The sequence below is a fragment of the Nitrospina gracilis 3/211 genome, assembly GCF_000341545.2.
GTDB classification, from domain to species: Bacteria; Nitrospinota; Nitrospinia; order Nitrospinales; family Nitrospinaceae; genus Nitrospina; species Nitrospina gracilis.
The window spans coordinates 50,424-107,460 of record NZ_HG422173.1; the positions used below are offsets into that span (position 1 = coordinate 50,424).

Annotated in this window: 53 protein-coding genes and 1 pseudogene; 29 read left to right on the forward strand and 25 right to left on the reverse strand. The window is 57.9% G+C overall.

From position 1 onward, the window contains the following. From pgl to gnd, 3 genes are all read right to left on the reverse strand, one after another. Nucleotides 1-527, reverse strand: a 527-nt coding sequence (gene pgl, locus TX82_RS00240; protein WP_084603871.1) for a 6-phosphogluconolactonase, incomplete at its 3' end; no start/stop codon positions are given. A gap of 8 nt (nt 528-535) precedes the next feature. Further along, nucleotides 536-2,068 carry a glucose-6-phosphate dehydrogenase gene (gene zwf / locus TX82_RS00245; RefSeq protein ID WP_005006942.1) on the reverse strand — a complete coding sequence of 511 codons (1,533 nt, stop codon included), beginning with the start codon at nt 2,066-2,068 and terminating at the stop codon, nt 536-538. 101 nt (nt 2,069-2,169) lie between these two features. Next, on the reverse strand, nt 2,170-3,066 hold the full coding sequence (gene gnd / locus TX82_RS00250; RefSeq protein ID WP_005006943.1) for a phosphogluconate dehydrogenase (NAD(+)-dependent, decarboxylating): 897 nt from the start codon (nt 3,064-3,066) through the stop codon (nt 2,170-2,172). Between the two features lie 190 nt (nt 3,067-3,256). Between gnd and TX82_RS00255 the strand changes: the two genes are divergently transcribed. Continuing rightward, nucleotides 3,257-4,186 (forward strand): hypothetical protein, encoded by a 930-nt coding sequence (locus TX82_RS00255; RefSeq protein WP_005006945.1) that lies wholly within the window; start codon nt 3,257-3,259, stop codon nt 4,184-4,186. Here the strand turns inward: TX82_RS00255 and TX82_RS00260 are convergent. The 9 genes from TX82_RS00260 to TX82_RS00300 all read right to left on the reverse strand — a co-directional run bounded on the left by TX82_RS00260 (nt 4,183) and on the right by TX82_RS00300 (nt 12,350). After that, nucleotides 4,183-4,932, reverse strand: coding sequence for a TVP38/TMEM64 family protein (locus TX82_RS00260; RefSeq protein ID WP_005006947.1), 750 nt, complete (start codon nt 4,930-4,932; stop codon nt 4,183-4,185). The two genes, TX82_RS00255 and TX82_RS00260, sit on opposite strands and share 4 nt — an antisense overlap. Before the next feature lie 61 nt (nt 4,933-4,993). Beyond that, entirely contained in the window at nt 4,994-5,911 is a 918-nt protein-coding gene (locus TX82_RS00265) for a DUF3179 domain-containing protein (RefSeq protein WP_005006950.1), read from the reverse strand. A gap of 97 nt (nt 5,912-6,008) precedes the next feature. After that, nucleotides 6,009-7,163, reverse strand: a complete 1,155-nt coding sequence (locus tag TX82_RS00270) for a hypothetical protein (RefSeq protein ID WP_144079037.1) — start codon at nt 7,161-7,163, stop codon at nt 6,009-6,011. Between the two features lie 142 nt (nt 7,164-7,305). Beyond that, nucleotides 7,306-7,716 carry a tetratricopeptide repeat protein gene (locus TX82_RS00275; protein WP_005006953.1) on the reverse strand — a complete coding sequence of 137 codons (411 nt, stop codon included), beginning with the start codon at nt 7,714-7,716 and terminating at the stop codon, nt 7,306-7,308. Beyond that, nucleotides 7,713-8,876, reverse strand: a complete 1,164-nt coding sequence (locus TX82_RS00280; RefSeq protein WP_005006955.1) for a tetratricopeptide repeat protein — start codon at nt 8,874-8,876, stop codon at nt 7,713-7,715. Before TX82_RS00280 ends, TX82_RS00275 begins: the two co-directional genes overlap by 4 nt. A gap of 120 nt (nt 8,877-8,996) precedes the next feature. Continuing rightward, complete coding sequence (locus TX82_RS00285) at nt 8,997-9,701, reverse strand: phosphate ABC transporter ATP-binding protein (protein WP_005006957.1); 705 nt, start codon at nt 9,699-9,701, stop codon at nt 8,997-8,999. Then, entirely contained in the window at nt 9,698-10,546 is an 849-nt protein-coding gene (locus tag TX82_RS00290; RefSeq protein WP_005006959.1) for a PstA family ABC transporter permease, read from the reverse strand. Before TX82_RS00290 ends, TX82_RS00285 begins: the two co-directional genes overlap by 4 nt. Continuing rightward, the gene (pstC, locus tag TX82_RS00295; protein WP_005006963.1) at nt 10,543-11,430 is read right to left on the reverse strand and encodes a phosphate ABC transporter permease subunit PstC; all 888 of its coding nucleotides are present in this window, start codon (nt 11,428-11,430) and stop codon (nt 10,543-10,545) included. The genes TX82_RS00290 and pstC overlap by 4 nt, the downstream gene beginning before the upstream one ends. 26 nt (nt 11,431-11,456) lie before the next feature. After that, complete coding sequence (locus tag TX82_RS00300; protein WP_005006965.1) at nt 11,457-12,350, reverse strand: phosphate ABC transporter substrate-binding protein; 894 nt, start codon at nt 12,348-12,350, stop codon at nt 11,457-11,459. A 215-nt stretch (nt 12,351-12,565) separates the two neighbouring features. On the opposite strand from TX82_RS00300, the gene TX82_RS15525 reads away from it, so the two are divergent. The 3 genes from TX82_RS15525 (at nt 12,566) to TX82_RS14860 (ending at nt 16,309) form a co-directional block, all read left to right on the forward strand. Next, on the forward strand, nt 12,566-13,507 hold the full coding sequence (locus tag TX82_RS15525) for a class I SAM-dependent methyltransferase (RefSeq protein WP_005006966.1): 942 nt from the start codon (nt 12,566-12,568) through the stop codon (nt 13,505-13,507). Between the two features lie 1,399 nt (nt 13,508-14,906). Then, nucleotides 14,907-15,329, forward strand: coding sequence for a tetratricopeptide repeat protein (locus TX82_RS00315; RefSeq protein WP_005006973.1), 423 nt, complete (start codon nt 14,907-14,909; stop codon nt 15,327-15,329). Then, nucleotides 15,326-16,309, forward strand: coding sequence for a formylglycine-generating enzyme family protein (locus tag TX82_RS14860; protein WP_005006975.1), 984 nt, complete (start codon nt 15,326-15,328; stop codon nt 16,307-16,309). The genes TX82_RS00315 and TX82_RS14860 overlap by 4 nt, the downstream gene beginning before the upstream one ends. Nucleotides 16,310-16,424: 115 nt before the next feature. On the opposite strand, the gene TX82_RS00325 is transcribed toward TX82_RS14860, so the two are convergent. Both TX82_RS00325 and TX82_RS00330 read right to left on the reverse strand, forming a co-directional pair. Then, nucleotides 16,425-20,054, reverse strand: coding sequence for a vitamin B12-dependent ribonucleotide reductase (locus TX82_RS00325; protein WP_005006976.1), 3,630 nt, complete (start codon nt 20,052-20,054; stop codon nt 16,425-16,427). A gap of 447 nt (nt 20,055-20,501) precedes the next feature. Further along, on the reverse strand, nt 20,502-21,944 hold the full coding sequence (locus TX82_RS00330) for a transglutaminase-like domain-containing protein (RefSeq protein WP_084603879.1): 1,443 nt from the start codon (nt 21,942-21,944) through the stop codon (nt 20,502-20,504). A 200-nt stretch (nt 21,945-22,144) separates the two neighbouring features. On the opposite strand from TX82_RS00330, the gene guaB reads away from it, so the two are divergent. The 7 genes and pseudogenes from guaB to lpdA all read left to right on the forward strand — a co-directional run. After that, nucleotides 22,145-23,614 (forward strand): IMP dehydrogenase, encoded by a 1,470-nt coding sequence (gene guaB / locus TX82_RS00340; protein ID WP_005006984.1) that lies wholly within the window; start codon nt 22,145-22,147, stop codon nt 23,612-23,614. Between the two features lie 73 nt (nt 23,615-23,687). Next, a complete protein-coding gene (gene guaA, locus TX82_RS00345) occupies nt 23,688-25,247 on the forward strand; it encodes a glutamine-hydrolyzing GMP synthase (protein ID WP_005006985.1) in 1,560 nt (519 codons plus the stop codon). A 73-nt stretch (nt 25,248-25,320) separates the two neighbouring features. Next, complete coding sequence (locus TX82_RS00350; RefSeq protein ID WP_005006988.1) at nt 25,321-25,887, forward strand: formylglycine-generating enzyme family protein; 567 nt, start codon at nt 25,321-25,323, stop codon at nt 25,885-25,887. Beyond that, nucleotides 25,866-26,603, forward strand: a complete 738-nt coding sequence (locus TX82_RS00355) for a molybdopterin-dependent oxidoreductase (RefSeq protein WP_005006990.1) — start codon at nt 25,866-25,868, stop codon at nt 26,601-26,603. The genes TX82_RS00350 and TX82_RS00355 overlap by 22 nt, the downstream gene beginning before the upstream one ends. A gap of 142 nt (nt 26,604-26,745) precedes the next feature. Then, a complete protein-coding gene (locus TX82_RS00360; RefSeq protein WP_187291877.1) occupies nt 26,746-27,894 on the forward strand; it encodes an acyltransferase family protein in 1,149 nt (382 codons plus the stop codon). A 115-nt stretch (nt 27,895-28,009) separates the two neighbouring features. Further along, nucleotides 28,010-30,121, forward strand: coding sequence for a pentapeptide repeat-containing protein (locus TX82_RS00365; RefSeq protein WP_005006994.1), 2,112 nt, complete (start codon nt 28,010-28,012; stop codon nt 30,119-30,121). Between the two features lie 126 nt (nt 30,122-30,247). Beyond that, nucleotides 30,248-31,678 (forward strand): annotated as a pseudogene (gene lpdA / locus TX82_RS00370) (dihydrolipoyl dehydrogenase); the annotation flags it as partial. A 30-nt stretch (nt 31,679-31,708) separates the two neighbouring features. On the opposite strand, the gene TX82_RS00375 reads toward lpdA, so the two are convergent. After that, nucleotides 31,709-32,032 (reverse strand): Rieske (2Fe-2S) protein, encoded by a 324-nt coding sequence (locus TX82_RS00375; protein ID WP_005006998.1) that lies wholly within the window; start codon nt 32,030-32,032, stop codon nt 31,709-31,711. 8 nt (nt 32,033-32,040) lie between these two features. Continuing rightward, nucleotides 32,041-32,313, reverse strand: a complete 273-nt coding sequence (locus TX82_RS00380) for a hypothetical protein (RefSeq protein WP_005007000.1) — start codon at nt 32,311-32,313, stop codon at nt 32,041-32,043. 201 nt (nt 32,314-32,514) lie between these two features. Between TX82_RS00380 and TX82_RS00385 the strand changes: the two genes are divergently transcribed. The 5 genes from TX82_RS00385 (at nt 32,515) to TX82_RS00405 (ending at nt 36,368) form a co-directional block, all read left to right on the forward strand. Next, nucleotides 32,515-33,039, forward strand: coding sequence for a tetratricopeptide repeat protein (locus TX82_RS00385; protein WP_005007002.1), 525 nt, complete (start codon nt 32,515-32,517; stop codon nt 33,037-33,039). 39 nt (nt 33,040-33,078) lie between these two features. Next, nucleotides 33,079-34,452 carry a dihydrolipoyl dehydrogenase family protein gene (locus TX82_RS00390; protein WP_005007007.1) on the forward strand — a complete coding sequence of 458 codons (1,374 nt, stop codon included), beginning with the start codon at nt 33,079-33,081 and terminating at the stop codon, nt 34,450-34,452. Between the two features lie 136 nt (nt 34,453-34,588). Continuing rightward, entirely contained in the window at nt 34,589-35,149 is a 561-nt protein-coding gene (locus TX82_RS00395) for a hypothetical protein (RefSeq protein WP_005007009.1), read from the forward strand. A gap of 33 nt (nt 35,150-35,182) precedes the next feature. Then, on the forward strand, nt 35,183-35,377 hold the full coding sequence (locus tag TX82_RS00400) for a hypothetical protein (protein WP_005007012.1): 195 nt from the start codon (nt 35,183-35,185) through the stop codon (nt 35,375-35,377). 76 nt (nt 35,378-35,453) lie between these two features. Next, nucleotides 35,454-36,368, forward strand: a complete 915-nt coding sequence (locus TX82_RS00405) for a hypothetical protein (protein ID WP_005007016.1) — start codon at nt 35,454-35,456, stop codon at nt 36,366-36,368. Here TX82_RS00405 and gcvPA read toward each other — a convergent pair. The 3 genes from gcvPA to gcvT are packed head-to-tail and all read right to left on the reverse strand — an operon-like array spanning nt 36,365 to nt 39,294. Further along, a complete protein-coding gene (gcvPA, locus tag TX82_RS00410) occupies nt 36,365-37,708 on the reverse strand; it encodes an aminomethyl-transferring glycine dehydrogenase subunit GcvPA (RefSeq protein ID WP_005007017.1) in 1,344 nt (447 codons plus the stop codon). The genes TX82_RS00405 and gcvPA overlap by 4 nt on opposite strands. 25 nt (nt 37,709-37,733) lie before the next feature. Continuing rightward, a complete protein-coding gene (gene gcvH / locus TX82_RS00415) occupies nt 37,734-38,123 on the reverse strand; it encodes a glycine cleavage system protein GcvH (protein WP_005007019.1) in 390 nt (129 codons plus the stop codon). Between the two features lie 52 nt (nt 38,124-38,175). Next, complete coding sequence (gene gcvT / locus TX82_RS00420) at nt 38,176-39,294, reverse strand: glycine cleavage system aminomethyltransferase GcvT (protein ID WP_005007023.1); 1,119 nt, start codon at nt 39,292-39,294, stop codon at nt 38,176-38,178. 195 nt (nt 39,295-39,489) lie between these two features. Here gcvT and TX82_RS00425 point away from each other — a divergent pair, with 195 nt between their 5' ends. The 4 genes from TX82_RS00425 (at nt 39,490) to TX82_RS00440 (ending at nt 43,877) form a co-directional block, all read left to right on the forward strand. Next, a complete protein-coding gene (locus TX82_RS00425) occupies nt 39,490-40,554 on the forward strand; it encodes a nucleotidyltransferase family protein (protein WP_005007025.1) in 1,065 nt (354 codons plus the stop codon). A 106-nt stretch (nt 40,555-40,660) separates the two neighbouring features. After that, entirely contained in the window at nt 40,661-42,463 is a 1,803-nt protein-coding gene (gene lepA, locus TX82_RS00430; protein ID WP_005007028.1) for a translation elongation factor 4, read from the forward strand. After that, complete coding sequence (lepB, locus tag TX82_RS00435) at nt 42,453-43,181, forward strand: signal peptidase I (RefSeq protein WP_005007030.1); 729 nt, start codon at nt 42,453-42,455, stop codon at nt 43,179-43,181. The genes lepA and lepB overlap by 11 nt, the downstream gene beginning before the upstream one ends. A 12-nt stretch (nt 43,182-43,193) precedes the next feature. Continuing rightward, nucleotides 43,194-43,877: an HAD family hydrolase gene (locus TX82_RS00440; RefSeq protein WP_005007033.1), complete on the forward strand. Its 684-nt coding sequence runs from the start codon at nt 43,194-43,196 to the stop codon at nt 43,875-43,877. A gap of 74 nt (nt 43,878-43,951) precedes the next feature. Here TX82_RS00440 and TX82_RS00445 read toward each other — a convergent pair whose 3' ends face one another. Together TX82_RS00445 and TX82_RS00450 are read right to left on the reverse strand one after the other, a co-directional pair. Continuing rightward, nucleotides 43,952-44,131, reverse strand: a complete 180-nt coding sequence (locus TX82_RS00445) for a hypothetical protein (protein WP_005007036.1) — start codon at nt 44,129-44,131, stop codon at nt 43,952-43,954. Between the two features lie 37 nt (nt 44,132-44,168). Beyond that, a complete protein-coding gene (locus tag TX82_RS00450; protein ID WP_237100513.1) occupies nt 44,169-44,585 on the reverse strand; it encodes a DUF4399 domain-containing protein in 417 nt (138 codons plus the stop codon). A gap of 390 nt (nt 44,586-44,975) precedes the next feature. Here TX82_RS00450 and TX82_RS00455 point away from each other — a divergent pair, with 390 nt between their 5' ends. Both TX82_RS00455 and TX82_RS00460 read left to right on the forward strand, forming a co-directional pair. Next, nucleotides 44,976-45,839 (forward strand): phosphodiester glycosidase family protein, encoded by an 864-nt coding sequence (locus TX82_RS00455; RefSeq protein WP_005007041.1) that lies wholly within the window; start codon nt 44,976-44,978, stop codon nt 45,837-45,839. A gap of 6 nt (nt 45,840-45,845) precedes the next feature. Beyond that, complete coding sequence (locus TX82_RS00460; protein ID WP_005007043.1) at nt 45,846-46,214, forward strand: winged helix-turn-helix domain-containing protein; 369 nt, start codon at nt 45,846-45,848, stop codon at nt 46,212-46,214. 22 nt (nt 46,215-46,236) lie between these two features. Here the strand turns inward: TX82_RS00460 and TX82_RS00465 are convergent, their stop codons facing one another. Genes TX82_RS00465 through TX82_RS00475 form a run of 3 tightly spaced genes read right to left on the reverse strand, consistent with a single transcriptional unit; the run spans nt 46,237 to nt 49,299 of the window. Continuing rightward, nucleotides 46,237-47,355: a class I SAM-dependent methyltransferase gene (locus tag TX82_RS00465; protein WP_005007045.1), complete on the reverse strand. Its 1,119-nt coding sequence runs from the start codon at nt 47,353-47,355 to the stop codon at nt 46,237-46,239. A 32-nt stretch (nt 47,356-47,387) separates the two neighbouring features. Further along, nucleotides 47,388-48,914: a histidine ammonia-lyase gene (gene hutH, locus TX82_RS00470; protein ID WP_005007047.1), complete on the reverse strand. Its 1,527-nt coding sequence runs from the start codon at nt 48,912-48,914 to the stop codon at nt 47,388-47,390. Between the two features lie 19 nt (nt 48,915-48,933). Further along, nucleotides 48,934-49,299: a hypothetical protein gene (locus tag TX82_RS00475; RefSeq protein WP_005007050.1), complete on the reverse strand. Its 366-nt coding sequence runs from the start codon at nt 49,297-49,299 to the stop codon at nt 48,934-48,936. A 153-nt stretch (nt 49,300-49,452) separates the two neighbouring features. On the opposite strand from TX82_RS00475, the gene tyrS reads away from it, so the two are divergent. Next, the gene (tyrS, locus tag TX82_RS00480; protein ID WP_005007051.1) at nt 49,453-50,658 is read left to right on the forward strand and encodes a tyrosine--tRNA ligase; all 1,206 of its coding nucleotides are present in this window, start codon (nt 49,453-49,455) and stop codon (nt 50,656-50,658) included. A gap of 6 nt (nt 50,659-50,664) precedes the next feature. On the opposite strand, the gene TX82_RS00485 is transcribed toward tyrS, so the two are convergent. Beyond that, entirely contained in the window at nt 50,665-51,696 is a 1,032-nt protein-coding gene (locus TX82_RS00485) for a hypothetical protein (RefSeq protein WP_005007056.1), read from the reverse strand. Between the two features lie 356 nt (nt 51,697-52,052). Between TX82_RS00485 and rpmH the strand changes: the two genes are divergently transcribed. The 6 genes from rpmH to TX82_RS00515 all read left to right on the forward strand — a co-directional run. Next, on the forward strand, nt 52,053-52,187 hold the full coding sequence (gene rpmH, locus TX82_RS00490) for a 50S ribosomal protein L34 (RefSeq protein WP_042250177.1): 135 nt from the start codon (nt 52,053-52,055) through the stop codon (nt 52,185-52,187). A gap of 3 nt (nt 52,188-52,190) precedes the next feature. Beyond that, nucleotides 52,191-52,535, forward strand: coding sequence for a ribonuclease P protein component (rnpA, locus tag TX82_RS00495; RefSeq protein ID WP_005007058.1), 345 nt, complete (start codon nt 52,191-52,193; stop codon nt 52,533-52,535). A 46-nt stretch (nt 52,536-52,581) separates the two neighbouring features. Then, nucleotides 52,582-52,794, forward strand: a complete 213-nt coding sequence (yidD, locus tag TX82_RS00500; protein ID WP_005007060.1) for a membrane protein insertion efficiency factor YidD — start codon at nt 52,582-52,584, stop codon at nt 52,792-52,794. Between the two features lie 14 nt (nt 52,795-52,808). Then, a complete protein-coding gene (gene yidC, locus TX82_RS00505) occupies nt 52,809-54,488 on the forward strand; it encodes a membrane protein insertase YidC (protein WP_005007061.1) in 1,680 nt (559 codons plus the stop codon). 19 nt (nt 54,489-54,507) lie between these two features. Continuing rightward, a complete protein-coding gene (gene mnmE, locus TX82_RS00510) occupies nt 54,508-55,884 on the forward strand; it encodes a tRNA uridine-5-carboxymethylaminomethyl(34) synthesis GTPase MnmE (protein WP_005007063.1) in 1,377 nt (458 codons plus the stop codon). Between the two features lie 111 nt (nt 55,885-55,995). Next, on the forward strand, nt 55,996-57,037 hold a 1,042-nt coding region (locus TX82_RS00515; protein WP_084603885.1), incomplete at its 3' end, for a sigma-54 interaction domain-containing protein.

Here is a 57,037-nt window from a genome sequence, read left to right on the forward strand (position 1 = left end):
TGCCTGGCCACGGCGCACAGCTCGCGGCAATCCAGAACCTCTGTTTGACCGGGAAAGAGCGACGCCGTGTGCCCGTCCGCGCCCATGCCAAGCAAAATCCAGTCGAAGCGCGGCACCGCATCCACAGAAGTCCCGAATGCGCGGCGGAGTTCCTCCGCATAACGAACCACCTCTTTTTGCGGATCGTCCTCGCCGCGCATGCGGTGGATATTGGTATCAGGAAGAGGAACGTGCCGGATCAAGGCTTCCTCTGCCATGAGGTAATTGCTTTCCGGATGGTCCGGCGACACGCACCGTTCATCCCCCCAGAACAGGTGCACGCAGGACCAGTCGATGGCCTGCGCGTTGTCCGGATGCGCGACGATCTCCAGAAGGCGTCGCGGGGTCGAACCGCCGGGAAGTGCAATGCGGAACGGCAACCCGTTGGACTCCGCCACCCCGGCGCGCCGCACCCACTCCTGCGCCAGTGCGTGAGCGGTGGTCTCCGCATCCTTTTGCACGAACCAGTGGATTTGTGATTCTTTCATGAGGGAGGTTACAGCTCGCAGAACAGGCCGTCTTCGACCAGGTTCCGGCAGGGGTAATGCCAGTCCATTCCAGGCTGGGAGAACAAAGCATTGGCCTGGCGCGGACCCCACGTACCGGCGGGATAGCCGTAGATGGCTTCGTCCGGCTTGGAGGCCCAGTGGTCCAGAATGGGATCGACGAACCGCCAGCAGGATTCCACCGCGTCGCCACGCGCAAACAACGTTGGGTCTCCCTGAATGCAGTCCAGCAACAGGCGTTCGTATGCATCCGCCAGGCTCGTGTCGCCCAGGTCGGAGTAATGAAAGTCCATGTTGACTTTCTCCACGTGAAACCCGGCGCCAGGCCGCTTCATTCCGAAGTTGAGCAAAATGCCCTCGTCCGGCTGAATGCGGATGATAAGCTGGTTGGGTACGGAGACATGCTCCCCCTTGTGCTGGAACAGGATATGCGGCGTGCTTTTGAAATGAATCACCACCTCTGTCACGCGCGTGGGCAGCCGTTTTCCGGTGCGGATGAAAAACGGCACCCCGCCCCACCGCCAGTTTTCGATGAACACCTTCATCGCCACGAACGTCTCGGTTCGCGAGAAGGGATCGACGTGCTCCTCTTCCCGGTATCCGGGAATGATCTGTCCGTTGATCTGCGACTTCGTGTACTGGCCCCGCACAACCGACGCCTCCACATTGCTTTCTGTAATGGGTTTCAGGGATTGAAACACTTTCACCGTTTCGTTGCGAACTGAAAACGAGTCAAACGAAGGCGGCGGTTCCATGGCGATGATGCCGAGAATCTGAAGAAGGTGGTTCTGCACCATGTCGCGAAGGGCACCGGAGGCGTCGTAATACCGGCCGCGGGTGCCTATGCCCACGGTTTCCGCGGCGGTGATCTCCACATGGTCGACGAAGTTCCGGTTCCACAACGGCTCGAAGATGCCGTTGGAAAAGCGGAACACGAGGAGGTTCTGCACGGTTTCCTTGCCGAGGTAATGGTCGATGCGGTAAATCTGCGGCTCCCGGAACACCTTCAGGAGTTTTTTGTTGAGCACCTGTCCGGAGGCCAGGTCGTAGCCGAACGGCTTTTCCACGATGATGCGCTTGTAGGCCTGATCGTGTTTCTTCTCCTTTTGCAGGCCCGCCGCACCCAGGTTCTCGATGATGATTTCATACATCGACGGCGCAATGGAAAGGTAGTAGATGAAATTGCCGTTGGTACCCAGGCTCTCGTCCAGTTTCTTCAGACGTTTTGCCAGCTTGGCATAATCGCGGGACTCTCCCGGATCGATGGACTGGTAATACAGGGCTTTGGCGAATTTACGGAAGTCTTCGGGATGGAGTTTTTCTTCGGCATCCTCAACGCCCTCCGCAAGGGATTTGCGAAAGGTGGCATCGGTCATTTTGGTGCGGCTGACACCAAGCACGGCGAATTTTTCCGGAAGCATGTCCTTCTGGTAAAGATTGAACAATCCCGGAACAAGTTTTCGCCGGGTCAGGTCGCCGGAGGCGCCGAAGATGACGAGGATGCAGTTTTCGAGTTTGACCATACCCCCCTACCCGCGAAATAGCATGAACTGAATTTTGTGGGATGACCGGAATCCATTTCATTATAAAACGGAAACCCCGGCCTGAAACAATCCTTCACCCACTATTTGCTTTTCACCGCGTGACCGCCGAACTGGTTTCGAAGAGCTGCAAGGAGCTTCATGGCGAACGAATTCTGCTGACGCGACTGAAACCGCGCGAACAAACTCTGCGTGATCACAGGCGCCGGGGTATCGAAATCGATGGCCGCCTGCACCGCCCAGCGTCCTTCCCCGCTGTCTTCCACGTACGGCTCCAGATTCGACAGGTTCGGGTCGTCTTTCAACGCCCGTGCCGCCAGATCCAGCAACCAGGACCGGACAACGCTTCCCTTCTGCCACACCTCGCTCACCGCATGGAGGTCGATGTCGAAGGGAGAGTTGTTCATGATCTCAAAGCCTTCGGCATACGCCTGCATCATGCCGTACTCGATGCCATTGTGCACCATCTTGACAAAATGGCCGGAACCGCTGGCGCCCACGTGGAGGTGGCCGTTCTCCGGAGCCAGCGCTTCGAAGACGGGTTCCATATAACGGCACGGTTCATCATGGCCGCCGTACATCAGGCAGTAGCCTTCCTTCAATCCCCACACACCGCCGCTGGTCCCGCAGTCGATGTAATGCAGGCCGCGGTCATGCACTTTTTCCGCCACCTTCCCCGTTTCCCGCCAGTTGGAATTTCCGCCGTCGATGATGATGTCATTGGGGTTGAGCAATTCCAACAGGACGTCCACCGTTTCCCAAACCGGGGTCCCGGCGGGCACCATGATCCACACCACCTTTCTCTCCGGCAATCGCTGTACCAGCGTGTTGAGGGAATCGGCGGCCTGCGCCCCCTGCCGGACCGCAAACGCCATTTTCTCTTCGGAACGATCATGCACCACAACTTCGAGTCCTTCGGAAATCAGCCGCTGGACCATGTTCGCGCCCATCTTTCCCAATCCCACAAATCCGATCTTCATATCCCCTCCTTTCGGGTGGTCCGGGTTCTGTGCCTGCATGTGTTCATTATATACCCTGCACGGTCTACATCGGAAAAGCAGGCTTTGAAATTTTTTCGGAATCAGAATACAATTTCGAGACCTGAAATCGTTCTGCCATTTTCGAGTTCGTTTTCAATTTCCAGGTTCATCCGCAAGTTAACAGGTACCCATGGAACTGCCTCCCACAACAGGCCCGGTCTTTACTGAGGACCAGCACACCAATCTCTATCATTTGAATGAACTGTACGGCAACGTCGCCGAAACGGTTTCCGCCGTCATGCAAAGCCGTTACGGAATGGACATTCCCATTTCGTCCGGGATCTGGGGCGGCACGTACCTCATCGCCGAACCCAACGGCAAATCCAAGCGGCGCATCTGGAGGTATTACTGCATCGTCAACCTGCCCTCCAGCGGTCCGCTGGAGGAACACGAAAACCTGGAAAAGCTGGTCGGCGTGTACTCCACCACCCTTCGCCATGCATTCTTGCCGGAGGGGCTGGATCTCAAGCTAAAGATGTGGGGCGGCCGCCTCCCCTACACCAACAAGATCAAACCCAACATCACCATGCACATGGAGGATTCCACCGAAACCGTTCGCTGGGTGAGGCCTATCTTCGTATGGAACACGGCGACGTGGGAGCAGTCCATAATTTACGACACCCTGCGTCTGGTTAAGGAGCTGAAGCAGAACCTGCACCGCGACCGCGAACCGCCGCTCAAAGATCCGCAACAGATCAAATATCTCCTGCAGGACATCATCATTCTCTACAAAACGCTGGAGCAAGCGCACGATCCGGATTTCATAGAACATGCGGAGGGTATCATCAAGGACATGACGCAGGCGTTCCTTCGAGGCCTGTCCGAAGAGGATGAAATTCTGGACTGGTATCACAAGGTTCACCAGTATCTCCTGATCTACGGATACGAGCAGACCCTGGAGATGCATTACCAGCCGTACCGGCTGGACGTGCGTGCAATGGAACAGTGGCCGGTGGAAAAAATCAATTTTGTTCCGGACGAATTGCAGGCGAAACTCATCCCACCCATTCAGGATATCTTCGCCACCTTCCGCCAGAACCTGAACAATCATTCAGGCTAAAACCACGGCCACAAAGAGAAGTTTCTTATCCTACGCGTCGTTGGCGCTTTCGGCTTCCTTCGCTTCCGGCGGCAGATTCTTTTACCTTTGAATTGTTTGTATAGTGTTGGGATGAGGGCGAACAGACCGAGCAGAGCGAACGATCCCAGCACTTCCTGCGAGGCGATGTCGCCCAGCTTGTCGATGGAGGCGAGATTCGCTCCGGCGTTGGCGTACACGAACGAACCGGGCATGATGCCGAACATGGTGCCAAAGAAATACGTGCCGAGCCTGACGCGCGTCAGCCCGGAGACAAGGTTGATGAGGAAAAACGGGAACAGGGGAACCAGCCGCAGAAACAAAATGTACCCAAGTGCATTATTTGAAAATCCATCATTGAAGGTCTTGATGCGGTCGCCGAATTTCTTTTCCACCCAGTCCTGAAGCAGGAACCGCGCCACCAGGAACGCCAGCGTCGCGCCTACCGTGGCACCGACATTGACGATGAGAGTCCCCGTCCACGCGCCGAAGATCGCCCCCGCGGTGAGCGTCAGGATCGTCGCGCCGGGAAGACTCAGCGCCACGGTCACGATGTACACGCCGACGAAGCCCAGAATCATCGACCACGTGTTGGCTTTATAAAATGCATCCAACTGGTCACGATGCGTTTTCAGGCTTTCCAGCGACAGAAACCGGCCGAGGTCGAAAACATAAAACGCCGCAATGGCCAGAACAAATACCAACAGCACTGTGATTTTTTTCTTCATGCGTCTCCTCTGGCCGCACCTATCAAACCGGCCGATGGTTTTCGAGTCAGTATAACAGACATCAGGGTTTGACCGTGAACACCTCGGTCTTCGGATGAAACGCGTACCACGCGAACCAGAATCCCACCACGGACGGCAACTCGCGGCCCGTTGTATTTTCAATCACCGCGGTATTGGTTTCCGCATCGAACCGTACGCGAATGGTTTGTCCACCCACTTCATCTTTCACCGGAAGCCGCGCCTTTTCCAATTCCGAAAAAGGCCAAGCCTTGGCCTGACCGTCGATCACGATGCCGATCACCTGTTCTTTCGGATGATACCGTGCGCTGACTTTGGAGACGCCGAACATCAGTTGGCGGCTTTCGTAATACGCCTCGTACGGATCGCGCGAATAATCCCGGTTGTAGCCTGTGTCTGTCGAGAGCACCAAGGTATCCGGATGCTTTTCTTTCCAATGACTCCAGGTGGTGTGTGTGGAAGGAAGGAGGTTCAGCCGCGTGGCGGTCAGGGAACCCGCCACCGCTTCCTGCTTGATCTGAGACCATAGGCTTTCGGTCTGCCGGTCATACAGCAACACATCGCTCTGGTACAAAAGGCCCGATACTCCGAATGTCATGGCGCGGCCGTTGACTTCCCGCGAAAACACCATGCCGGTGCCGCACAACGGACAGAAGGTGATCACCACGTCTTTCCCTCCAAGACGGTCGTTCACGATTTCATGCCAGTTGAGAATTTTTATGGGGTACGCCTTCGTTTTTCCATGAACCGTAATCCCCAGAACCCGGTCGGAATCTTCCATAAAATCCGCTTCATTCTGATGAGCAAAAACAAAACGCGGTTTGTCGATCGCGGGGATGCCGTCTTTCGGCGGCCCGCCGCTGACAATGTCCTCCACAGGCACGCTGTGTTTGGAAAAATCCCACCCTGCGAACAGGAATAGCATCGCCAGCCAAAGAATTGATTTCGGTAACGCAAGCATGGAATCGTCCTTATGGTGATCCGTTGCGCTCTTAGTCGATGAGGAGAGGGGTTTCCTTACAGCTTTCAGAAAAAGGCAGATTCGTTGTAACAGGCGTTCAACAGTCGTGTTCTTTCGACATGCTCTTCAAACGGTTGTAGAACACGTCCTGAATCTCACGGCGGATTTTGGCGGACTGGTATTCCACCATACTTCCGCCTTTTTCAATGAACCGGATCTGCTGAATGACCCCGGTGCATAGGGGGTTGGGCTTTTTGGCCAGGTTGGCGGTGTGCTCCAGCAACATCAGATCGCAGAACTCGATGCCCGCCTTCACCGTGTCCAGATACTTTGGGTTGACCTTGAAGCCACGGTGATCAATGAGGTGCCGGCTGATATCAAGCGCCATGGTGAAATGCTCTTTTGCCGAAAGATAGTCGCCGTCCAACACCGCCTGGATGGCGCGCATCATCTCAAATCCTTTGTTGCCGGGAAAGCCTTCAATCGGGACATTGGTGAAATAACGCGTTTCATATTCCTTCATCAACTCCAGCGCACGTCGTCGCGCGGTTTTGGGGGACAGCGAATCGCTTTCGGCAAGTCCTTCGTTGGCCGGATTGATCTGTTCGGAAATATAAAACCAGATGAGCGTTTTGAGCGCCAGCGGCCGGGACAGAATTTTATTTTTCAGCGCACGCTCAATGTGTTTGAGTCCCGTCAGGCGCAGGTCCTGCCCCCCCTGCAGAATAAAATTGCCCAATCCCCCCAACCGCGTGTTGCCATAGCGGTATACGCCAAGCCCCACGTGCGCGTCGGCGTGATGCGGATCGAGGCTGAGGGCGTCTTCAAGATGATTGTCTGCACGCAGGCCGTCGATCAAGGCCGAAAGAATATGCCCTTCGCCGTATTCGAGAAGCGCCACGTACCCTTCCGCCACCCCGAGAAAGAAAAACGCATCGGCACGGTCCGACTGCCGCAGGTTTTCGCGTTCCAGCAGTTTATTGGCGATGTCAATGGTCTTCTGCGAATTGGATTGAAACGATTTCCGGATGGATTCTACCTGGTAACTTTCAGTAAAGGACAGGGTGTGCGTGAGTTCCGCATACAACGCGGCGGAATAAAAGTACAACTTCATGAGTTCGAGTTGATTGGGAATACTCTCAGGCTTCGATTCCAATTCACGGATACGGCGTGCGAACCGATCGAACCACGGATCATAACGGTAATAAAGCGTATCGATCACCGCCTTCTCCGCCATCTCGTATGCAGACATTGGCTCAGAAGGCGAATCCTTCCCACTCACCGAAACCGGAATCCCGACAAGGACAACCGCGAGCAGGATCATCAACCAGGAACTTGTGGGTTGTCCTGCTGAATGCAATACAGGGGTCTGGGAAGTTTTCATAAAAGCAGGGTCATTCTGGGGCGGCAACAAGCAGTTGGCGAATCTTTGCGACGCGATCGTGATCCTTCAACTTGAGGTACAACTTTTCGGCTTTTTTCAGATGCGCCACCGCCGGTTCTTCCAGGTGGAATACTTCGCGGTAAAGGTACCCCAGAAGATAATGTGCGTCCGGAAAATCCGGCTTGATGCGCAGGACTTCGACGAACGCGTCGCGCGCCGCATCATGATTTCCGCAGTCCATACAGGCGAGTCCCAGTGAAAACCGGACCTGCAGGGAATCCGGCGCCAATCGCGCGGCCCGCTCGAACATGTCGAGTGCGGTTTCCAACTGGTCCTCAAAGCGATACGCCGTACCGAGATAATAATACACGTTGTAATTGTCCGGATCGACTTCGCGCGCTTTCTCCAGGACATAGATCACATCGCGGTACTCCCCCGCCGCAGATACGCGGCGGCCAGAGCGATGTGAGCGTGGATGAAATCGGGCTTGAGGCGGATCGACTGCTTGAACGCGCCGATGGCGCTGACCAGCGTGTCCATCCCCTGTTCTTCCAGGCTGCCGTATGCGACACCCATATTGTAATAGGCATCGAGAAAGTTCGGTTCAAACGCGATGGCCATCTTGTATGCGTCGATGGCCCGCTGGTAGAGTCCCAGCGTTTGCAACCGAAGACCTTCTTTCATCCATTCTTCTGCGGAGTCTTCTTCCGGCGCTTCTTCGCGCGACTGGTTCAACTGCTGAGCCATTGACGCACGCAATAAATCGCCTTTTTGAGCATAGAGGTGTTCGGCTTCCTTCAGGTATTTTTTCCGTCGTTCCTTGTTTCTCAGTTTCTTGATATGCAGTGCACCCAGTTCGAAATAGGCGTCAGCGAACTTAGGTTGAATGCGCAACGCATTTTTGAAGGCCGTTCGCGCCTCCGCGTTCAATCCGTATTCGATGAATGCGTGCCCCAGCATGTAATACGCCTGCGCCAGGCACCGCACTTTCTCGCCTTCTTCCTTCTCAGCCAGCGTATCGGGATCGATGTACCGCCCCAGGTTGTCCGAGGCGTAGGTCAGCCAGTGGTCGGCCACGTTGAAGTCCTGCACCCGCTGAACGCTGTCCTTCATGGCGGCATAGGCTCGCTGGTCCTTTCCCATCAACCAGCAGGAAATAGCCAGATCATAATAAACCTGCACGGAATCGGGTTTCAGCTTGAGCGCCTTGCGGTAGTAATCCGCTTCCAGTTTGTGCTTGCCCATGCTTCCACACACATAACCCAGCATGTGGTAGACGGGGTAGGCCTCCGGCTCTTTTTCCATTAGGTCGGAGAACACGCCGAGCGCCCCAAGGTAGTTGCCGCGCACACAGTGCATCACCCCGTCCAGAAAATACTCCGGGTCCCGCCAGTCGTACGGAAACAGCTCCAGCACCGGTTCCGCCTTGCGCCGCACGGCCTTGTCGCTCCGGTGAAACCGTTCGACTTTTTCCAGCATGTCGGGGTACTTCTTTAGTAATTCCTCACCCAGTGTGGACAGGGCGTCGTCTCCCGACGTAATGGAAAAACTGGATTTGCGTACGGTGCGCGGCTTTTTCATAATGGACGGAAGATTCCGGTCAGATTGTCAATCTCCCGATTATAAAAGGAAGTGCAGGGCTTTAAAAGCACAACGCGAAAAAGCATGGTTAGAGTGGGAAATCAGGGGGTTTATGATGGGTTAAATGGGTTGCCCGTTGTCCACCCTGAGCGTCCTGTTTTCCATGCGCAGAATACAGTCCGCGGTGCGCCGGGCCTGCTCTACCTGATGCGTCACCCACACAATCGTGTGCCGTGACTTGAGCGACAGGATCAATTCCTCAATGGCTCGGGCGGATTTGGGATCGAGCGCCGAGGTGGGCTCGTCCATCAAAAGAATTTCCGGGTCGACCGCCAGGGTTCGCGCAATGGCGAGGCGTTGCTGTTGTCCCTGCGACAACGTCGGTGCCGGATCGTCCAATCGATCCTTCACTTCATTCCATAGAAATGCTTTTTTGAGCGCCTGTTCAGCTCGTTCGGGGAACTCGCTTTTCTTTTCCGAGAGATGGTGACGCAACCCAAACACCACGTTGTGATAAATACTTTTTGGGAACATGCAAGGCTTCTGAAAAATCAGGCCCACGCGGCGGCGCAAGGTGTACTCATCCACGGGACCGTTATAAATATCCTGACCCAGGACCGAAACGGTTCCTTCCACGACAAAACCGGGCAATGCGTCGTTCATTCGGCAAAACGTTCGAAGCAGCGTGGACTTGCCGCTGCCGGATGCGCCGGTGAGGGCACAAACCGAATTTCGTGGAAACACCCCGTACCCGTTTTCGAGTATCACCCGGTCCCCGTAACGCAGAGTGACCGCTTCCAGCGACAGCACCGGTTGATCGCTCATCGTTGGGCCTCCATTTGAATGCGCGTGCGCCAGAACAACGCAAGTGCGATCAGCCCCATCACCCCCATTAACAGGACAAACGCCGCTCCCCATGCCTGAGATACAGCTTGGGGGTCGAGCGCCTCCTGCGCCAACACCAGGATGTGGGTCTGCAGGGTGGTGACGGGTTCGGAAAACGAGCGCGGCACGGTGACCCCGGAGAACACCGTGGCGGTGAACATGATTGCCGCGGTTTCACCCGCCGCGCGGGCGAGACCCAACAAAGTCCCCGTAACCAGCCCGGACACGCTGTGCGGAAGAATGACGGACCGGATCAATTGCCCCGGGGTCAGTCCCAACGCCAGCCCCGCCTCGCGATAGCGCGTGGGAATCGACTCGACCGTCTCGAGCAGGCTGATATGAAGTGTGGGCAGGATCATGATGGCGAGGATCAATGTGCCTGTGAGCCATGACACCCCCGTGTCCAATAAAACACCGAACACGATATAACCCATGAGGCCGAACAACACCGTCGGCATGGCGTTCAGCGAATAGATGAGGGAACGAAAACTTTTCTTTAAAAGCGGGGAGCGGAGGAACTCTGTTGTGAACAACACCGATCCCAACGCCACCGGCAGACACACCAGGGCCGCGCCTGTCATCAACAGCAACGTTCCCAGAATCTGGTACCGAACGCCCCCGGACTGGCCAAAGCCGGACGCCGGTTCCGTGAGAAAAGCCAAATCCAGAACCGGAGCGCCCCGCACCCACACCGTCACCAGAATGAATCCCAGAATGAGGCAGCCGAAAACAGCAAGCGCGCCGGAGAAGGCGATCCCCAGCTTTTCGAATGCGCGCCGGTTCATGCTTTCACCCTTTTGAGAAGCCGGTTGCCGATCCACGACAGCATCATGACCATGATGAACAGGATCAACCCCAGCCCGATGAGCGCGTGCCATTGCAGACCAAATCCCAGCGACTCCGCCGCTTCGCGGCCGATCTTGGACGGGATGCTCTGCCCCGGAAGAAACACGTCGAACAAGGGGTCGGGGATGCGGTCTAGTCCGCCGATCACCAGCATCACCGCGATGGTTTCGCCCATGGCGCGCCCCATGCCCAGGAACACCGCACCCGAGATGCCGGGCACAGCCTGCGGCAGGACCGCACGCAGAACCGTCTCCCACCGCGTGAGGCCCAGGCCCAGTGCCGTGTCACGCACCTCCCCCGGTACCGCCTGCAGGGCGTCTTCGGCAAGTGTCATCACCGTCGGCAGGATCATCACCGCCAGCAACAATCCCGCCGTGAACAGCGTATTGCCGTCGATCAATCCGAAGACATCGCGCACCCAGACGGCAACCAGTGTGACGCCCATCAGGCCATACACGATGCCCGGCACCCCGGCGAGCAGTTCCATCACCGCCTTGACGGTGAGGCGCGCGCGAGACGGGAGGAATTCCGACGTGAACACCGCCGCACCCAGAGCCACGGGCAACGTGAACGCCAAAGCGATCGCCGTCACCCACAAGGTACCCGCGATCATCGGCAGTGCGCCATACACCTCACCGGGAAACCATTCGGTACCGGTCAGGAAAGAAACACCCTGTTGTGAAAAGATGGGAAGGCTTTCCCATAAAAGGAAGACGAACAACGTCCCAACGGCCCCCAACGCCACCAGCGCCATCGCTCCGGTCAGCCAGAATGCCGGGTCCCGGTATGAAGAAACGACGATGGACGGGGCGCGGAATTGCATGCAGAGGACCTCCTGCAAATGGATAATCAGTTGACGGGCACAGGGCCGTTGACCGGAATGTAGCCGGATTTCTGCACGATGGCCTGCCCCTTCGGCCCCAGCAGGTAATCGATGAATGCTTTCACCTCACCCTGGGGCAGCCCGACGGTGATCAGGTTCAGGTTGCGCGCGATGGGAAACAACCCGTTCCGTACATTTTCCAGCGTAGGTTGGATAACCCGGCCTTCGGTGCGAATGCCCACACCGGAAACGTCCGCATTGATCCACGCCAGGGACAACATTCCAATCGCAGCGTCGCTCTGCGCGATCTTGGCCTGCTCTTCGTTGTTCGATCCGGTCACCAGCCGCGCTCCCGGAGCCCGCGCTTTTTCGTCGCCGAACACGAACCGCATGAACGCATGCCGCGTGCCGCGGTGCGGTTCCTTGTCAATGACGATGATGCTGCGGTCGGGTCCCCCAACCTCTTTCCAGTTGGTGATGCGCCCCTGGTAAATGGCGCGAATCTCATCGCGGCTGAGCGATGTCACCCCGGCCTGGTACACTTCCGACGAGATCACGCAGGCCACAGCATCACGTCCCACCACATGCACCTGCAAGCCCACGTCGCCGTAATGCGCGATTTCTTCCGGCGACACCTGGCGCGAGGCGAGCCCGATGTCCAGCCGTCCGGTCCCGACGCCGTGAATGCCCACGCCACTGCCCCCGGCGTTGACAGTAATGCGCACCTCTGGATGCAATTGCTGATAACGCTCGGCGGCAACCGTGAGGATAGGCAACACCGTGGTCGAACCCCCGACACGGATGATTGTGTTATCCCGCGCCTGCGAAGGGACCACATTCATGAAAAGGACCACCAACACGCCCGCAAGCACACGCAAAATCAATGAGACCTCCCTTTTGGCTCCCCCTTCAGATTGCATGACCCTCCTCCAAGTATATCTGTATATTCATATATTTATATATATGGGGCAATCGGTTTTTTCGTCGCAGGACAGGGGTGCGGCCTTACGCGTTTTTTTGAATACGGACTGGTCCTGAAACCGCCTTCCTCCCCTACGCCCGTCCGGCTTGCAAAATTTTCCGTTACGACTATGATGAAAGGCCGTTGCCCTCAACCCTTTTTGAATCGTCAGCCGTGGCCGCATCCTTCCAGCTCTTCGCACCCGACTCCGAATTCCTGACCACCGACACCCGCGCCACGCGCTGGGCCATTCCCTACAACCACGCCTGCCTCAACGCGCGCGTGGATGTCCTTTTGAACCGGAACCGGGATAACGTGGCAGGTGCGCGAGTGCTCGACCTCGCCTCGCACATCGGAACGTTCTCGTATGCGGCACTCCAGATGGACGCGGCCTCCGTGCACGGCGTCGATACCGAAGCAGATACGATCCGCCGCGCGGGAATCCTGTTTGCCAATCGCTCGGTACCGCAGGCTCGATACCGGTTTGAAGTGCGGGACGCCTTCGATCTGCTGGAAACCTGCGACGAAGATGCGTACGACACGATTTTCTGTTTCGGCATGCTCTACTACACGGCGGAGCCGTACCGCCTGCTCACCCTGATGAAACGCGCCGCGCGTGGTACGATCCTGCTCGACACCTTCACCGCCGCGTATGCGGCTTTGCAGGGCAAGGACGCGCTCAGCATCCATCCCCATGTGACCGATGAAGTGCTGAATCTCCCCATCCAGTTCACCACGCTCACCCAGGCGGAGAAAAAGGATTACACGTTGCCCGAATCGTTTCCGCACAAGGACCGAAACCTGAGCCTCACGACGTTTCCCAGCATCCCGCTTCTCGAAACGTGGTTCCAGTCATTGAACCTGAAATCAACGGCGATGGACTGGTCGGCCTACATCGAAAGGCCGTGTCACTGGAAAGAACTGTGGACGCCGGAGCAGAAGAAAGCATCGCACTGGGCGGATGTATATTCGGCGGGGTGCGCGCGGCTTACCGGCTGGACGTGGCGTGAGCCGGTTCTTCGGTTTGGAAAGGTGAGGACGCGGCAGGCGCTGCGGCCCGGTTCCGGTAAATCCAATGCACCTGCACAGCCAGTTTGCCGTGCAGGTACACCATGAGCCACCGCTTCAACCCTTCCTGCGCAATCGTGAAAGCAAAATCTCGGAACAGGATACCCGGGTGCCCGCGCCGGAACGCCTTGTAGATGAGGGTCGAATATTTCACCGCCGTACCCACCTTGTATTTACGCAGAAGATTGAATATCTGGCTCTCCAGAATCCAGTCGCTGGTGTCTTTCATTCTCAGCATGTGCGACAGGCGCAGGTCCAGGAGTTTGCTCAGCACCGGCTGTTCCCGCAAGGCGGCCACCTGCTCGGCGAACCGGGCCAGCCCCAGCAGGAGATCGTACGGGCTGGCTTCCCAAAGGGGATCGTCGGAATGCGGGTGATGGTGCCGCGCGATGTCCGCTGCCATTTGCTGATACACGGCGCGGGTTTCGCTCCACTTGAGGGGCCGCGTGTGAAATAAAATCTGTTTGCGCGAGGCGCGCACCAGTTCCTTCATATCGGGAGGCAGGACGCTTTCCGCCACCGGTTCGGGTTCCGGCAGGTCATCCAGATCCTTCAGCACGTCTTCATCCGGCGCCGTCGCGTCGGGGTCGCGATCGCGGTACACCTGGACGGCGAGCTCCCCCACCGACAGGTACCAGCGCAGAAGCAGGACCCGGAAGGCGATGTCGTACACGAAATAAAACCCCAACTTCACCGACCAGTACGCGAGGTCGAGAAGCCGTGCCGCCATGACCGCCCAACGGGTGATCGAAAAAAATCTGAAGCGTCGGGCAGCGCGGCCCACCTTCGATTCATCCCACCGGGTTTTCTGTTTCCAAACACGAAGGAAGGACCGTAGATGGCGCAGGCGGAACCGGGTTAAAGGACGCACCCCGCGCTGGCGGGCGAGCGATTCCGCTTGGTCGCGGATTTCGAGGAAGGCGTCCAACAGTCTGCCGAGCCGCGCTTCACGCAAGGGGGAATGCGATTTGGGATGAAACGGCGCGGCCACCGATTCCAGCAGCGCGCGGGTGTGGTCCCACACACGTAATTCGGATTCATCCAGCACCCAGCGTGCGCGCAAGGTGTCGCACCGATTCAGCACGGCTTCAAGCGCCGTCTTCTCCGCCGTGTCGGTGCTGGCATCCATGCGTTCGCGCAAACGTTTCAGGCGCGACAGGTTCAGCCAGCCGATGCGCGCGACGCCGTACCCTTTCAACGTCAACACGGCCAGCAGAACGAGCAGAAGCGCCGTGCCGCCCACGCTCAGCCCTGTCACCCAGTCCGCCATCGTGTTTCCTCCACCCCACCCTCTCGCAAACCGCCTGAAACCGGGCCGGTTGGACCCAGCGGGTATGGCGGTTCACATCGGACAATGTTATGATTGAATCGAACTGTTCGGTTAAGAAACCGGTGCGGACGCAGGGGCCGGCTTCTTCTTATCCTCTTCTTTCAAAAGGAAAGCTCGATGCGTACCGTGACCCGGATCTGCCAGCTTTCGGCATTGCTCCTTCTGCTTGCGATTCTACCCCAATGCACGGACAAAAAAAGCAATGAATACGTGAAGGAAGGCCTCAACCACATTGAGGCCCAGGACTTCGGACGTGCGGAGTTGTCGTTCAAACAGGCACTGGAAAAAAATCCGAAAAACGCCGAAGCGCATTATGGTCTGGGGGGTGTATACAATTTTCAGGGCCGGTATGAGGAAGCCAAAGAATCCTTTCAACTCGCACTGCGCTACGACCCGGCACATATGGACGCGCACTACAGCCTGGGATACACCTATGAACAGATGGGAGACCTGGACAAGGCGCAAAAAGAATTCACCACCTACAAACGGCTCAAAAAGAGGTACGACCAATTCATGAAAGACGAGCAGGCAAAACGTTGAATTCCCTTTTATCCAGAGTCCTGATCGTATTCCTGATGGGCGGCTGCGCCTCCGCGGACCTGCAACCGGCGCACAACCCGCATGTCAAAAAGAAAAACAACACACCGGTTCTCCCCGCAAACGGCAACTCCCAACCCGTCCCTCCGACACCCACCAATCCAAACACCCACCCCCCCAAGCCCCAATCCGAACCGATTAAGAAAAGCGTGAAACAATTGAAACCCGCACCGGTTTTGGAAACGAAACTGTTTCCTCCAACCCGTATCAACCGCAAGGACGGATCCATCATGGTGCATGTTCCTGCGGGGGAGTACCTGGTGCCGCTCGATCCCCCGGGGCAGCATCGCCTCACCGACAACTCGCGCGGCCTCGCAAAAAAACTGCTCCCCGGTTTTTACATGGACCTGACAGAAGTAAAGGTGAAACAGTTCAAGCTCTTCAAACCTCAGTACGACGAGACCGTGCACACGGGCGGCGATGATTGCCCGGAGTGCCCGGCGATGGGCATCGACTGGACGAGCGCACGCAATTACTGCATGTGGGCGGGAAAACGTCTGCCGACAGAAGAGGAATGGGAGGCGGCGGCACGCGGGCAAACCCAACGGCTCGTGCCGTGGGAGGGCAAATCCGGTTCCAAACGCGCCAACCTGCTGGGTGAAGAAGACGGGTTTCTCGGCGTGGCCCCGGCCGGATCGTTCCCATTGGGGGCAAGTCCCACGGGGGCTCTGGACATGGCGGGCAACGTGTGGGAATGGGTAGCGACACCCGTGCCGAATCCCACGGGCCTCCCCCAAACGGTCTCCCGTCCCGGAGGCGCGGACCCGACCCAGGCCTCGTCCGCTCCGTCACAGTCCTACCTGTTGAAAGGCGGAAGCTGGAGAAGTCAGCCCCTGCTCGGCGCCATCTCCATCCGCAATCCCGTCAACGGCAGCACCATCAACTCCACCTTCGGCTTTCGTTGCGCCAAATCGGCGAATTGATCCGTTAAATAGTTTCAGACAAAAAAAGAAAGGCCGGAGCCCCCATCCTGGCAGGGTGGATGAGAACTCCGGCCTTACGCAATACGGTGACCCGGGGCGTTTTGGCGGGCGAGGATTAGGAACACCCCGAAGTGGCACCGCAGGAAATACATTTGAGACACGTGCCGTTGCGGACCAGAGTCAACTGACCGCACTCGCCGCAGGGATCGCCTTCATACCCTTTCATCTTGGCGATGGCGGCGGAGTTTTTTGCTTCCTTGCTGAGTTGGAGCACCACCGTGCCCAACTCCTTCGTCGTTGTTCCGGTTTTTTGCGGCGCGCTGTGGCCGTTGCCGCCGTTCCCGCCGTTGCCGTGAGTGAGGGGCGTATCTCCTGCCTCACCCGGCTCTTCCGTGCGGGGGGCTTTGGTTTCGGCGGTGGGCCTGGTTTCCTCTTCATCACCTTCCGCATCCGGAGACACTTCCGTTTCCTTTTGCAGGGCGTCCGCGCGCAGGTCTTCCGGCGTCACGTGCGCGAGGTCGTAGCGGTCGAGGTAACTGATCGCCAGTTCGCGGAAGATGTAATCGATGGTGGACGTGGCCATTGTGATGGTGTCGTTGCCGGTCACCATGCCGTTCGGCTCGAACCGCGTGAACACGAAAGCATCGACGAACTCCTCGAGCGGCACGCCATGTTGCAGACCGAGCGAGATGGAGATGGCGAAGCAGTTCATCAGACTCCGGTAGGCCGCGCCTTCCTTGTGCATGTCGATGAAGATCTCGCCCAGTGAACCGTCTTCGTACTCTCCGGTGCGCAGGTACACCTTGTGTCCGCCGACCACCGCCTTCTGGGTGTAGCCTTTTCTGCGGAACGGAAGCGGCATGCGTTTCTTCTGCTGATCAACGAAGACGCGCGTCAGTTTCTCCGCCACCTTCAGGGTGTCGCGTTCGGTTTCGTCTTCCAGGTCTTCGAGGTTGAACTCGGCGGCGACGACGCTGTTGAGCGGCTGGCTCAGTTTCGATCCGTCGCGGTACACGGCGGTGCCCTTCACCATCAGTTTCCACGACAGCATGTGCGCCTTGTCCACGTCTTCGATGGTGGAGCTGTTGGGCATGTTGATGGTCTTGGAAATCGCTCCGGAGATGAACGGCTGTGCCGCCGCCATCTTGCGGATATGCGCTTCATGGCGGATGTACCGTTGTCCGTACTTGCCGCACTTGTTGGCGCAGTCGAACACCGGGTAGTGCTCTTCCTTGAGATGCGGGGCGCCCTCGATGGTCATGGTGCCGCAGATGTGGTCGTTCGCCTTGGTGATCTGCTCTTCGGTGAACCCGATGTGTTTGAGCAGGTTGAAGTCTGCCGCGTCCAGCTGGTCGCTGTCGATGCCCAAAACTTCCGTGCAGAAGTTCTCGCCCAGCACGTACTTGTTGAAGGCGAAGGTGATGTCGAACACGCGCGGCAGCTCTTTTTCCACCGCACCCAGCACGTGGTCGGTGAATCCTTTCGCTTTCAACGCTTCGTAATTGATGTACGGTGCGCCTTTCAGGCTGGCCGCGCCGACGCAGTGATCGACGATGGCCTGGATCTGCTCCTGCGAGTAACCGAGGTTCTTGAGCGCCAAAGGCACCGCGCGGTTGATGATCTTGAAATACCCGCCGCCGGCGAGTTTCTTGTACTTGACCAGCGCGTAGTCGGGTTCGATGCCCGTCGTGTCGCAGTCCATCACCAGCCCGATGGTGCCGGTGGGCGCGATGCAGGTGGTCTGGGCGTTGCGGTAGCCGTGCTTCTGGCCCAGTTCCAGCGCCTGCTTCCACGCATCGAGCGCCGCCTCGTGCAGGTACACCGGGCAGTGCATGGGATCGATTCCCTGCGGGTACACCGTGAGGCCTTCGTATTCGCGCGCGTCGGCGTTGTGCGCGGCGCGCTGATGGTTCCGCATGACACGCAACATGTCTTCGGCGTTCTCCTTGTATTGCGGGAACGGCCCGACCTCGCCCGCGATCTCCGCCGACATGGCGTAGCTGATACCCGTCATGATGGCGGTGATGGCGCCGGTGATGGCCTGCGCCTGCTTGGAGTCGTAAGGAATGCCGGACACCATGAGGAGCGTGCCGAGGTTGGCGTAACCGAGACCCAGCGTGCGGTACTCGTAACTTTTCTGCGCGATGGCCTTGTTCGGGAACTGCGCCATGGTGACGGAAATTTCGAGCGTCAAGGTCCACAAGCGGCAGGCGGCAATGAATTTATCGACGTCGAACTGTCCGGTCTCCGCGTCATGGAATTTCATCAGGTTGATCGACGCCAGGTTGCACGCCGTGTCGTCGAGGAACATGTATTCCGAGCAGGGGTTGGAAGCGTTGATGCGGCCGCCCTGCGGACAGGTGTGCCATTCGTTGATGGTGGTGTCGAACTGCACGCCGGGGTCGGCGGAGGCCCACGTCGATTCGTTGACCAGCCGCCAGATATCGCGCGCTTTCACCGTCTTGATCACTTTGCCCGTCGTGCGGGCGACCAGGTTCCAGTCGCCGTCGCACTCCACCGCATGCAGGAATTCGTTGGTCAGGCGCACCGAGTTGTTTGAATTCTGGCCGGAAACGGTCTGATAGGCTTCCGACGTCCAGTTGGTGTCGTATTCCTCGAACTCCGTGTCCTGCACGCCCTGCTCGGCCAACTGGATGACGCGGTAGATGTAGTTCTGCGGAATGAAGACCGCCAGCGCATCGCGCACGGCTTTTTTCAGTTTCTTGTTCTGTTTGACGTCGAAGCGCGTGCTGGCCTGATCCCAGTCCCAGCAGGCGTCGAGTACGGCTTTCAGGTGCTTGCGGCACAACTTGCTCCCCGCCGCCAGCGCCGCCACCTTGCGTTCTTCTTTCACCTTCCACTGGATGTATTCCTCGATGTCCGGGTGATCGACGTCGAGCGTCACCATCTTCGCCGCCCGGCGCGTGGTGCCGCCGGATTTGATCGCGCCCGCGGCGCGGTCGCCGATCTTCAAAAAGCTCATCAGGCCGGAGGACTGGCCGCCTCCGGAAAGCGACTCGCCGCCGCTTCGCAGTTTGGAGAAGTTGGTGCCGGTGCCGGAACCGTACTTGAACAGCCGCGCTTCCTGTTGCCACAGGTCCATGATGCCGCCTTCATTGACGAGGTCGTCCTCGATGGACAGGATGAAGCAGGCGTGCGGTTGCGGGCGCTCGTAGGCGCTCTGCGATTTTTCGGTCTGGCCAGTCTTTTCGTTGAAGAAGTAATGTCCCTGCGGCGGGCCCTCGATGCCGTACGCCCAGTTGAGGCCGGTGTTGAACCACTGCGGCGAGTTGGGCGCGCCGCTCTGCCTGGCCAGCATGCAGCACATCTCATCGTAATAATTGAGTGCCGCTTCCTCGTTGCTGAAGTAACCGCTCTTCCAGCCCCAGTAGGTCCAGCATCCCGCCAGGCGGTTGAACACCTGCCGCGCGTCGGTCTCGCGTCCGAAACGCTCGTCTTCGGGCAGGTTTTCGAGCGCGTCGTGATCGGGCTCCGACGGGCACAGCCATTCGGGGACGTCGTGCTCGTAACGTTTTTTGGTGACGGCCGGAATGCCCGCCTTGCGGAAGTATTTCTGCGCGATGATGTCCGCGGCAACCTGCGACCACGAGTCCGGAACCATGACCCCCGTTATCTCAGAGACTACTGACCCGTTTGCGTTGGTGATCTTGGAAGACCGCTCGACAAAATTCAGGCCTTCGTACGGGTCCTTGCGACTCTTGGTAAATATGCGGGGGATATCCATAAGCTTCTCTCCAGACTCAATATAGGTGGGTGACTGTCTTCCCCAATTCTCAATGTAATGCCAATGGACCAAGTTTCAATGCCTTTGGCCCATTTTCCACTATATTTAGTAGTGGAGGCTCTAACTTAGCACTATATATTGTGATGTCAACGGAAAATTGGAACGCCCTTGTCAGAGTTTTCCGAACTGCCCAAGAAATCGGGATTTAGCGAAACAAGGTTTTTAAAATCTGATAGATAGGAAGCCCTCCCCCATCCGGACTGAGGCCATTACCAACGCGGAAAACCGCGTGTTTGCGTGTTGTACCGGGGCCTCACGCAGGCGGGGCTTGGGTTTGCGGAATTGAAAGGCGAAATCACAGCATGAATATTGGCAAACCGGCTGTCTTGGGTTGTTAAACCCTCAATGGGAGCGGATTTCCGGCAAGGGCCGGGTTCTCCACAGGGGCTAGTTTTCGAGGACGTCGATGTCGAGGCGGCCGACGAACTCCATCAACTTGAGCGAGCCGTCGGTGTTGCCCTCGGAGAGCTTGATGTGCGTGGCGTCCACCCCTTCCTGCCCGAGGGTGGGATCCAGGGCCCGCCATTCCCCCACATACACTTCCGGCCAGGCGTGATAGACAAAACCCCGGAAGTCCTCCGAATACACAATGCCGTTGACAACGCGCGTCGGGATGCCCGCGGCGCGCGCCAGCGCGGTGTACAGGTTGGTGTGCGACTGGCATTCGCCGCGCCGGGAGTTCAGCGCGTCCACGGCGGTGAAAGCGTCCACCAGAACCTTCTCAAGGTTGGAATACACCCATTTGTTGATAGCCAGCGCCACCCGCCAGGGATCGGTGCTCTGCCCTTTCAGTTCCCGGGCCAGCGCGCGGATCATGGGGTGCTCGGACTGGATCTGCGAGGTGTCTTCGAGGTAAGGCTGCGTCGCCTCGTCATTGAAGGGAAACGACACCGGTTTCGCCGGAGCCGGGGACTCCTGCTCGATCACCAGGGTCGCCTGGTAATCGCCGCCTTTCATCTTCGCGGTGTCCAGCACCTTCTGCCGGTGGTCGCTGGGGATGGAGCCGGGTCCGGTGAGGTTGCGGAGCGTCAGCTTGAGCGCCTTCACCATGCGCGGATGTTCGATAGGCTTGTTCGCCTTGACCAGGCTCAGCGTGATGAAATTGCTGACCGACATCGCCTCCGGCGGCAGTTCGCGCGCCACCGAGGCGGGTTCCTTGATCGACTCAAACCCCTGCACCGTGCGCTCGCGCAGGACCGTGCCGTCCGCCGTCGCCCAGGTGAACGTCTTGATGCCGGAGTACTCCTGCTTGACGACGACGGTCTCCACCGGCTTGCCGCGGTGGTCGATGGTCTCCTGCCGCAGCACTTCGTACTTGAGCGGCGCGGTCATCTGGAACGGCTCGATCAACAGCGTCATCGTGCCCTTTTTGCCCACTTCCAGCCCGGCATGGACGAGGTTCAGCCACGCGGTGGACGCAGGGATGGCGTTGGCCGGCAGGTCCAGTTCCTTGTCCTTGCTGTAGCCCTCGGTGGTGATGTGGAACAGGAGTTTGCTACCCTCCACCCGCGCTTCGATGCGCTGGCGGCTACCCATGATTTCCTGGAGCAGGCTGAAGGTCTTGAGCTTGAGGTCCGGGGTGAGGCGCGTGTCCTGCGAGACGGAAGTGACCTGCTCGATGCCACCCGCTTCCAGCCGCAGGAACATCTGCGTGTGGACGCGGATCTCATCCTCCTTCACCTCCACCACGGCGCGGTTGAAGCCCAGCTTCTGGCCGTTGAAGTAGGTGCCGGACCAGTCGTCGCGGTCCACAATGGGGGCAGACGCCGCGGGCCCGGCCATCAGGATAGCCACCAGCCAAACCGCAAACAATGTGCCTCGTTTCAACATGGGACAAGAGTAACACAGGCAATCCGAACCGGACACAAAATCACGGACAGGACCAACCCGACCGCCCTCTTCTCAATGCATTCCATTTTTCCTGTGAAAACCCGATTCGCGCCGTGCTAAGATACCCTCTTTACACACGGCGCGCGGCATCGGGCCGCCCGATTTGGACTGTTCGGCAACCACACTCTCCCCCCGATTTCATGGCCAGAAAACAGAAAGACATCGAAACCTATCTCACTTTTGACGACGTCCTGCTCCTGCCCGCTTACTCGAAGGTGATGCCTTCCGAGGTGAGCCTGAAGACGCAGTTGACGCAGACCATCACCCTCAACTGCCCGCTGGTGAGCGCGCCGATGGACACGGTGACGGAGGCCGACCTCGCCATTGCACTGGCGCAGGAGGGCGGCATCGGCATCATCCACCGCAATCTGCCGCCGGAGTTGCAACGCAAGATGGTGGACAAGGTCAAGCGTTCGGTCAGCTACATCATCCCGGACCCCATCACCATGGAGCCGGAGCAGAAACTGCACGAGGCGCTGGAGGTGATGGACAAGTTCCGCATCACCGGCATCCCCATCGTCAAAAACAAAAAGCTGGTCGGCATGCTGACCAACCGCGACATCCGCTTCGAAACCAAGACGGACAAGGCCATCTCGCAGTTGATGACGAAGGACAACCTCGTCACCATCCAGGAAAAGACGCCGCTCGACAAATCGAAAAAACTCCTGCACGACAACCGCATCGAGAAACTGCCGGTGGTGGACAAGAAAGGCAACCTCAAGGGCCTGCTCACGCTGAAAGACATCCTGAAAGTCACCGAGTTCCCCAACGCGGCAAAAGACAAGAAAGGCCGCCTGCTGGTCGGCGCGGCCTTGGGCGCCTCCACCGATTACATGGACCACATCGCCGACATGGTGAAGGTGGGGTTGGATGTCCTCACTATCGACAGCGCGCACGGCCATTCGGAAAAAGTGCTCCGCACCATCCGCGAGATCAAGAAGTCGTTCCCGAATTTGCAGGTCATCGGCGGCAACGTGGCGACGGTGGAAGGCACCGAGGCGCTCATCAAGGCCGGGGTGGATGCGGTGAAGGTCGGCATCGGGCCGGGTTCCATCTGCACCACGCGCGTGGTCACCGGCGTCGGCGTGCCGCAGATCACCGCCGTTCGCAAATGCTCGGCAGTCGCGGCGAAGAAGAACATCCCCATCATCTCCGACGGCGGCATCCGCCACTCCGGCGACATCACCAAGGCCATCGCCGCGGGCGCGCATTCGGTGATGATCGGTTCGCTGTTCGCGGGCACGGAGGAAAGCCCCGGCGAAAAAATTCTGTACCAGGGGCGCAGTTACAAGGAATACCGCGGCATGGGATCGATCGGCGCCATGCAGAAGGGATCGAGCGACCGCTACTTCCAGGAACTCGGCCTCAACGAAAGCAAGCTGGTGCCGGAGGGCGTGGAGGCGCGCATTCCGTACCGCGGCCTGCTGGCGTTCAGCGTGCACCAGCTGATGGGCGGCCTGCGCGCGGGCATGGGCTATTGCGGATGCAAAACCATCGACGCGCTCCGCAACGATTCGCAGTTCATCAAGATCACCATGGCGGGCCTGAAGGAAAGCCACGTGCACGACGTCATCGTCACCAAGGAATCGCCCAACTACCATATCGAGTGAACACCCCGGGGCTGCGGCGCAAGCATTGGGCGACGGCGCTCCGCTTTCATCAATCCATCATCGAACACACGCAATGACCATCGGCGAAGACATTCACGCACAACGCATCCTGATCCTCGATTTCGGATCGCAATACACGCAGAACATCGCACGCAAGGTGCGCGAGTGCCAGGTGTACTGCGAAATCCACCCGTGCACCATCGGTATCCAGAAAATCCGCGAGTTCAAGCCGAAGGGCATCATCCTCTCCGGTGGACCCGGAAGCGTGCTGGCGGAAGACGCACCCCTGCTCGACCCTGTGCTGTTCGATTTCAAAATTCCGGTGCTCGGCATCTGCTACGGCATGCAGTTGATCACCTACTTGAACGACGGCGAGGTGAACCCGGCGAAGGAACGCGAGTTCGGCCGCGCCGAGCTGGTGCTCAAAACCTTTTCGCACCTGTTCAACGGCGTCAAGAACAACTCGATCGCGTGGATGAGCCACGGCGACCGCATCACGCGCCTGCCCAACGGATTCAAAATCACTGCGTTCACCAGCAATTCACCCGTGGCGGCGATGGAAGACCCCGTCCGGAAAATCTACGGACTCCAGTTCCACCCGGAAGTCGTGCACACGCAGGAAGGCGGCAAGATTTTCGAAAACTTCCTGTACAAGATCTGCGGCTGCGATCCCGTCTGGAAAGTCGATTCGTTCGCCGAGTACGCCATCCAGAAAATTCATGACCAGGTGCAGAACGGCAAGGTGCTGTGCGCGCTGAGTGGCGGCGTGGACTCGTCCGTTGTCGCGGCGTTGCTGCATAAGGCCTTGGGCGACCGGCTGATCTGCATCTTCATCGACAACGGCCTGTTGCGCATGAACGAACGCGCGCGCGTGGTCGATACCTTCCGCGAACATTTCAAAATGAACCTGTACGTGGTGGACGCGTCGAAAACCTTTCTCGACCGGCTGAAGGGCGTCACCGACCCCGAACAGAAACGCAAGATCATCGGCAACACCTTCATCGAAGTGTTCGAAGAGGAAGCGCAGAAGGCGGGCGACTTCACCTTCCTCGCGCAGGGCACGCTGTACCCGGACGTCATCGAGTCGGTGTCGTTCAAGGGCGGCCCGTCGGCGGTGATCAAATCGCACCACAACGTGGGCGGCCTGCCGGAGAACATGAAGATGGAACTGGTCGAGCCGCTGCGCGAACTGTTCAAGGACGAAGTGCGCAAACTCGGACGCGAGCTGGGTCTGCCCGACGAGATCATCAACCGCCAGCCGTTCCCCGGACCGGGTCTCGCCATCCGTATTATCGACGAGATCACGCGCGACCGCATCCGCATGGTGCAGGAGGCGGACAAAATCATCCTGGAAGAGATCAAGGGCGCCGGGCTGTACAACGAAATCTGGCAGTCGTTCGGCGTGCTGTTGCCGGTGAAGACGGTGGGCGTGATGGGCGACTCACGTACTTATGAAAACGTCGTGGCCCTGCGCGCCGTGACCAGCACCGACGGCATGACCGCCGACTGGGTGCACCTGCCTTACGACCTGCTCGGTAAAATCTCCAACCGCATCATCAACGAAGTCCAGGGCGTCAACCGCGTCGTCTATGATATCAGCTCCAAACCCCCCGGCACGATTGAGTGGGAATAAAAACCACTTTTTCGTCCTCCCCTGCTTTCTATTCCTTTTACTTGTACTTTCTCCTCCTGCGATTGCAGGCACCATGATCGAAATCCCTGGAGGGGAGGTTGTGGTGGGTGACGAGGGGAAGGAGCGCACGGTTCACGTTGATGCGTTTTTCATCGATGAGCATGAGGTGACGAATGCGGAGTATGGGGAGGTGGTGGCGACGCACGAATACCGCGAGGGGGCGGCGGGGCACCCGGTGACGCACGTCACCTTCCACGAGGCGCAGGCGTACTGCGAAAAACGTAAGGCGCGTCTGCCGACGGGCGACGAATGGGAGAAGGCGGCGCGCGGCACCGACGGCAGACTCTACCCGTGGGGCAACACCTTGGCCCGGCGCAAGCCGCACCCGTTTTACTCCGGCGTGGTCAAAAAAACCGCGGGCAGTAACCGCAAGGACGTCTCGCCCTACGGCGTGCGCGACATGGCGGGGTCGGTGTGGGAGTGGACCGACGCGGGCGACGGCGATCAACGCGAAACGCGCGGCGGGTTGTGGAACCTGCACCTCGATTTCGAATACAGCAAAACCTTGGACCGCAACCGCCTGCCGGCGGATTCGCGGTTTCTATTTTTAGGATTCCGATGCGCGCGCTCGGCAAATTGACACGCAGACGTTTTTTCCGGATCACCGGCGGGCTCGCCGCCCTGGCAACGGCGGCGCTGCGTCCAACCAAAACCCTCGCCAACGAACCCAACTATTTCGAGGGGACCGACTTCGTCGGCAAGACGCGCGCTGGACGCTACCGCGATTTCTACATCAACTACTGGCAGCCGATGCGCCGCATCGACCCGGCCCAGTGGTCGCTCACCATCAACGGCCTGACGGAACGACCGGCCACCCTCACCTTTGACGACCTGAAACATTTTCCGATGCAGTCCATGAACTCGCGCCTCAAGTGCGTCGAGTGCTGGTCTGCGCGCGCGACGTGGACGGGCTTCCCGTTTTCCGAGATCGAAAAACTCGCGCCGCCCAAACTGGAGACAGTCGGCGTGCTGTTCCACTGCGCCGACGAATATAAAGAATACCTTTCGCTCGACGCCCTGCGCCACGCACGCACGCTTATGGTGACGCACATGAACAACGCGCCGCTCACCGACGAGCACGGCTTTCCTCTGCGCGTCATCTGCCCGTTCAAGTACGGCTACAAAAATCCCAAGGCCATCCTGCGAATGGAGTACGTGGATCGCGTGACCTACGGCACGTGGAGCAAGATCGGGCCGTACTCCCCGGACGGCACCATCCTGCCGGGCACGGATCACCCGCTCGAGTTCGGCAAACAGCCCAGACGCATCCCCGGCGGCGAGATTTTCGATTACTGATTTTTGCGGCCGAACAGCAGGCACGTTCCCTGCACCTCCTTAAAAGCATGACAAGCGGCAACCCGGCGCTTACACTGAAAAGGCCGTTAAATAACAAAAGGATCGCCGACGCGTGCCCACCACATCCGAGACCCCAGTCCCCGTGACTCCATCCCCGGCGTCCCCGCCTGCCGCAGCGGCACCCGCTGTCGCCCGTTTCTGGGCGCTGGATGTATTGCGCGGTCTCGCCGCCCTGGGCGTGGTGGTGTGGCATTATCGTCATTTCACGCCGTTCGCGCCGTCGCTCGAAACCGAACGCCCCTTCAACGCCCCTCTCCTGTTCTTTTACAACTCCGGCTTCGTGATGGTCGACCTGTTCTTCTGCCTTTCCGGCTTCATCTTTTTCTGGAAATACGCGGAGAGCATCCAAAGGCGCGAGATCGATTTTAAAAAGTTCCTCTACCTGCGCTGGACGCGGTTGTATCCCCTGCACCTCACCACGCTGCTGTTCGTCGCCATCGCGCAATTCCTTATCCACTCCAACCACAACGCCGCCTTTGTGTATCAGTTCAACGACGTGCGGCATTTCGTTTTGAACCTGTTCATGGTGTCGCAGTGGGGATTGGAAGAAGGACTGTCGTTCAACGGCCCGGCGTGGTCGATTTCCGTCGAGATGTTTCTCTATATCGCATTCTTCGGCGTGGTGTTCGCCTTCGGACGGCGCAACGCATTGGCGGCGGTTCTGCTGGCGGCGCTCGGCTGGTTCCTGTACGCCAACTATTACGACTGGATTATATTGAAAGCGACGATCGGCGAGGGGCTGGTGTCGTTTTTCATGGGAGGGTTCGCGTACAAAGTTTACAACGCCGTAACGCGGGACAACGGACCACGCGTCCCAGCCGCGCTGGCTCTATCGGCGACCGGCATGCTGGCATTCTGGGGAATCGTGTATTTTCTCACCTACCATCCCGGACCGTGGGCGGCCGCCCTCGGCAACTGGTTTTTCTGGACGGTGGTCCTGGGATTTCCGGTGACCGTGCTGTTCCTGGGACTGGTGGACTACTCGAAGCGTGCCGAGGCCGTGTTTCGCAAACTTGCGTTTCTGGGCGACATCTCGTACGCCGTGTACCTGTTGCATTTTCCGGTTCAGCTTCTGTTCTTCTTCGCCGGGCAAAAGGGAGCGATCGATTTCACCTCCCCCGCCATTTTCCTGCTGTACGTCGGTGGCACCGTGGGCATCGCCTGGCTCGTGTACCACGGATTCGAGGTCCCCGCCCGCCGGTTCCTGCGCAAACGGTTTTCCAAACCATAATTGCATCCAACCATCTGCCCCAGAAACGCTCTCGCAAAGACCCAACTATTTCCCATTCCCGGCCGGATTCTGCTAGAATTCGATATCGGTAAGCCAAACAAGAGAGGCTTTGGACATGTCCTCCCCGAAGATGCCGCAAAACGATCCTGAAAGCCATTTGGACCCTGTTCCGGCTGAAGTTCCGAAAGGACTGGAGGGCACGTACGAGGCCATCAAGGCGCGGCACGACGAAATCTCGCGCAACATCCGTTCCGTGGCGCTGGCGCTCATGTCCTACGCACTGTTCTGTTTCCTCACGCTCGGCCAGTCGGACAACATCGTGTTCAAGGAAACCGGCCAGATCCAGATTCCGTTCTCCGGCGGCATCGTCGTCAATTTCAGCACGTTTTTCATTGTGGGCCCGATCATCCTGATCGTGCTCACCTTCTATCTGCACATCTTCATTCACGAACTCCAACGCTGCGAGCTGGAAGCTTCGCGCAAATTACCGTTCGTGTTCAACCTCGACAACTGGTTCGCCAAGGCCATCACGTTTTTCGTATTTTATTTTCTGACTCCGCTGGTTTTCCTTTCCTTCATCTGGTCGATCCGCGCATCGGAGCGCGTGACCCTGTGGTCGCTGGTGGCGCTGGGGGTGTGCCTGGCCCTGGTGTGGCTGTTTCATTGCGCCACGCAGGTGCAAGGGGGATCGCTCCGCCGTCAACCCTTTCCGCTGATGGTCCTGGTTGCGGTGTTCATTGTTTCAGCGGTGCCGGGCAACCTCACGTTTTTCGGCCCCATCAAGCTGGTTAAAAGCGACCTTAAAAACACCGATTTCCGGAATTTCATGCTGAACCGGATGAATGCCGATTTTGCGAACCTGGAACATTCCGATTTCACCCGCAACCAGAACGTGAAAGACGCCCTGTTCAACAACGCCTTTCTGACCAACACCCGGTTTTCCGGAGCCAACCTGTCCAAGTCCAGTTTTCGCAAAAGCGACCTCACCGGAACCCGTTTTCGGGGAGCCAACCTGAACGGTTCCATGTTCCAGGAAGCCAAATTGACGGGAAGCGATTTCTCTCCGTTCATCGCACCGGCGGAATTCGACCAGGGGGGATTTTCCCTGTTGAACCTGTTTCGCCAGGACTCCCGCAAATCGAAAGCCCGGGGAGAGGTGGCATCCGGCCTTCAATATGGCGCCACCACACCCTCCTCTTCTTCCTCAGGTGCTGAAAATGAAACGGGCACACCCAAACCACCGGACAGCACCAGCAACCAGCCGGAAAAGCTGGCATCCAAATCAGGTGTTTCTCATCGCGCCCTGTTGAAGAATGCAGATTTTACAAAGGCACAGCTGGACCAGGTTGATTTCAGCTCCGCAGACCTTGAAGGAACGCGGTTCAATATTTCAAAAATCAACAACTCCATTTTTTCCAACGCTTCTCTGCTTCGTGCCGATTTTTCCGAATCCATGATCAGCAACTCGATCTTCCAGAAAGCACAGATGGATTCGACCCAGTTTGTGCGGGCGGAAATCAAGAACAGCCGTTTCAACGACGCGCATCTCACCCAGGCCCTGTTTCAAAACGCCTATATCACCGACGTCCAATTCAGGGGGGCCGACCTCAGCCACTCCAGTTTTTCAGAAACCGATTTCGACAACGTGGATTTCAGCGGCGCCATTCTGGAAGGCACGGATCTTTCCGGAAACAATTTTTACGGTGTCACATTCGAAAGCACCAGCATGGCCTATGTTCTCCTCAATCTGGCGGACCTGACGGAGGTCACCGCGCTGGATACCGATTTCAGCGGAGCGGATCTTTCCGGAACGCTGTTTTACCGGGCCAACCTGACCGGCTCCCGTTTTCAGAATTCGGACCTCGATTCGGTCGACTTCACCGGAGCCAACCTCAAGTTCGCCGACTTCCGTAACGCCCGTAACCTGCGCGACCCCCGAGGCCATCTGCAGCCAACGATCACCAAAGCGGAGAACTGGAAGAAGGCCCTGTGGGATGATGACATCCGAAAGGAACTCGGCATCGATGACAGGACGCTGAACCGGTCGATCATGCTCTATGTCGATCATCATTTCGGAAACGAATCGCAGGAAGAAAGAAGCCGGGTCACCCGAAACATCCAGGAGTTTTACAGACTCGTCCAGGCACCGGTTCAACAAAAAGTCCTCACCATCAAGGCATTGGGGCGCAATCCGGACGCCACCAGCCGGAACCGCTCTCTTCCCTAAACCACCCACCATTGATTACGGTTACTCCCTGTTCCTTTGTAAGGGATTCGGCCCTTCTTCCGACATGGCCTGCGATTCACTGAAAAGTATGCTTTAATGAAACGGGGGACATGCATGGCGAAAAAAGATTTCAACCTCATTGTGATTGGCGGCGGCTCCGCGGGCCTGGTTTCGGCGTATATCGGGTCGGTGCTCAAAGCCAAAGTGGCGCTCATCGAAAAGCACAAGATGGGTGGCGACTGCCTGAATACCGGTTGTGTGCCTAGCAAGGCGCTCATTCGAAGCGGCAAGATCCTTTCCTATATCCAGCGTCATGAAAAATTCGGTTTGAAGTCCGCCACCGCGGATTTTAATTTCGCCGACATCATGGAGCGCGTGCAGGCGATCATCAGCAAAGTCGAGCCGCACGACAGCATCGAGCGCTACACGCGACTGGGAGTCGACTGCTTCACCGGCGAGGCCCGGATTCGGTCCCCCCACGAAGTGGAAGTGAACGGCCAAGTCCTCACCACGAAGAACATCATCATCGCCACCGGTGCACGGCCTGCGGTGCCGCCCATCCCCGGCCTCGACCAGGTGGAGGCGCTCACCTCCGACACCCTGTGGAATCTGCGCGAGTTGCCGAAACGCCTGCTGGTGGCGGGCGGCGGGCCCATCGGTTCCGAACTGGCGCAGGCCTTGGCCCGTGTCGGCAGCAAGGTGACGCAGGTGGAAATGTTGCCGGACATCCTGAGCCGTGAAGACGAGGAAGTCAGCCGAACCGTGCGGGAAAAATTTCTGGCGGAGGGCATCGATGTGCGCACCAACACCCGCTGCAAGGAAGTGGTCAAGGAGGGCGGGCGCACCTTCATGCGCCTCGAAACGCAGAACGGTACGGAAGACATCGAATTCGACCGGGTGCTGGTGGCGGTCGGCCGGGCGGCGAATGCGAAGGGGTTCGGGCTGGAAGAGATCGGTGTGAAACTCGGTCCGCGCGGCACGGTGGAAGTGGACGATTACCTGCGCACCACGATGCACAAGAACATCTATGCCTGCGGCGACGTGGCGGGGCCGTACCAGTTCACCCACACCGCCGCGCACCAGGCGTGGTACTGCGCCGTCAACGCACTGTTCAGTCCGTTCAAAAAATTCAGGGTCGATTACCGCGTCATCCCGTGGTGCACGTTCACCGATCCGGAAGTGGCGCGGGTCGGCCTGAACGAGAGAGAAGCGAAGGAGAAAAACATTCCGTATGAAGTGACGACCTACGGAATCGACGATCTCGACCGCGCCATCGCCGACAGCGAGGACCACGGTTTCGTGAAGGTGCTGACCGTGCCCGGAAAAGACAAAATTCTAGGCGTGACCATCGTCGGCTACCACGCGGGGGACCTCATCGCCGAATATGTTCTCGCCATGAAGCACGGTCTCGGCCTCAACAAAATCCTCGGCACCATACACATCTACCCCACCATGGCAGAGGCCAACAAGTTCGCTGCCGGCGTCTGGAAACAGGCGCACGCCCCTCAGGGTCTTCTCAAGTGGGTGCAGAAATTTCACGCATGGCGGCGCGGGTAACCCGCCCTTGCCGCCTCAACGATTTCGGTTTCAGATTTCGATGTAGAGTCCATCGTCCCGTAACTGCACGCGGTAGGTGGGTTGGGACTGCGTGCGGTCGAACTTGCACAACCCGGTCTTGATGTGCCAGGGGTGACCTTCCCTCGCGCAGGCGGCGTACATGCCTTTCAGGGTGCCGCGTCCCAGGCTCGATCCGCACATTTTACAGGCATCGGTGATGACGAAAAAGCGACCCCCACTCTGGTAAAGCGCAAGGGTGTAGGGGTATTCCGTGAATGGATGGTTGAACTGGATGATGCGGCCTTCGTTTTCGGGGGGAGCGTCGTCCAGCCCGGAGATTTTGACGTCGGACATGGATTCGGTTATTCCTTGGGAAGATAGGGACCGAAATGGTCGCGGAAGTATTTCTCCAGGTCCCAGCGGAACCGGCCTTTGAGGTGCGGCAGTTTCTCGGCCACCTCGTGGTCGAATTTCACATATTCTTCAGAAAGGGTTTGGACCTCTTCATCGCGCTTTACGTTGGGGTCCAGGTAGGAGTCGCCCAATGCGGAGGAGGCGACGATCAGGTCCTGTCCTTTGCGGATCCAGCGACCGAGCAACAGGCGTTCTTCTTCGGAACCGGGTTCAATACTCATGCTTCTCCTAACTTCCTCTATTCTTACGGTTTATCGGATAAAATCAGGGCGTAACGATTTGAAAAGAGACGACCGGAAACCCCGTGGGGGAATTGCGGGTACGGGTGTTGAAAATTGGTTGGGTAATAAGTTAGCATAGGGTCCTCAGAATATCAACGACTTGCAATCCTGCAATCCCGATCCACTAATAAGGGAATTCGAATGACGACGGAAAGTGAAACTCCGCGGTCTGCGGAGCAATGGTTTCAAATCGGCCTCGAACGCGGCCGCGCCGGGGACAACGACGGCGCGATCGAAGCCTATGACAAATGCACGGATCAGGACCCGGCTCATTTCAAAGCCTGGTTCAACAAGGGCATCCGCTACGGCAAGATTCCGAAAAACGTGAAGGCGATGGAATGTTTTCAGAAAGCCGTGGAGCTGAAGCCTGAAGACGTGATGGCGCATTACAGCCTGGGCCTCATCCTCAACCTGCTCGGCATGATCGACGAGTCGGTCAAGCATTACGAAGAGGCACTCAAGATCAATCCCAACTTCGCGCGCGCCCACAGCAACCTGGCGACCGTGCATTACTCGGTCAAACGCGGACGCGAGGCCATCCACCACCTGCGCATCGCCAAGGACCTGTTCAAGGAACAGGGCGACACGGTGATGACGGAAACGGCGGAAGACCTTTTGCGTGAGTGCTACCACGAGTTCAAAATGTCGCCGGAAGACTTCGAGTGACGCTCCTTTCCGACCCTTCCACACCGATTCGCATCCATCATGGATTATGACATCATCGTGATCGGCGGCGGTTCCGCGGGATATGCCGCGGCCAGCGCCGCCGAACACGCCGGTGCCAAAGTCGCCATATTCGATCCGGGGCCGCTGGGCGGACTCTGCATCCTGCGCGGGTGCATGCCGACCAAAACCATCCTGCGCTCGTCGGACGTGATGGGGCTGATGCAGAGGGCCGGGGAGTTCGGCCTCGCCACCGACAACCCGCGCGCCGACCTCGCCGCCATCATCGACCGTAAAACGAAACTCATCGACGACTTCACCCGTTACCGCGTCGAGCAGTTGAAAAGTCCACGGTTCACATTGATCGAACAACCCGTGCGTTTTGTCTCCTCCACAGCCGTCGAAGCCGGCGGCAAACGCTACAGCGCACACGCCTTCATCATCGCCACCGGCTCCGTGATCGCCGACATCCCCGTGCCGGGTCTCGCCGAGGCCGGGTTCATGACCAGCGACGACGTCTTGGAATTGCGCGAGCAACCGGACTCCATGATGGTATTGGGAGCGGGTTTCGTCGGCGTGGAGTTGGCGCAGTTTTTCCAGCGTATCGGCACGCAGGTGACCGTGGTGCAGAGAAGCGGTCATATCCTGTCGGCGCAGGACGAAGACATGGCCCGCCCGGTGGAAGCGCGTTTCCGCGAGGAAGGCATGGCCGTGTACACCGGCACGCGCGACCTGAAAATCAGCGTCCAGGATGGAAAACGCTGTGCCCACTTTCTGCACGAGGGAAAAGAAACCACCGTGTCCGCGTCCACCATCTTGAATGCACTCGGAAGAACGCCGAATGTTGCGGGACTGAATCTGGAAGCGGCGGGGGTGAAAATGGGCGACTGGGGCATCGCGGTGGACGCCACCATGCGCACCAGCAAACGCAACATCTTCGCCGTGGGCGACGTCAACGGCCTGCACGAGGTGGTGCACATCGCCATCCAGCAGGGCGAGATCGCCGCGCACAACGCGCTGAATCCCGACGGGGCGCAACAGCGGTTTGAGGAACGGATGAAAACCAGCGTGGTGTTCACCGACCCGGCGGTGGCCAGCGTCGGTTACTCCGAGAAAGAATGCCTGCACAACAACTGGCCGTACCTCGCCGCGTCGTACCCCTTCGACGACCACGGCAAGTCGCTGTGCCTCGGCGAGACGCACGGCCTGGTGAAACTGCTGTGCCATCCGGAAACCGGCACCCTCATCGGCGGGCACATCACCGGTCCGGAAGCAGGCGAGTTGATCCACCACCTCACCGCCGTCATGTACTACCACGGCACCGTGCACGATATGCTCAAGATGCCCTACTACCACCCCACCCTGTCCGAAATCCTCACCTACCCCGCCGAAGAGTTGGCTGAAAAAATCGGGTGACCACACGGGCACATTCATTTTTAGTTGATTTTTTCGTCTTTCCGAACCATTCTTAACCCATCTTTACCATTCACCCGCCTTGTTCCGGAACTTCCCCGCCCGGGAACCGTTTCGGAAAAAAATTTAGGAGTCAGTCATGAAACGCCGAACGATCGTCCTGTTCCTTCTGGTTTCCACCGTGGGGTGTGCGCATTTCGTGGACCCGGCTCGCGACCACGAACTGGAAACCAACAAACAATACTGGCTGGATTACGATGCCAGCCGCCGCGGCACGTTCTTTTTCAAGGACAATGCAGGCAATTACAAAACCTGCGCCGAACCCTCGCCGGACGTGGCGTACAAGCTGGCCGAAAAACTGGAAGCCATGGGCACCTACGCCGGGGTGGAAGGCAAGGGCAAAGCGGATTTCAACCAGGATGTTGTCAACCTGGCTGAACGCACGCAGATGATCATGTTCCTGAGAGAGGCCCTGTTCCGCCTGTGCGAACTGAGCATGAACTCCAACCTGAAACCGGACGACCACGTGAAACTGTACAAGGATGTCCTGAAAGCCGCTCTGAATCTGGCCGAGTCCGAAGCCAGCAAAAGTCAGGCGCGTTTGAAGGAGGCGGAGACCAAACGGTTGGAAACCCTGCAAAAAATCAAAAAGAGCACCGGTTCCCTGCTTGAAGGCATGGAAAACCCCACCAGTCCCTGACCGGCGGCTTATGAAAAACGAAAGGAGGTCGCGATGAGTGCATTCTTGGATGTATTGAAGAAACTCAAGGAACAGGATCAGGAATTCGTCACCGTGCTGGGGGGCCGGGAAGTTCCGGTCAAAATCAAAACCATTCAGGACGACTGGATCGTTTTGGTCGATGATACAAACAACCAACGGTACGACCTGCACACCACCAGCGTGATCATCGTCAGCACGGTTCAATAACCCATCCAACGCGCCCCGGGCGGGCGGCAAGACGGTTCACCCCATCCGGGACGCACATTCTCGGGGAGGGATCGTTATGGACAAGAAAATAGCGGTGTTCATCGTTCATGGAATCGGTTCTCAGAAAAAAGGATTCAGCGAGGCCATAGAGAAGAACCTGCGTTCCAATTTCAGAAATGCGCTCCGGCACATGGGGGAGGATCACCGCACCGGAATCGAAGACGCACTGCTCTTTAAGGAAGGATTGTGGGCGGACATTGTTCAAGAGGGCGAGGATGAACTGCAGAAACGGTTGTTCCGCGACCCGGACACGGACGTCGACTGGCTTTGCTGTCGCCGGTTTTCTATCGACAACTTCGGGGATGCCATTTCTTACTGCAAGGGACCCAACGAAGGCCCTTACTCCCAGTACCGCAAAATCCATGAACGAATCGGCCAGCTCATTAAAGAGATTTCCGATCAAACCCATCCCAGCGAGAACACCCTGCTCACCGTTGTCTCGCACAGCCTGGGAACGGTCATTCTTTCCGACTACTTTTACGATACCCGCAATACATTGAAACCCGACCGGCAGTTGGTCTTCACCAATTTTTTCACTCTGGGCAGTCCCATCTCCATTTACGCCAACCGGTTTTACAATTGCGAAAGCGACTCCGATCCCTTCGCGGGATTCCTACCGCAAAAAGTGGAAGACGAACAGGGTGTCTGGGTGAATATTTTTGATGAAGACGACATCGTCGGTTATCCCATCCGTCCGATCAACGCCCATTGCAGAGAAGCCGTCACGGCGGATATCAACATCGATGTAGGCTCATTTCTCTTGGGGTGGACTCCTTTTTGCCACCGGGGATACTGGAAAAATAAAAAGATCGGCAAGGTCATAGCTGAAAAACTGGCGATCGACTGGTTGCGCGTGCACGGGGAGGCTGCGGAAACGACAATGAAGCGAATCGGCGATTACAAAAAACGGTACAAAATGCCGGAGAGTTAAACGCGGACCAGTTGGTCGGCCAGACGGTCGATGTGGTCCTGCGGGGTGAGTTCGGTGGCGCAGATCAGAAGGCAGTTGGCGAGGTTTTCATAATGCTGACCGAGCGGCAGGCCGGCGACGATCTTCTCCTGCAACAGTTGATCGCGCACTTGCTCTGCGGGCTTCGGGCATTCCAGTACGAATTCGTTGTACGTTTCACCTGAAAAACGAATCTTGAAACCCTTCAGCTTCGACAGTTTGTTCTTCATGTAATCGGCGTGGAGCAGGTTGCGTTTCGCCACCTCGTGCATGCCGTCCTTGCCCATCGCCGCCATGTACACCGTCGTCGCCAGCGCGCACAGGCCCTGGTTGGTGCAGATGTTGGACGTCGCCTTTTCGCGGCGGATGTGCTGTTCGCGCGTGGCCAGGGTCAACGCATACGCACGATGGCCTTCGCGGTCCATCGTTTCGCCGACAATGCGGCCCGGCAGTTGGCGGAAAAATCCTTCCTTCGTCGCAAAGAAGCCGACGTACGGCCCGCCGTACGACACCGGCAAACCCAGCGCCTGGCCTTCGCCGACGCAGATGTCCGCGCCGCGCTCGCCGGGCGGTTTCAATATTCCCAAAGACGTCGCCTCCGCCACTGCCACCACCAGGCGGGTGTTCTTCTCTTTCAGGAATTCGCTCAACTCCGCATACTGTTCAACCACGCCAAAAAAGTTCGGGCTCTGTATCACAACGCAACTGGTGTTGTCGGTGAGGTTCTTCTTGATGAATTCGAGATCGAAGCGCCCGTCGTCGCCGAACGGGATTTCCTTGTAAGTGATGCCGAGTCCCTGCGTGTAGGTGCGGGCCACGTGCCGGTACTCCGGATGCACGCTCTTCGCCATCAACACTTCCGTCCCGCCGTTGATGCGGTACGCCATCAGCACCGCCTCTGCCAAGGCGGTCGAGCCGTCGTACATCGACGCGTTGGCGATCTCCATTCCCGTCAGCATGCAAATCATGCTCTGGAATTCGAAGATGGCCTGCAGGGTGCCCTGGCTGACTTCCGGCTGGTACGGCGTGTAACAGGTGGCAAACTCGCCGCGCAGGATCATGTGGTTCACGATCGACGGCGTGAAATGCCGGTACGCCCCCGCGCCGAGGAACACCGAGTACTCGTCCGGGTTCAGGTTGCGCGCTTCCAGCCGCCGCATGGCCTGCACCATATCCGCCTCGGAGAGTGCGGCGGGCAGATTCAGCGGCTCCACCAGCCGCAGGCTTTCGGGGATGGATTGGAACAGCTCGGCCACCTCACCAATGCCGATGGCGGCGAGCATTTCCTGGATGTCGGTTTCGGTGTGCGGGATATAACGCATTTTTAGAGCAGAGGGGGTTTGAGGATTACTGGTTTTGTTCTTTCAGAAAATTTTCGTAGTCTTCAGCGGAGAGCAGGCCGTTCTTCACTTTGGCGTCTTTCAGCTCGACCTCAACAATCCAGCCCTTGCCGTAAGGCTCCTGGTTGATGAGCTCCGGATGCGCTTCGAGTTCCTTGTTGACCTTGGACACCTTGCCGCTGGCGGGAGCGTAGAGATCGGACACGGTTTTGACCGACTCCACCACGCCGAACGTGCTCTCCTGTTGCAGATCGGAGCCTTCCTTCGGCAGTTCGACGAACACCACATCGCCCAGTTGGTCCTGCGCGAACGCCGTGATGCCGATCACTCCTTTATTGCCGTCGATGCGGAGCCATTCGTGCTCGCGCGTGTACATCAGGTCCTTCGGGACTTCCATTGTCGCCTCCTGTAATTGATTCCACCGGGTACCGCGTTCGCGCGGTCCGCATTCAGTTTTTCTTGACGTTGCTGGGCACCATGGGGAGGGATATGATTTCCGCCGCCACCGCCTGGTTGCGGATTTCCACTGAAACCTCGTTGCCCACCTGGGCCATCTCTGTGGGTACATAACACAGAGCCACCCCGGTATTCAAGGACGGGGAAAACGTGCCGCTGGTGACCTCTCCCACCGCCCGGCCGTCCTGCAGAATTTTGTAGTGCGAGCGGGGTACGCCGCGTTCCTTCATCTTGATTGCGACCAGTTTCCGTGACAACCCCGCTTCCTTTTGTTTTTTAAGCGCTTGCTTGCCAACGAAGTCGGTTTCCTTTTTCAGTTTGATGACAAACCCGAGCCGCGCTTCAAGCGGGTTGTGCTCGGCATCAATCTCCTGCCCGTAAAGCGGGTACCCCATTTCGATACGCAGGGTATCGCGCGCGCCCAGGCCGATGGGTTGCAAATCGTACTGTTTTCCCGCCTCCATAATTTTTTCGTACACCGCCGCCGCGTCGTCCACCGACAGGTAAATCTCGAATCCATCTTCTCCGGTGTAGCCGGTGCGGGAAATGATGCAGTCGGCGCCTTCAATCCTGCCGCGCTGAAACGTGTAATAGGCGATGTCGGCCACCGGGATGTCGAGCATCGGTTTCAGCAACGCTTCAGCGTGCTTGCCCTGCACCGCCAACTGGGCTGTCTGGTCGCTCGTGTTCTCTACCGTGACGTCGAATCCCTTCGTCTGCTGTTCGATCCAGTCGAAATCCTTGTCCGTGTTGGCGGCGTTGACACACAGAAAATAATGATCGTCGTCGAAGCGGTGGATCAAAAGGTCGTCCACCACGCCGCCGTTCTCATAACACATCAGGCTGTAGAGGATGCCGCCGTCGGTCATCTTCTCCACATCGTTGGTGACCAGGTGTTGCAGGAAGGCCTTCGCCTGCGGGCCCTTCACCTCCACCTCGCCCATGTGGCTGACGTCGAAAATGCCGACGCCGTCGCGCACGGTGCGGTGTTCGTCCATGACCCCCTTGTACTGAATGGGCATATCCCATCCGGCAAACGGCACCATTTTGGCGCCCAGGCGGACATGGATTGCGTGAAGAGGGGTGGTTTTTAAAGGTGTGTTGACTGACATGTGTTTTTATAATGACAAAAAATTCACGGCATGTAAAACGACTTGTATAATGAAAATAAGGCGGGAGATCAACCCGGAATTGGATTTATCCTTAATTCATAGTATATTAGGCACTTTTTTCCGGCGGGAACACATTGACTCCATGTTTTCCGGTTTCATATTTATAATGGTATCACCAATCGCCTGACAAAAGCCATGGACGTTCCGTACCAATACAAACAATTCGATGCGGTTGTGGTGGCCGGGGAAGGTCTGCACAGTTACCAGGTCCTGCACCAGCACAAGGCGTTTCTCGAAATTGAGAGCCGCTCGGTGGTGAGCTATGTCATTGACGCCCTGCTGAAGGCGCAGTCAGTACGCAACATCTACGTGGTCGGCAAGAAAAAAGAACTGCGCGAGTACCTGCGGAGGGACGGGATCGACCTCAATCACCCGAAACCGATCACCCTGCTCGAGCAGAAGCAGTCGCTGTACGAGAACGTCTGGTTCGCCTACATGCAAAGCCTGCCGGAACCGGTGCCGGAATCGCACCTCGAAAACTCCATTCACAAGGACAAGGCGATCCTGGTGGTTCCGTGCGACTCACCGTTGATCACGCCGCATGAAATCGACTACTTCATCGCGCATGCGGATACGGAACATTACGATTACGTGCTGGGACTGACGCCGGCGAAAGCCATGCATCCGTTTTATCCGAAGAAGGGCGAACCCGGCATCAAGATGGCTTACCTGCATTTGAGGGAAGACAAGTACCGCATCAACAACATGCACCTGGTGAAGCCGGGGCGCATCGAGAACCGGCATTACATCCAGACCATGTACCGGTACCGCTACCAGCGTAACATCAAGAACGTGGTCCGGTTCGGCATCGAATTGTTCAAAAAGGATCGCTACCGCGGGTACCGGTTTTACCTGTGCCTGCTCGTGTGCCTGATGTGCGCGCGTTTGAAACTGGACCGGGTCGCGGACTGGGTTCGCCGCTGGGTGCCGAAACGGCGTCTCGAAACCTGGGTGTCACAGGGCCTCAAGACCCGGTTCATGGGTCTGGTCACCCCGTTTCCGGGAGCCACGCTGGACATCGACAACAACCGCGATTTCGAGGTGATGAAACTCCGGTTTCAGGACTGGAAGCAGTACCTTCGTGGACTGGTCGAGCGGTACCCCCTGCCTGAGGACCTGTCCGCCCACACGGCCATGACCCGGGTTCCGGTTCCCTCCCGGATGGAGGCCTCCGAAAAAGACACCGAAACGGTCCGTTGACAGCTACCGGCCGGACCCGTCCTTTCCGTAAAAAGGAATACGGCGCTTCCCAGAACTTGCTACAATAACAGGTCTGCCTCAGGCACACCCGAATCCTATTTCCGAAATGAATCAACAGAACGTACGCAACTTTTCAATCATTGCCCACATCGATCACGGCAAGTCCACCCTCGCCGACAAACTGATCCTGAAGACCGGTGCGCTCGAACAGCGCGTGTTCAAGGACCAGTACCTCGACAACATGGACCTGGAGCGGGAACGCGGCATCACCATCAAAGCGCAGACCGTGCGCCTGCCGTACCGGTCGCAAAAAGGCGACGCTTACACCTTCAACATGATCGACACCCCGGGCCACGTGGACTTCTCCTATGAAGTGTCGCGCAGCCTTGCCGCCTGCGAGGGCGTCCTGCTGTTGATCGACGCGTCGCAGGGCATCCAGGCCCAGACCATCGCCAACGTCAACCTCGCCATGGCGGGCAACCTGACCATCATCCCCGTCATCAACAAGGTGGACCTGCCGAGCGCCGATCCCGACATGGTGCGCGAGCAGTTGGAGGACATCCTGCAGATCGATTCCACCGAAGCCATCCTGGCCAGCGCCAAGCAGGGCATCGGCGTGGAGGAGATCATGGAAGCCATCGTCGAACGCATCCCGCCCCCGGAGGGAGACCCGGACCAGCCGCTCAAGGCGCTCCTGTTCGACGCCTGGTACGATTTGTACAAAGGCGTGATGATCCTCGTGCGCGTGGTGGACGGCCACCTGAAAGAAGGCATGACCATCCAGATGATGGCCACCGGCCACACCTTCGAAGTGGAAGAACTGGGTGCGTTCACCCCGGTGCCGAAACGCATCGACCGCCTGAGCGCGGGCGAGGTCGGTTTCGTCATCGCCGGTATCAAGAAACTGGACGAAACGAAAATCGGCGATACCGTCACCGAATTCAAGAACAACTGCGACAAACCCCTGCCCGGTTACAAGGACGTCAAGCCGATGGTGTTCAGCGGGCTGTACCCGATCGACGGCGACCAGTATGAAAACCTGCGCGACGCCCTCAAGAAGCTGCGCCTCAACGACGCATCGTTCACCTACGAGCCGGAGACCTCCGCCGCGCTCGGGTTCGGCTTCCGCTGCGGTTTTCTGGGCCTCCTCCACATGGAGATCGTGCGCGAACGCCTCGAGCGCGAATACAACGTGGACCTGTTGACCACCGCGCCCACGGTGGTGTTTCATCTGAAACCGGAGCACGGCGATATGGTGGTCATCGACAACCCGTCGAACCTGAAAAAGCAAGACCGCACCGACACCATCCTCGAACCGTATCTGAGGGGCACCATCATCGTACCCGACGAATACGTCGGCGTTGTCATGAACCTGGCGCGCGACCGCCGCGGCATTCAATTGAAGATGGAGTATCTGACGCCGAAGACCGTCATGCTCCAGTACGCTCTTCCATTTAGTGAAATCGTGTTCGATTTCTTTGACCATCTGAAATCATCGACCAAGGGCTACGCATCGTTCGATTATGAATTTTTGGATTTTCGGGCATCGGATTTGGTAAAGTTGGACATCCTGTTCAACGGAGAGACGGTCGATGCCCTGTCCATGATCGTTCACCGTGACAAGGCCTATTACCGTGGCCGCGAACTGGTTAAAAAACTGAAAGAGCAGATTCCCCGGCAAATGTTCGAGGTCGCCATCCAGGCCTCCATCGGCGGCAAGGTCATCGCCCGCGAATCCGTCAAAGCCCTGCGCAAGAATGTGCTGGCCAAGTGTTACGGAGGCGACATCACCCGCAAACGTAAACTTCTGGAAAAGCAGAAAGCCGGAAAAAAACGAATGAAGCAGATCGGCAAGGTGGAAATTCCGCAGGAAGCCTTTCTGGCGGTGCTGAGGACTGATGTCAAATAATACGGAACAGAACGCACGCGGCTCCACTTCGCCCCCGGTCTCCAATCCCAAACCCCGGAAAAGCACGCTGAGGGAATACACGGAGGCGATCGTCATCGCCCTGGTACTGGCCCTTCTCATCCGCACCTTCGTGGTGCAGGCCTTTAAAATTCCTTCCGGCTCAATGGAGGACACCCTTCTGATCGGAGACCACCTGCTGGTCACCAAGTTCAGTTACGGCATCCACATACCGAACGAAATCCCGTTCGTCGGCATCCGGTTCTTTCCGGACATCCTGCTGTTTCAGGAAGTGCCGGAACGCGGGGACATCATCGTTTTCAAATATCCCCTCGACGAGACCAAGGATTTCATCAAACGTGTCATCGCTCTTCCGGGTGAAAAGCTGGAGCTGCGCCACCAGCAGGTGTACATCAACGGCCAGCGCATGGAGGAATCCTACGTGCACCACACGGAACCGCCCAGCCTGGAACCGGTCCCGGAACGCGACGACCTCGGCCCCCTGCTGATACCGGACGGCCACGTGTTCGTTATGGGCGACAACCGCGAGAACAGCCACGACAGCAGGAAGTGGGGCTTCCTCGACCTCGACAAGGTACGCGGCAAGGCACAGTGGATCTACTGGTCCTGGAACGGAGACCGCGGCAGCGTGCGGTTCGACCGCATCGGCCTTTCCGTTTACGATCATGAACACACCGGCCCCGAGCTGGCCCAACCGTAACGAATAATTACCGTGAGCACCGACCTGAAAACCCGCATCACCGAATTGGCCCGGAACAGCGAAGGCGTCATCCTCGACTTCGACGGCCTGATCGCCGATTCGGAACCGTTCCACTACAAGGCCTACAACGCCGTGTTCGAGCGCTACGGGCACAGCATCGACCCGGATGAATACTGGGTGGAATTCACATCCAAGGGAAAAGGGCTCAAGGGGGAGATCGAGCGGTACAACCTGAAACTCGATGTCACTCCCGAAGCCATGCGAGAAGAGAAATTCGAGATCTATTCGCGATTCTGCCAGGGGGGCGATATCAAGCTGTTCCCCGACGCAATGCGGTTCATGGAAGTGGTGACCGCACGCTTCAGGGTGGCCATTGCCTCAGGATCGTGGGAACATGACATCCGTGCCATTCTCGAGAATGCCGGTGCCGGGCACATGGTGAAGACGATTCTCGGAAAATCCCCGGGCACCCGGCGGGAGAAACCGGCTCCGGATATCTTCCTGCAGGCGGCGGAACAACTGGGGTTGCAGCCTGGACGCTGCTTCGTGGTGGAGGATGCCCTCAAAGGATTGCAGGCGGCGAAGGACGCGGGCATGGCCTGCGTCATCGTGCGCAACCCGCTCAACCAGAACATCGACTTTTCGGAAGCCGATGTGGTGGTATCCGGCCTGGCGGAGTTTCTCGACCACCTTTAAACCTGAATTCGCGCACAAAAAAACGCGGAGGCGTTTGCCTCCGCGTTTTGTTTTTTTGGAAAGAACGGGTGCAATCAGTCCCGGTTGGTTTCCTTGATCCCCAGCCGTTCGTAATCCTCTGAGGTCAACTGCTTGACATCCGAGTACGAAGAAGACGAGGAGGAGGACGAAGAGCTGCCGGCTCCACCGTTCGAAGCACAGCCGATGAGCATCAAAATGGCCATGATTGCAAAAATCCGTGTGAGAATTTTCATATTCAGACTCCCAGAATTAACGTTTTTTCAAAAGTTATTACTGAACAAACACAACTATGGAATCGGTAACCGGCGGATCATAAGGAACGTGGTTTCCCTTGGCGAACAGCGCCTGAATCCGGTGCATGCCATCTGACAATTCGAGGGTTTTGCAGGTGGAGCCGTCACCCATGTGGACGTGATTGCTGTCCTTCGGAATGGGTTGTCCGGCCGGCGGCAGATCGACATCAATAATCAAATGATGGTGGCCCTTGCCCTCATTGACTCCGTTCTTGGCGGGTTCCACGGTATAGCCGTCGGCCTCAATGCAGACCTCCACCTTGTTGTCCACACTCTCAGCGGTCCTCGGCTTTACGATTTTAATGCCCTTTCCGCTACTGGAAACCCGGTCCATGCCGCCCGTATCGCCTCCTCCGGAGCCTCCCTGCGCCGCACAACCTATCGAGAATACCAATATGGCCAAAACCCCTAAACGAACCGTTTTATTCATGATAGAGCGCCCTTTCTTATATTGGATAAGATTATTATTCTGGGAGCCTGCCTGAAAAACGAGGCTCGATCATATCGATTTTTAGAAGCGAATTCGAATTCTTACGAAGTCAGGTCATTATAAACAAAAACCATTCAAAATCAACTCACAGAGACAAATAAATCCTTGAATTATCTAGATTACCGCTATATCAAAGATACCTGTTCGGCTTAAAACACTCAAAAGGGGCCAGTTGAAAGAATTCAGTCCGGGATGAGGATCGAATGGGAAATTTGTTATAATTCAACAAGCTGTTGGCCACCCCACACCGGTTTCCCGATTGGAACAAGGTTGCAACCCAGAGTTGGCGGAATCATGAAGTTCGGCTTCCATACCCAGATCATCGGCGCGCTTCTGGTCTTCCTGACTTTGGGAACCACAACCGCCACCCCCTCCGGAGAAAAACCCGGCGAGGCCCCCTGGGTGGAGTTGGAGCCGGGCCTGCAACTGGGCACCTTTCTCTCTTCCCAGAAGTCCCCCGTCGGGGATTCGCTGGTTCGCGTATTACGCATCAGCCCGTCCCATTTTCGTTTTCGCCTGCTCAACGCGTCCGCGGACCGGAACAAACGCCGCTCCGCCCGCGAATGGGCGGAGGAGCATCGGCTGGTCGCCGCCATCAATGCCAGCATGTACCAGATCGACAACCTGACCAGCGTGTCGCTCATGAAAACCATCGGGCACATCAATAACACCTGGTACTCGAAAGACCGTGCCCTGCTCGCCTTCCACCCCAAAGGAGAGTCCCTGCCCCCGGTTCAGATTCTGGACCGGGACTGCCAGGATGTGGAATCACTCCGCGCCCGGTACCGGACCCTGATCCAGAGCATCCGCATGATTTCCTGCGATGGAGAAAACGTATGGAAGCAGCAGGAGCGTATCTGGAGCACGGCGGCGATCGGCATGGATGAAGACGGCCACATCCTTTTCATTCACGTTCGTTCGCCCTACAGCACCCATGACCTCATCAACATTTTACTGGAGTTGCCGATTCAACTGAAACGCGCCATGTACGTGGAAGGCGGACCGGAAGCGCAGTTGTTCATTGCCTCCGGTGGAAAACAAATGGAATTTTTGGGCAGCTATTCCACCGGTTCCAACGAGAACGATGCCAACCGGATCGCCTGGCCCATACCCAACGTGGTGGGGGTCGAACGCCTCCCCGCCCCCGACTCACAGTGAGACCCCATGTCGAAAGCATCATCCAAAACCGCACAGTTGAAACCGCGCTTCCGAATCACCCTCCACGGAGAAATCGCCCTCGGTCCGGGCAAGGTGGACCTGCTGGAGGCCATCGGACGCACCGGGTCGATTTCCGCAGCGGCCAGGGAAATCGGCCTGAGCTACCGCCGCGCCTGGGGGATGGTCGATACCATGAATCAGTGCTTCAAAAGCCCGCTGGTGGCGCGCAGTAAAGGCGGGGCGGGCGGGGGCGGAGCGGAACTCACCGTACTTGGCCAGGGCGTTATCGACCGGTACCGCACCATGGAAACCAAGGCCCTCAAAACCGTGCAGGCGGAGTGGAAGTCTCTCAGCAAACACCTCAATACAAAATGATGCCGAATTTCGCCCCCCTCCGTCAGCCAACCTTTTCGGCGACGATCTCGAAACCCAGGAACTGAAGGGACAGGTTGTCACCGGGATAATAGCTGTACGCATCCGTTTCGTCGAAGAATTCGTGGTATTCGAAGTCCTCCACCACGAACCCCACCTCGCGCACGTCTTCAACCAGGTTGTGGCAAAACTTGTCCTCGATGTCCACCAGCGTCTCCAGGTAACCCGGCATCAGCTTGTCGCGGTACTCCGGTTTCTCCGCCTCTTTCAGGATGCGGTATTCAAGATCGGTGTCCACGATCATCATGCGGCCGCCCGGTTTCAGTTGCCGCAGTGCCCACTTGAGAAACGCACGGCGGTCCTCCCTTTGCAGATGGTGCAGGAACTTACTCACCTGCACCCAGCCCAACGGTTGCGTCACATTATCTCCATCGGGGAACCGCACGTCCACGATCTCCACGTTCTTTTTGCCGATGCAGTCGCGGTAATGCGTGAGCGCCTCGATGATGAACGGCATGGAATCGCTGAGATACAGCGGCGGGCGGTCCTCCGGCCAGTCGTGCAAAATGCTGAACCCCGTCAGCCCCGTCGCCACGTCCAGTACGGGTTCGTTGATCGGCGGGATGAGGTCGGCGAGCCCCTGGTCCCAGGGAAAGTTTTCCGTAATCACAAGGTAAGTGCTGTAACTTTCCGCCAGCAGGCGCACCACCACCGGGTCTTCCGCCAGATCCCGGTTGTGCCGGATGGCATGCGCCAGCGAGCGGAACAGAAACTCCATCTCGTGGTTCATGTCCTCGTCCGAAAGGTTGCGAAGAGGCGCATTGCGGTCGGCGCGGCGGTTGCCGTCGATGTGGTCCAGGTTCAGAAACACCATCGGTCGCTCGTGCTGAACATACACAAGGTCGGCGAGATCGATCATGATTTCCGGGTAGGCGTATCGCAGGATCAGGTTGAAACACTGCTGCTGGTGGCGGCTCGATTCGTTGTTGCGGAAACCGATGTGCTGGTTGAGGTATTCGAACAACTCAACCACGCGGCGATTGAGGTCAGGCGCGGACGAACGCTGCAGGCCGAAGTAACCGCGGCCGGTGTCGGTCACCAAAGGGAGCCGGTCGGGGCCGGTTTCAAACACGGGTGTTTCCATTCGGGCAAGTCCTTAACAAATCACGGGAGCCATCAGAGCAAGGGACCGGTCACTTTTTCCACCGCACCCAGAATGTCATCATTGTCGATCAGGCGCGCGACGGTTTCAATGTCCGGATTCAGTTCGCGGTCGGCGTCCATGTGCGACACAAAATTGCGCAGTACCTGGTAAGCCGCGAGCGTGCCCTGCCCCGGCTTGAGGTTGGTGAACAGGTCCATCGCCTGCGCGCCGCACAGCAGTTCGATGGCCGCGACGTATTTCAGGTTCTCCACCACGTGCCGTGCCTTGCGCGCACCGATGGTGCCCATGCTGACATGGTCCTCCTTGTTGGCGGAGGTGGGGATGGAGTCCACCGACGCGGGATGCGCCCACGCCTTGTTCTCCGACACCAGCGCCGCCGCGGTGTACTGCGCGATCATGAAACCGGAGTGAAGCCCGCCACCCTCAATCAGAAACGACGGCAGGCCGCTCAGGTTCGGGTTGACCATGCGCTCGATGCGTCGCTCGGAAATGTTCGCCAGTTCCGCCAGCGCGATGGTCATGAAGTCCATCGCCAGCGCCACCGGCTGACCGTGGAAGTTGCCGCCGGAGAGCACTTGGCCGTTCTCGAACACCAGCGGGTTTTCCGTCGCCGAATTCATCTCCGTCTCCAGCACCCGGCGCACATGCGCCAGCGTGTCGCGCGTTGCCCCGTGCACCTGCGGCACGCACCGGAGCGAGTACGCATCCTGCACGCGGTCGCAGTCCTTGTGCGAGGAGATGATCTCACTGCCGTCGGTGATCTTGCGCATATTGGAGGCCGTGTCGATCTGTCCCGGATGCGGCCGGATATGATGAATGCGTTTGTGGAACTGCGTGTTGGTGCCGAGCAGAACTTCAAGGCTCATGGCAGCGGCGATGTCCAGAACCTTCGCCAGCCTCAATCCCCGGCACAGGGTGAGCGCGCCCAGCGCCGTCATCACCTGCGTGCCGTTGATGAGCGCGAGCCCTTCCCCTTCCGCCAGCGTGACCGGCTCGATGCCCGCGCGTTTCAGCGCCTCCGCGCCCTCCATCTCTTCACCCTGATAACGCGCCCGGCCGCGTCCGATGAGCACCAGCGACAGATGCGCCATGGGTGCCAGATCGCCACTCGCGCCCACCGACCCCTGTGCGGGCACCACTGGAACCACGCCTTTGTTGAACAGGGCTATCAACGTCTCCAGCGTGGACAAGCATATACCGGAATAGCCTTTGGACATGCTGTTGACCATGAGGAGCGTGGTCATGCGCACGACTTCATCTTCGAACGGCGGCCCCACGCCCGCGGCGTGGCTTCGCAACACATTATTCTGCAGGGCGCGCGCGTCTTCCGGCGGGATCACCACGTTGCTCAACGCACCAAAGCCGGTGGTGACGCCATAGACCACCCTGCGTTCGCGCACGGCGGTATCGATCTGTTCACGGGAATGGTTGACCCGGTCGCGGGCTTCTGCGGTGAGGGATAAAGGTGTGTTGTTTTTGACGGCGCGGACGGCCTGTTCCAGAGTCAGGTTGTTGCCGTCCAGTTGCAGAGGTTCCATGGGCGCTCCCGTTTGGGCGTCAACGCCAGTTGAAGAACGCCCGGCACAGCATGTATAAGGCGGCGACGGTGGACGGCAGAACGTAGGGCACCGCCTCGAACGCGTCGCCGGTGGCCAGCGTGTAGATGGACCCGGAAACGCGCACGGTATAAATGAAAATAAGGATGCCAGCGAGGATCCGTCCACCCTTGTATATAAAATACGACAGCGTGCCGAACAAAGCCAGCGCCAACGCCGTGTACCCCGCGCCCTCGGCGACGCTCAGGTTGAACGGCGGCAGAAACACGTACACCATGCCGACGTAATACAGGTTGAGCAGTAAAAACGCCCAGCCTGCCTGCCGGTATTTTTTCTGGTGGGATTCCGAGATCGGTTTTGTGGTCATGCGGATGGCATCGGTAACGGGTTGAACTCCGGGCTCCGGACAGGAACGCAGGCCGTCCAAAGGCGTTGCAGTGAAACCGGGGGTGTGCTAGCTTGCAGCATTCCGGTTCCGTCCCGGGCCGGTCCCTTCCCATCCGTTAAACAATAGACCATCATGTTGCCAGTCGAAGAACAGTTGAAAGTCATCAAGCGGGGCGCGGTCGAGATCATCGACGAAAAAGAACTCGCCCGCATTCTGGAACGATCCATTAAATCAGGCAAGCCTTTGCGCGTCAAGGCCGGGTTCGATCCCACCGCCCCCGACCTCCACCTCGGCCACACGGTGCTCCTTCAGAAGATGAAACACTTCCAGGAACTCGGCCACGAGGCGGTGTTCCTGATCGGCGATTTCACCGGCATGATCGGCGACCCGACGGGCAAATCCGAAACGCGCAAGAGCCTGACCGCCGAAGAGGTTGCGCAAAACGCCAGGACCTACCTCGAGCAGGTGTATAAAATCCTCGACCGCGAACGCACCACCGTCATGTTCAACAGCGAATGGATGGGTCCGTTCACCGCGACCGACATGATCAACCTCGCCGCCAAATACACCGTGGCGCGCATGCTGGAACGCGACGATTTCACCAAGCGGATGAATCAAAACCTGCCGATCTCGTTGCACGAGTTGATGTACCCGCTGGTGCAGGGTTACGACTCGGTCGCCATGAAGGCGGATGTGGAACTGGGTGGCACGGACCAGAAATTCAACCTGCTGGTGGGACGCGACCTGCAACGCGCATTCGGACAGGAACCGCAGGTGGTGCTGACCATGCCGCTCCTCGAAGGCACCGACGGCGTGCAGAAGATGAGCAAAAGCCTCAACAACGCCATCGGCATCCTGGAGCCGCCGGGCGACATCTTCGGCAAGGTCATGTCCATCTCCGACGACCTCATGTGGCGCTACTACGAATTGCTGAGCGATTTGAGCGTGCAGGAATTGGAGGCGTTGAAGAAAAGGGGCCAGAAGGAAAACCCGCGCGACATCAAAATTGAACTGGCGCACGAGCTGGTGGCGAAATACCACACGAAAGAAGACGCGGACCGGGCGGTGGAAGAATTCAGGAACGTGTTCAGCAACAAAAACCTGCCGACGGACATCCCCACCGTACCGGGCTGGGGCGACGAAACACGGGAGATCGCAGGTGTCCTGGCCGGCTTCGAACTGTGCAAAAGCACATCCGAGGCCAGGCGCCTGATCAAGCAGGGAGCCGTCACCGTGGACGGGGAACGTGTCTCCGATGAAAAAATGCAGTTGGCGGGCAACCGCGAAACCCTGATCAAGGTCGGCAAGAAACGGTTTCTGAAGATCGCCGCACCCTGACTTGACTCAGCGTTTCGAGCGGATCTTGTGTCCCGGCAGAAGCGGCTCGGTCTGGTTCACCACCATCGCGGTGGCGGTGTGCTCCTGAGTGGACAGCACTACCAGTTCCCCGATCACGTGCGGGGTCAGGTCATCGACAAACCAGCCCTTGCGTTCCGGCACGATGTACACCTCAAAGTGGTCGCCGACGGCCACGTTGTCCACCGCTCCCTTGTCGATATACACCTCATCTCCATAAGAACTGAATATGCTGCTGGTGCGGTCATTGGCCACCAGGAAACCCTGAATGTCCTTGGCCTGAGGCTGGTGATTGAGTTTGACCATTTCCGGCTTTTCGCGCGGCATGGGAACCAGCCAGTTCCCAACCTGAATGGCGTGGAATCCTTCAATGATTTTCAGTTTGGCAATCCGTCCCTGGGAATTGAGGTCCACTACCTCCACCACACCGTTGATGATGAATTTCTGGCCCACGGCATCGGTACGGAACTCCACGGAGTAAGCGAACTCGCCGTTGTAACCGAAATCCAGCGAATTGACTTCACTGGTGTCGGTGATGCCGAATGTGGTTTTGGGATGACGCACGGTTTCATTGTTCATTACCACGCGAAAGCGTTCGCCGATCTTTACGTTCACGCCCCCGTCTTCCACCTCTTCAAACTCGGCGAAAATGAATTGAATCGGACTGAAAGCGATGTGATGCCGCATGCCCTGAATCACCTCGCCCACCGGCTCGACCTCCTGCCCGACATGCCCCATGCGGAAAAAGGTGGGGTAGGTAACCCAGGTGTCCGTCTTCTTGCCTGGAGTGACCCGGATTACGCGTTTCTTCTTTTCTTTTGCCTTCTGCTGGGATCCCGTCTGCCCGACCAGCCCCCTGGACAACACCACAGGATACACAGGGTTCATCTTGGCAACCTGCACGCCTCCGCCAGAGCCAGAGGATTCCGAATCGGAACCTGCCGCCCATGCGGGCGATCCGTTCAGCATCAACCCTGCAGCCAGCAGAGCACTCCACAGAAATCGGGGTTTGTAACACATGGGCGATCCCTTTCCAGAAAATTGATCCGGTGCAAACGGTAATTTTGAAACCCTTTGATATAATTCGGGTTCTTTGTTTTTTGGGGTGAAAACAGGATAGCAGAAATCTGCTATTTGTAAACAAAATAGTTGGTACAACCATCCTGTTTTCAAACATATATAATCCAGTCCCGCGTCAGGTTGGGGTTTTCCCGGAGGCGTGGCGGTAAAAACCTTGGTTTCATTTGGATTTCGCTTGACAAACTCGGCAAGCCAATGGAATAATCATTGCCGACTCCCGAGTGCCTCGCAGAACATCATAATTAATTAAAAAATAAGGGATTACGCAGGAAATACTGTCCTGCCGAACTGCTGTCATGAAACGAACCTATCAACCGAAAAATCTCAGAAGAAAGCGCACCCACGGCTTCCGGGCCCGGATGGCCACGGTGGGCGGGCGACGGGTGCTGGCCAACCGCCGCCGTAAAGGACGCAAGCGCCTGACCGTGTAAGGCATGCCGGACCAATCCTTTCGCAAGCACGAAAGACTTTTGCACCGACCCCAGTTCAAGAAAATCATGGCCGAAGGCCGCAAGCAAAGAGTGGAGGATCTCTGCACTCTTTTTTATTTGCCCAACGGTTTGGGCCATCATCGGCTGGGCATCATTGCATCGAGGAAAATCGGCAATGCGGTTGCACGCAACCGGGCCAAGCGCAAGATCCGGGAAGTTTTCCGTCATCACAAACAGGCGGGGCCGGCAGGCATGGACGTTGTGGTGGTCTCCGGCAGAAACCTGGTCCCCCTGCCTTGCACGAAATTGGAAAGCAAGCTGTCCAAACCCTTGCGCAGAATGAAATAACCAAACGGCGTTCCGGCTGTTTCCTTCCCGGCCCCAAATAACCATCATGATTCGATACCTTTTCAAACAGTGCATCCGCGGATACCAGATCGGCATCGCGCCGTTTCTGCCGCCGGCCTGCCGATTTCATCCCACCTGCTCGGAATACGCCTGCCAGGCGCTTGACCGCCTGCCACTGTATACAGCCGCGTGGCGCATCGTCACCCGTCTCTCAAAATGTCACCCGTTCCATCAGGGCGGGCACGACCCGGTTCGTTAAGCGGAGGTTGAATCTTGGAAAACCGATTGCTTCTCGCTTTTGTTCTGTCGCTGGGGGTGTTCATCGTCTGGGGATGGATCATGGCGCAATTCCAGCCGCCGCCTGAACAACAGGCAAAACAGAACCAGAAAATGCAGCAGCAGAAAATCCAGCCGCCGCAAACCGAAACGCAAACGCCGGACACAGTCAAACCTCCTGCAGACACGCAGGAAAGCGGAACAATGGAGACGCCGTTTGGCCAGGGGACGGAAGCCTTTCCCGACTCCGGCACGTCCACTCAACTCACTTCCCAGCCGGGTGAAACCATCGAGGTGAAAACCCAGTCGGTCACTTACCGTTTTTCAACCAGAGGCGGGGTGCTGACGCACGCGCTCCTGCATAAAAACATGAACCCGGACGGAGAACCGCTCAACCTGGTGCGACACCCGGAAGGATCGCTCTACCCGCTCACCGTCATCACCGGCGAGCCGAAGCTGGACCCGATTTTGATGAACGGTCATTTCGAGCCATCTAAAAAATCGCTGGTGCTGACCAAGGACCAGCCGCAGGGCGAGATCACGCTCCACCTCAAACACGAGTCGGGACTGGAGGTGGTGCGGCACCTCACTTTCGAGTACGGCAAGCCCCTGTTCCGGGTGCGCACACAACTGCGTGCGCCGCCCTTCGCCGACAGCAATTTAAAATACGCCGTGATCTGGGGACCCGGCATTGGCGGCGCGGACACCGCGGGTCCCAACTACATCTCCTTTTCCGGTCCGACCACCTTCGTCAACAACAACCGCGTCGAAAACCCCGCCGAAGACATGACGCACACCGTCACCCACAAGGGCGACCTGGTGTGGACCTCGTTCCAGAACAAATATTTCGCCGCCGCACTCATTCCCGAAAACGGAGTGAAGTCGGCTTTCGTGCAGAAAATTGACGACAGCACTCAGTACGTCGGATTGAATTTCGAGACGGTACAGGCCGCCTCCACCGCCACCTACCAGGTGTACGTCGGCACCAAGGAACTGGAACTGCTGGAGAGTCTCGGCCACAAGCTGGTGCGTTTGATCGACTACGGCTGGTTCGGCAACAAGTTCGCGTTCCTCGTCAAACCGATCCTGAAATGCCTCAACTATTTCTATGACCTGATCGGAAACTACGGTTGGGCGATCATTCTGCTCACTTTCGTCATCAAGCTGATTTTCTTCCCGCTCACGCACAAGAGCTTCAAGTCCATGAAGGGCATGCAGAAGATCCAGCCCTACGTGAAGGTCCTGCAGGAACGGTACAAGGACGACCGGCAGAAAATGAACGAGGAGATGATCGGTCTCTACCGCAAACACAAGGTGAACCCGCTGGGCGGCTGTCTGCCCATGCTGTTGCAGATTCCGGTGTTCATCGCGCTCTACCACGCATTGTTTTTCTCCATCGAGTTGCGCGGCGCGCCGTTCATCTTGTGGATCGAGGACCTGTCGCAGAGCGATCCGTACTTCGTGACGCCGGTGCTCATGGGCGCGACCATGTACCTGCAACAGAAACTGACGCCGACGGTGGCCGATCCCGTTCAGCAGAAAATCTTTCTGATGATGCCCATTCTCTTCACGTTCCTGTTCATCACGTTCCCGGCGGGACTGGTTGTTTACTGGACCGTGAACAACCTCCTCACCATCTCCCAGCAGTACTACATCTACCACGTCGCCAAAGACTGACCGTTTTTGGAGGGCCGTAATGGACGACACCATCGCCGCCATCGCCACACCGCTGGGAGAGGGAGGCATCCACATCGTCCGCATCAGCGGCAAAAACGCGTGGCCCATCGCCTCCAAACTGTTCCGCGCCGCACCGCCTCAGGCGACCGATTCCATCCCACCGCTCAAGGCGACCTTCGGCCACATCGTCGATCCCGAAACACAACGCGTGCTCGATGAAGTCCTCTTGATCCGCTTCGAAGCGCCGCGCAGTTACACCTGCGAGGACGTGGTGGAGATTCACGGCCACGGCGGCGCGTTCGTCGCCGCGCGCATCCTGCAAAGCGTGCTCGATGCCGGGGCGCGGCTCGCCCAACCCGGTGAATTCACACGCCGCGCATTTCTGAACGGCCGCCTCGACCTCACCCAAGCCGAAGCGGTGGCCGACCTCATCCACGCCGCCTCGGACAAGGCTCTCGCATCCGCCGTCTCGCAACTGCAAGGCAAGCTGTCCGAGACGTTGAACGGGTTGTACGACCGACTGCTGGCAGTGCTGTCTCAACTGGAGGCGGCGATCGATTTTCCGGAAGAAGGTTTGGAGTTCGAACGCAAGCAGGCCATGGCCGGGCAGGTGCGCGCCGTGCAGAAAGAAATCGACCAACTCATCGCCACCTTCCGCGCCGGACGCATCTACCGCGAAGGCTGGAACGTCGCGCTGGTGGGCAAACCCAACGTCGGCAAATCGAGTTTGCTGAACGCCCTGCTGAAAGAGGACCGGGCGATTGTCACGCCGCATCCCGGCACCACCCGCGATGTGCTGGAAGAACGGGTGCGCATCAGGGACCTGCATCTGAACATCGTCGACACGGCGGGTATCCGGCATCAGCCTGAAGAAATCGAGGAGGAGGGCATCCGCCGGACGCGACGCGCTTTGGAGAAAGCCGATCTCGCGCTGGTGGTGCTCGATGCCTCCTCGCCGCTTGACGGCAACGACACCCTGCTTTTGGACGAAGTGAAAGGCAAACCGTGCTTCCTTCTGCTCAACAAAAGCGACCGGCCCGCACAACTCGACATCCAGACGCTGGCGCAAAAATTTCCCGGCGAGGCGCCGCTCAACATTTCCGCCACTACGGGCGCGGGATTGGACACCTTGGTCGACCGCCTTTACACGCGCATGCTGGAGGGGGTGCCTTCCGGCGAGGGTGCGGTCATCACCCGCGAGCGTCACCGCGCCGCGCTGGCCAACGCGACCGAAGCACTCGCCAACGTGGTGAACTCGCTGGACGGCGACCTGTCGGAAGATCTCGTCGCCGTCGACCTCAACACCGCGCTCGAACACCTGGGCGGCCTGCTCGGCAAAACCTTCGTCGAAGACCTCCTCGACCAGATTTTCGACGATTTCTGCATCGGCAAATGAACAACAATATTTTTATTTAAAAATCAATTGGTTACGGAAATTTCGTTAAAAAACCAACATTTTTCGACAAATTTTTGACAAAGCCAAAATTTTGTATAAAATATTGGATTTATGGGGCTTGAACTAAAAAACGATTCCTACCACCTGATCGACAACAGCGACGCTATTTCCACGGTTTACGACCTGATTGAGCGTGCCGCCGACTCCAATTCCACCGTCATCATCACCGGCGAAAGCGGCACCGGCAAGGAATTGATCGCGCGCGCCCTGCACCACAACAGCAACCGCAAGAGCAAACCCTTCGTGCCGGTCAACTGCGGTGCCATTCCCAGCGAACTTCTGGAAACGGAACTGTTCGGCCACGAGAAGGGTGCGTTCACCGGAGCCGTCAATCACCGCATCGGGCGCATGGAACTGGCGCAGGACGGCACGGTGTTCCTCGATGAAATCGGCGACATGCCGCAGTTGCTTCAGGTGAAACTCCTGCGCGTTTTGGCAGAGAGTGAAATCGACCGCGTCGGCGGCAGCAAGCCGATCAAGATCGACGTGCGCGTCATCGCCGCCACCCACCGCAACCTGGAAGAGGCCATCGGGCAGGGCAAGTTCCGCGAGGACCTGTTCTACCGGCTGAACGTCATCCCCATCTCCCTGCCACCGCTACGCGAACGCAAGGAGGACATCCCCTTGCTGGTCAATCATTACCTGAAACGGTTCAACGAGGAAAAATGCAAAAGCGTCACCGGCATCAGCGACGCGGCGATGGAAATCCTCTGCCGCTACCCGTGGCCGGGCAACATCCGCGAGCTCGCCAACTTCATGGAACGCATGGTGGTGCTGAGTACGGCCAGCACGTTGACGCCGCGGGATCTGCCGGAAAAGGTATTGGGAGATGTGCCGCGCGAACAGTGGGAACCGCTGGTGCAGACCGAACCCAACGAAACCCCCGCCGAATTCCTGCGTAATACCATGAACTCGTCCTACTTCGTCGGCATCCCGGACGAGGGCATCAACCTGAAAAAGATGGTGGAGGAGTTCGAGAAGGAACTGATCCTGGAAGCTCTGGAGAAAACCAACTGGGTGAAGAACAAAGCCGCCGCCCTGCTTGGCCTCAACCGCACCACCCTGGTCGAAAAACTCAAAAAGATGAACATCC

What these genes read in the sequence shown, in the direction of transcription:
- zwf (WP_005006942.1), bottom strand. Translation starts at nt 2,068, where the DNA reads ATGGTCAAACTCGAAAACTGCATCCTCGTCATCTTCGGCGCCTCCGGC.
- gnd (WP_005006943.1), bottom strand. Translation starts at nt 3,066, where the DNA reads ATGAAGATCGGATTTGTGGGATTGGGAAAGATGGGCGCGAACATGGTC.
- TX82_RS00255 (WP_005006945.1), top strand. Translation starts at nt 3,257, where the DNA reads ATGGAACTGCCTCCCACAACAGGCCCGGTCTTTACTGAGGACCAGCAC.
- TX82_RS00260 (WP_005006947.1), bottom strand. Translation starts at nt 4,932, where the DNA reads ATGAAGAAAAAAATCACAGTGCTGTTGGTATTTGTTCTGGCCATTGCG.
- TX82_RS00265 (WP_005006950.1), bottom strand. Translation starts at nt 5,911, where the DNA reads ATGCTTGCGTTACCGAAATCAATTCTTTGGCTGGCGATGCTATTCCTG.
- TX82_RS00270 (WP_144079037.1), bottom strand. Translation starts at nt 7,163, where the DNA reads ATGTCTGCATACGAGATGGCGGAGAAGGCGGTGATCGATACGCTTTAT.
- TX82_RS00280 (WP_005006955.1), bottom strand. Translation starts at nt 8,876, where the DNA reads ATGAAAAAGCCGCGCACCGTACGCAAATCCAGTTTTTCCATTACGTCG.
- TX82_RS00285 (WP_005006957.1), bottom strand. Translation starts at nt 9,701, where the DNA reads ATGAGCGATCAACCGGTGCTGTCGCTGGAAGCGGTCACTCTGCGTTAC.
- TX82_RS00290 (WP_005006959.1), bottom strand. Translation starts at nt 10,546, where the DNA reads ATGAACCGGCGCGCATTCGAAAAGCTGGGGATCGCCTTCTCCGGCGCG.
- pstC (WP_005006963.1), bottom strand. Translation starts at nt 11,430, where the DNA reads ATGCAATTCCGCGCCCCGTCCATCGTCGTTTCTTCATACCGGGACCCG.
- TX82_RS00300 (WP_005006965.1), bottom strand. Translation starts at nt 12,350, where the DNA reads ATGCAATCTGAAGGGGGAGCCAAAAGGGAGGTCTCATTGATTTTGCGT.
- TX82_RS00315 (WP_005006973.1), top strand. Translation starts at nt 14,907, where the DNA reads ATGCGTACCGTGACCCGGATCTGCCAGCTTTCGGCATTGCTCCTTCTG.
- TX82_RS00325 (WP_005006976.1), bottom strand. Translation starts at nt 20,054, where the DNA reads ATGGATATCCCCCGCATATTTACCAAGAGTCGCAAGGACCCGTACGAA.
- TX82_RS00330 (WP_084603879.1), bottom strand. Translation starts at nt 21,944, where the DNA reads ATGTTGAAACGAGGCACATTGTTTGCGGTTTGGCTGGTGGCTATCCTG.
- guaB (WP_005006984.1), top strand. Translation starts at nt 22,145, where the DNA reads ATGGCCAGAAAACAGAAAGACATCGAAACCTATCTCACTTTTGACGAC.
- guaA (WP_005006985.1), top strand. Translation starts at nt 23,688, where the DNA reads ATGACCATCGGCGAAGACATTCACGCACAACGCATCCTGATCCTCGAT.
- TX82_RS00350 (WP_005006988.1), top strand. Translation starts at nt 25,321, where the DNA reads ATGATCGAAATCCCTGGAGGGGAGGTTGTGGTGGGTGACGAGGGGAAG.
- TX82_RS00355 (WP_005006990.1), top strand. Translation starts at nt 25,866, where the DNA reads ATGCGCGCGCTCGGCAAATTGACACGCAGACGTTTTTTCCGGATCACC.
- TX82_RS00365 (WP_005006994.1), top strand. Translation starts at nt 28,010, where the DNA reads ATGTCCTCCCCGAAGATGCCGCAAAACGATCCTGAAAGCCATTTGGAC.
- TX82_RS00375 (WP_005006998.1), bottom strand. Translation starts at nt 32,032, where the DNA reads ATGTCCGACGTCAAAATCTCCGGGCTGGACGACGCTCCCCCCGAAAAC.
- TX82_RS00380 (WP_005007000.1), bottom strand. Translation starts at nt 32,313, where the DNA reads ATGAGTATTGAACCCGGTTCCGAAGAAGAACGCCTGTTGCTCGGTCGC.
- TX82_RS00385 (WP_005007002.1), top strand. Translation starts at nt 32,515, where the DNA reads ATGACGACGGAAAGTGAAACTCCGCGGTCTGCGGAGCAATGGTTTCAA.
- TX82_RS00390 (WP_005007007.1), top strand. Translation starts at nt 33,079, where the DNA reads ATGGATTATGACATCATCGTGATCGGCGGCGGTTCCGCGGGATATGCC.
- TX82_RS00395 (WP_005007009.1), top strand. Translation starts at nt 34,589, where the DNA reads ATGAAACGCCGAACGATCGTCCTGTTCCTTCTGGTTTCCACCGTGGGG.
- TX82_RS00400 (WP_005007012.1), top strand. Translation starts at nt 35,183, where the DNA reads ATGAGTGCATTCTTGGATGTATTGAAGAAACTCAAGGAACAGGATCAG.
- TX82_RS00405 (WP_005007016.1), top strand. Translation starts at nt 35,454, where the DNA reads ATGGACAAGAAAATAGCGGTGTTCATCGTTCATGGAATCGGTTCTCAG.
- gcvPA (WP_005007017.1), bottom strand. Translation starts at nt 37,708, where the DNA reads ATGCGTTATATCCCGCACACCGAAACCGACATCCAGGAAATGCTCGCC.
- gcvH (WP_005007019.1), bottom strand. Translation starts at nt 38,123, where the DNA reads ATGGAAGTCCCGAAGGACCTGATGTACACGCGCGAGCACGAATGGCTC.
- gcvT (WP_005007023.1), bottom strand. Translation starts at nt 39,294, where the DNA reads ATGTCAGTCAACACACCTTTAAAAACCACCCCTCTTCACGCAATCCAT.
- TX82_RS00425 (WP_005007025.1), top strand. Translation starts at nt 39,490, where the DNA reads ATGGACGTTCCGTACCAATACAAACAATTCGATGCGGTTGTGGTGGCC.
- lepA (WP_005007028.1), top strand. Translation starts at nt 40,661, where the DNA reads ATGAATCAACAGAACGTACGCAACTTTTCAATCATTGCCCACATCGAT.
- lepB (WP_005007030.1), top strand. Translation starts at nt 42,453, where the DNA reads ATGTCAAATAATACGGAACAGAACGCACGCGGCTCCACTTCGCCCCCG.
- TX82_RS00445 (WP_005007036.1), bottom strand. Translation starts at nt 44,131, where the DNA reads ATGAAAATTCTCACACGGATTTTTGCAATCATGGCCATTTTGATGCTC.
- TX82_RS00455 (WP_005007041.1), top strand. Translation starts at nt 44,976, where the DNA reads ATGAAGTTCGGCTTCCATACCCAGATCATCGGCGCGCTTCTGGTCTTC.
- TX82_RS00460 (WP_005007043.1), top strand. Translation starts at nt 45,846, where the DNA reads ATGTCGAAAGCATCATCCAAAACCGCACAGTTGAAACCGCGCTTCCGA.
- TX82_RS00465 (WP_005007045.1), bottom strand. Translation starts at nt 47,355, where the DNA reads ATGGAAACACCCGTGTTTGAAACCGGCCCCGACCGGCTCCCTTTGGTG.
- hutH (WP_005007047.1), bottom strand. Translation starts at nt 48,914, where the DNA reads ATGGAACCTCTGCAACTGGACGGCAACAACCTGACTCTGGAACAGGCC.
- TX82_RS00475 (WP_005007050.1), bottom strand. Translation starts at nt 49,299, where the DNA reads ATGACCACAAAACCGATCTCGGAATCCCACCAGAAAAAATACCGGCAG.
- tyrS (WP_005007051.1), top strand. Translation starts at nt 49,453, where the DNA reads ATGTTGCCAGTCGAAGAACAGTTGAAAGTCATCAAGCGGGGCGCGGTC.
- TX82_RS00485 (WP_005007056.1), bottom strand. Translation starts at nt 51,696, where the DNA reads ATGTGTTACAAACCCCGATTTCTGTGGAGTGCTCTGCTGGCTGCAGGG.
- rpmH (WP_042250177.1), top strand. Translation starts at nt 52,053, where the DNA reads ATGAAACGAACCTATCAACCGAAAAATCTCAGAAGAAAGCGCACCCAC.
- rnpA (WP_005007058.1), top strand. Translation starts at nt 52,191, where the DNA reads ATGCCGGACCAATCCTTTCGCAAGCACGAAAGACTTTTGCACCGACCC.
- yidD (WP_005007060.1), top strand. Translation starts at nt 52,582, where the DNA reads ATGATTCGATACCTTTTCAAACAGTGCATCCGCGGATACCAGATCGGC.
- mnmE (WP_005007063.1), top strand. Translation starts at nt 54,508, where the DNA reads ATGGACGACACCATCGCCGCCATCGCCACACCGCTGGGAGAGGGAGGC.